Origin of the sequence: Pontibacter akesuensis, assembly GCF_001611675.1 — a bacterium.
Classification (GTDB): domain Bacteria; phylum Bacteroidota; class Bacteroidia; order Cytophagales; family Hymenobacteraceae; genus Pontibacter; species Pontibacter akesuensis.
Window position 1 is genome coordinate 3,860,036 of record NZ_CP014766.1, and the last position, 57,671, is coordinate 3,917,706.

Consider the following 57,671-nt stretch of genomic DNA (forward strand, 5'->3'; position numbering starts at 1 on the left):
TGTATTGCTTCAGGTCATAGCCCAGTTTACTTGTCGTTTCGTCTGTTGCCATGCCCTTGTACACGCCTATGCGAATTTGCTTTGAGTTAAGAGCAGCTTTGGCTCCTACACAGGGATACTCGGTATCGCTTATTTTTTCGGAAATACTGTTGAAGAGGTCTTGTAATCGTTCGTCGTCAATCGTCTCCAACTCTTCAGTGGTGAAGTATGTTTTTTGTTTTTGGGTGCTCATAATGCGTTAAAAGTAAATCCGGATGGACCGCTGAATTACCAGAGATGGTACCATTTAGCAAGCCAGTAGTAGCGGCGAAAAGGGCAGGGGCAGGCAAAAAGTAGCTAAAGAAAAAGCTTTTCTCTATTGAGCATAGCCTATCTCGCTGATTTCTGGTGTTGCCTTTTCGGTCAGCTTCTTCTTCCAGTTGTGATTGATTATACTCTAATCAACCTGAAAGGGTGCAATCTTGTTTATAACTGAAGTGAGCTATTCGTATACTGATGGTGCTCCCAACCAGCGCCAAGCTTTTTACCCTACTTCCTACTGCTGCTTTTAAAACAATAGAGCAGGTAACGCCAATGGCAAACTGATTGGGCGTATACTATTTGACTTACTTCTTTCTGCTTTGCAGCGCAACAGGCATTGTTTGGGATGCTGCCCTTTATGATGCCGCAGGGCTGCTGGCGCGGGTGTTTTGCCAGCTGACCCTATGAGCGCTACGCATGTAGTAATTGCCCGTTTTATGACATTAACAGGAGGGGAACAGCGGGAGAAAGAGCAGGAGAGCAAAATGCGAGGAGAGGACAAATATAGCTGAAACAGTGGATAAGATAAGCAAGACTGAAAAGTGGGCGGAGAAGGCTGAAGCTATACTTCTACTAATCTATACATGTGTAAGTATAAACAAGGGAGTAGCCTGCTATGGTTTTTGAGCAATTTGCTTTAGGATTAGGCTTTAGCTCCCTTGTAGCAACGTTTGTTTGACAAGTATAAGCAGAACAACATGAGTGTGTTGCTGGCACTCAGTTAATTAGGCTAACCTTTACTAAGGCGATAACAGCCACTAGCAGGAAGATGGCGTTCAGCACCCAGCTGGCGTAAGCCTTTTTCGATACAGCGTACAGAATCATAAAAAAACAACCAATGATGTTGCCTCCCAGGTACTCTACTGATTGGCTGCTGATAACTCCCAGGCTGTTCATGCTGAAGGCCATGAGGGAGAAGAAGGCACCCACCCATCCAATTCCTTCCCATGCATACTTGCGTAGTAATACCATTGCTTTGCTCTTTTTAGTGTTCAGGCAAAGTAAGTACATGCCAATGCGCCTAAAAATGCTAATATTGGCTTGACTAATGCGAAAACTGAATCAGTATATATGGAGCTACAGCAGATAAGGTACTTTCTGGCGCTGGCAGAGGAGCTGCACTTTTGGAATACGGCTGAGCGCATGTACATTACGCAGTCGGCGCTCAGCAGGCAGATTAAGGCGCTGGAGGACGAGCTTGGCATCCAGTTGTTCGAGCGAAGCAAGCGGAGCGTGAAGTTGACAGAGGCTGGCGTATTTCTGAGAGGCCAGTGGCTGCCCCTGCTCGATGAGATAAACCGCATCCACCTGCAGGCAAAGAAGATCCACGATGGCGCCTTTGGCTCAATCAGAATAGGCTACCCAGGCTCCATTGCCTACAGCTTTATGCCCGAACTTATTACAGGCATTGCCCGCACGCTGCCAGAACTAAAGGTAGAGTTGGTGGAGCCAACCGATATCAGCTTTGAGCAGCTGTTACTCAACTACCAGATGGACCTTGCCTTCCGGCGCGATCCGGCTGTAAATCCTTCGCTGCAGTCAACGTGTCTGTATTCTGAGCCTTTTGCACTTGCCGTACCTTCAAACCACTACTTAAACGAGCAGAATTTCACAGGAATGCAGGATCTGAAGGATGAAAAATTTATTTTATCGAACCTGGCACAAACTACCTTTTATACGGCAAGCCTTCGGCAGATTTTCGAGGACCACAACTTTACACCCAACGTCCATATCGAAACTGACTTTGGTGGCATGGTGCTGGGCCTGGTTTCGAAAGGACTTGGTATTTCTATACTTCCGTTTTCCTACTCATTCAGCGCGCTGCCAAATGTGCGTTTTATTACGCTGCCTTACAACGTGAACCTTTACGTAACCTGGCGCAGGGACGATAAAAGCCCTGTTCTTAGGAATGTGCTTCAACAGGTGCAGGATACGGCGGTGAGGTACACCCAACACAGCATCTGACAAATCGCGCCTCCAGCTGCTGTGCTTTATCCGGAGAAGGTAGAGTGTCAGTCGGTTCTAGCACCCGACGGTTGTGGTGCCGCTGTAGGTTTTCTGAAAGACGCTGCGTTATACTTGAACCGCTTTGAATAGTATAGCAAGCAGTAGGACTATTTTTTTGAGCTTTAGCCTTATGGCAGAGATAGCTGTTAATTTTTACATTTCCTTTTCGAGAGCAAATCAGTTCCATTCGCATTGCTGCTGCTACTATTCGCCCATTTAAAAAGTATACTGACCCAAATAGGGGGTTGTATTTTTGATATAGGATAACTCATAATCTGCTGGAATAGTATATAGGATTCATATATATAATTGGACTACGTGGTCTGCGGACCTAGAATCCTCTCCTAAACTATTTTACAGAACCTATGAAAAAATTTTACTTCTTCCCGTTTGTATTCAATAATCAATGTTTAAACCCTTATTGCCTATTGGGTTTATTCCTGTTTATGTTACTTTTCAGCTTTCAAGGCTATGCTCAGCAAACCCAAACCGCTTCTTGCCAGGTGATAGACTTTGAGGAGGAGAGACCCGGTTTCATCACCGCTACAGCTACTTCAAAAGGGACAGTTGCTATTCATGCACGAAAGCGAAATGTAGATGGCACCTATGCTCCGGAAAACCATGCCTCCGTCTTCAATACCCAGTCACCCACGGGCGACGACGCGGATTTGTACACAGCTGACTGGGGAAATGCGCTGGTCATCAACCAGGATCTGAAAGACGAGCCTAACGATAACCCATGGGGCGGCGAAATAACCCTCGATTTTTCGGCTTTCGGGCCGGTAGTGGTTTATTCTATGAAAGCACTTGATTTTGATGTGTACGAAGACAACTCATGGGTTTACCTGTATGATGGCGAAGGAAAAGAACTGTGGAAAGCGCGGATTCATAACACGGGCAACAACGGAAAGCAGGAAGTATTCCTGAATAACACCCGTAATGTGATGAGGATGAAAGTTGTGTTCGACGGGCGTAATTCAGCAGGCATGCTGGCAGGCTCCGGGGCCATCGACAACATCAGGTTCTGTGTGGAGGATGAAAACTACATCGATGCAAACGCAGGATCAGATATGTTCCTTTATTGCGCTTCTAATGGGGAAACAAAACTTTATGGTGCTTCCAATAGAGAAGGAGCTATCTTCAGTTGGTCAGGCCCGAATGGCTTTACTTCCACCATTGCCACGCCTACAGTAACTGAAGCCGGAACGTATACTTTAACAGTAACTGATCCGGTATCGGGTGCAACAGCGTCTGACCAGACAGTTGTTAGCATCAGCGACAAGGCATTTATATCCCCTTCGGAACCGGTTCTAACCTGTAAAAGCAGCCAAACAGAACTTCGGACTGTTTCTGACATGGCTGCCAACTTCGAATGGACAGGACCTGACGGATTCAAACAGTTAGACGAAAATGCAAGGTACTCAGCTATCCATGTAAGTGTGCCGGGTACTTATGCATTAACTGTCACCAGTCTTGAGACAGGGTGCCAGGCATTCGCTTCTACAGTGGTAAAAGCGAACTACACGACCTTGACAGCCGATGCAGGGATGGATCGGAAAGTTTCATGCGACAACAGTATCGTGACGCTAAAAGGAACGGCAAGCGGCGGTACCAAAGTGGAGTGGTGGTCAATGGCGGGTGGAAGACTACTTTCCAATTCAGCGTCTGTCGATGTAAATGAGCCAGGAGCTTATGTGTTTAAAGTGACGGATGAGGCGACAGGTTGCGCGGCCACCGATACCGTAACCGTGAGCGGCAGCCGCGCCCCGGATTTCGAGTTTATGGTTGGACAGGATAACGGAAGCCGAAAGTGGATTACCTGTAATAACCCGGAAGTGCGCGTATACACAATGGACCCACTGACAAGGGACCTGCTGGAAGGAGTTACCTATGCCTGGACGGGCCCTGAAGGGTTTACCTCTGACAAGGCTGTTATCTATGCTTCCGTAGTGGGGGAATACAAAGTGACAGTAACGGATATCATGACCGGTTGCCAGGTGACGAAATCTGTCGCGATTGGAGATTTTTACATAGATGCCACCGTGAGCGCCGGACCGGATCAGGTGCTGACATGCGAAAAAAGAACGGTGACCCTGGTAGGTTCGGTTGTTGGCACAGTTCCGTTTATCCATTGGTATACACTAGCGGGAGAGCACATCAAGTATGGTCCTGAACTCGTAGTGGATCAGCCAGGGACATACGTAATGTGGGTTCCAGAAACTGAAACAGGCTGTGTTTTCAGAGACACGGTAGAAGTTACCATGGACATGGCAGCACCGAACATCACGGCTCAGGGCGGTATGCTAAGCAGCGCTACAGGTACCGTGCAACTGATGGGGGCATCCACTACAGAAGGAGTAAACTACAGCTGGGCAGGATCGGATGGCTATACTTCCACAGAGCAGAACCCAATAGTGGATACAGCAGGCGATTACACTTTAACGGTAACTTCCATGACAAATGGCTGTACTGCCAGCACCACCGTAACCGTAGAGGAGCAGGCGGTAGCCAGCACCGAGAGCATCAGCCAGGTGCAGTCTTACCCGAACCCGGTTCTGGACAAAGCCAGCATAGCGTTCAGGCTCAGTAATTCAGAAGCCTATGTGGTTAACCTCTACGACCTGAAGGGCAATCTGGTGCAACAACTAGGCGCAGGCAACGCAAAAGCCGGTAAGCTGGTACGGGTAGAGTTTGATGGGCGTGGCCTGCACAATGGCGTGTATGTGGCGCGCATCCAAAGCCCATCTGGTGCTAAAACCGTTAAACTGATTCTGAAGAAATAAGCGTTAAGTATAAAATCAGAGGCGCTACCCGGTTAAAAAGCCTGGTAGCGCCTTTTGTTTAGAAGCATACTTTTGCTGATCATGGAAAGCTATCACACGCTGTAGCTAACCATAGCTTATAGGACTTAAAGAAAAAGCCGCTCCACCTGAAAGGAGCGGCTTTTTTGCTGTAGACCTGTAGAAGTAAAAACTTTAAAATCTGAAGAATGAAGTACAGCTGCTCTTTTCGTTTTCCAGAAAACAGTATCAGGTCCAGTACAAAACAGGGGCTGCAGGAAAACGGCGCTTCAACTCGGCGTAGAAAAAGCTGCGCAGCTGGTGCATGGTAGCCGGAGAGTAAACGTATTTCTTGCCGCCAAACTTGTTATACTTCAGCGAACGGTTCGCTTCATCAAAATCTATCTGGGTGTTTGGATACCACTCCTGCAGGATCGCCTTAGAGCCAGGCGTAAAGCGGTGGCTGATCAGCTCAAATGTTATTTCACACGGGAAGTCAAGGGTCTGCTCAAGCCTGTCCAGCAATTGCGTATACTGCGCTTCCCAATCTGGAACGGGCATGATAGGGGCAATAACCAATCCCACGTTGTATCCTCCTCCGCCGTCTGCTTTAGGCAACGCCAATTTGCGGATAGCTGCCAGTCGTGCTTCCATCGGAGCGGTGCCACCCTCAATACGCCTGGAGATAAACTCAGTGTTCAGGCTAATCCGAGGCTGGGTGTTGCCATGGTGCCGGAGGTCAAGCAGGCCATCCACCTGGTCGAACTTTGACACCCAACGCAGGTGCATCCCTTCCTGTTCTCCAAAGAAGCGGATCGTCTCGGCCAGGCTGCCAGTCAGGTGCTCTATGCCCAAGGGGTCGGTATAACAGCTTGCTTCAAACGTGGTCAGTCCACCAGGTTTTTTATACTTCACCAGATTTTGAAGTATGGCAGGAAGGTTCGCAAAGGCACGGACAACAGGCGGGCCTTGCAAGCTTCCGGCCAGGTAGCAGTACTGGCAATGGGCAGGGCAGCCTTCAGCCAGGTGAAACTGCCAGTCAGCCGACGGGGGAATAGGCTGCAGCTTCAGGGCACCCGGTGGCGCTGTGACGATGGCCAGGGTACTTTTCGCTTTGCGGTATGTTTCCCGCTCGTCCTCTCCGCGCAAGCCCGTGATGCGGTTGCTCTTCTGTTCCTGCACCGGCAAGCCCAACGCCCGCACGCGCTCATACATCTGCTGGCCCCAGGGTTCCTCCAACGCAGCGGGCGTGAACAGGACCTGTTTAGGCATCCACAGTTTTGATTGAGGCTTAGTTGTGATCGTGCTCGACTCTTCTTTCAAGGCTATTTGCATGGGTTACGTGTGCTGTTTTTTAAATAAGGTTACTCACTTGCACACACTTGCTTTAAAGTACAGCAGGTGCTATAAAGTAAACACAATACCGGGCTTTAGAATTCAGAACGTAGCTTTTAATATAGTTAATAACGTATTGACTATCAATGTTTTGGTTATTTGTTTGCATGAACCATGCAGGTGCTAAAACTGTTGTAAAAGGGTATGCAACAATTCAATCCCTCCACCATCTTTTACACCCCGGATGCCTTAAATGAGCGCGGGAAAAATGTTTTACTGGCTTACCCTGCTGCGGACTACAAAGAGATCGTGCAGCACAACAGGCTTCCAGCGCTCGAAGGCAATCACTTTCAGGTAAAATCAGATGTGCTGGTGCTCGGACGCTTGAAGACGCTGGTGTGCAGGGAGAGTGGCCGAAGCTCTGATTTTATAGCGCCTAGCCTTGCCAACGGCTGCATGGGGGCCTGCGCTTACTGCTATGTGGACCGGAACAAGGCAGTGAATCCCATTACCCTTTTCACTAACACAGAGGAAATACTGCTAGCCGTGGATAAGCATGTGCAAAAGCAGGCATGGCCAAAAGTGCCTAACCAGACGCATGCACAGTACTATACCTACGACATTGGCTGCAATTCTGACGTTTCGGTGGATGCTGCCCTTTCAGACGGTGTGCAGACGGCAGTTGATTTCTTCAGGGAGCATCCGAAGGCTTTTGCCACCTTCGCAACCAAATTCGTGAACCAGGAGATGCTTTCCTATGATCCGCAGGGTAAAACGCGTGTTCGCTTTAGTCTCTTACCACAGCAGGTAAGCAAGCTGGTGGACGTGCGCACAGACAGTTTAGCGAAGCGATTGGCGGCCATCAACGATTTTTATCACGCGGGCTATGAGGTACACGTTAATTTTTCACCAGTAATCGTGTATGAAGGCTGGCTGGAAGATTACAGAGAATTATTTGAGCAGCTAAACCAGGCGGTGCACCCGAAGCTAAAAGAGCAGATGAGTTGTGAAGTGATCTTTCTGACGCACAACCAGTGGCAGCATGAGTTAAACCTTTCTATCAACCCGAAAGCGGAGGAATTGATTTGGACGCCAGCCATTCAGGAGACAAAGCAAAGCCAGTTCGGCGGCATCAACGTAAGGTACCAGCATCAGCTAAAGGCGCAGTGGATTAGCCAGTTTAGAGCCCTACAGCAGGAAGTAGTGCCATGGTGCGCCATCCGCTACATTTTCTGAAGCAAAGGGTAAGCAGTAGCGCACGAAGCGTTTAACTGCAGGAAATGTGTCGCAAAGAAGCCCCAGGGATGGAATATAGAACCTTATCCCCGAACATCTGGCTGTTCCAGAAGAATACAGTTTATAGTGAAGAAAAATTAATTTGATAAAGCCATCCTTAGCTGTGCTCGTCCATGTAGGGCTGCCAGTTAACAATCAATACCTTTTCTTCAGGCAAAAGCAGGTAACCATAGTCATAGCACAGGTGGTACGTATTTCCTTTCCGGGTGCGGTAAACCTGAGTGAGGTAGCGAAAGTCGAAGCCTGCCAACTCCAGGTACTGGCGGGGAAGGGTGGTCTTGCCCTGCGGGCTGAGCCGCTTTAAAATGCTGCGGTTTCTGCGCAGCGCTGTATTGATTTGGAGAATCCTGCGTTCGTGCTGGTTCCGCTGCTTGATCACGTTGTTTGCAAGGTGGCGGCAGGGATCGGAGCAGTAGCGCTTGTCGCTTCTGCCCACGATGGCGGTACCGCACTGGATGCATGTTCTGGAATGGCTCATAACTTACCCGCGTTTTTACCCGCTTATAGCCGTGTATACTCGCGTATTAACACGGCTACGATTTTGAAAGGTTTTACCTTAGGCGCAGTAACTACCCCATTAGCCATGACTTACCCTTCTCAATTGCCTGTCCTGTACCTCAATTTGCTCGAGCATGCAGGCAAGGCCTTTATCCGCGTCTGGCACAAGCCCAGCCCTTTTATCTCCAGGAGCCTGAAAGAAGCCAGCTGGATCCGCTACAGCAAGACCTACAGGTGCTTTGTCATGCACCACACCGCTCAGGCTATCGAGATGACGCACCAGCACTTCCAGGGGCTGGCCAGAGTGGACACACGCTACCTGTACAGGCCCAGGCGCCTGCGGCCTGCAGAGGGGGCCGTGATTCTGCAGCATGTGATCGCCACTATTGCAGAACCAATGGAGAAAGTGCCTGTAAGGCCCGTGGTGCGGCTGCAACCTTTGGAATTCCAGGGCAAGCTGTATGTGCAGCTAAGCTACCAGTACCACAAGGACATCTATACCTGTTTGAAGCAAAGCAGGGTAGCTAACTGGCTTTCCCAGATGCAGTGCTTTGTGGTTACTGCAGACAGTAACAGCCTGCACGCGCTCTTAATGGAACTGGAACCCGTAGCCCAGTTGTGGCTGGCACAGACGATGCGGATAAAGGATATAGCTTTGCAGGCCAGGCTCTGGGAGCAAAACTACCGGAAAGGGGGCGGGTATGTGCCTTGCCCGATACCCTTTCTGGAAAAGCTGTTTCTTCTGAATTACAGCCTCAGCACCATCCGCACCTACCACAGCCTTTTGCTGCGCTTTCTGAATGCTTACAAGGATAAGGGGCTGGAGCACATTAATATTTTCTCGGAAGAGGAGATCAACCATTACCATCGCAGCATGGTGCAGGCGGGTACTTATTCTGTCTCGTTTGTGAACCAGAGCATAAACGCGATCAAATTCTATTACCAGCGCGTATTGATGCGCCATGAGGTGCAGCTAAACCAGGTGGAGCGCCCTGAGAAGCCGGAACGCTTGCCGCAGGTGCTAAGTAAGCAGGACGTGTTGAAAATACTCTCCGTGACTGAGAACCTGAAGCACCGCTGCATGCTGCAGCTGCTGTATGCCGGCGGCCTAAGGATCGGGGAGGTGATCAACCTGAGGCTAACGGACGTGCAATCAGAGCGGAACCTGCTCCTCATCCGCGGGGGCAAGGGCAAGAAGGACCGCACCACCTTGCTTGCCCAGAAGCTACTGGAAAGTCTTCGTGTCTATTACAGGGCTTATAAACCCAAAGTATGGCTCTTCGAGGGGCAGACGGGCGGCCAGTACACGGTGGAGAGCATCCGCAATGTGTTCAGGGCAAGTAAGGAGAAGGCCGGGATCAAAGCACCGGCAACGCCGCACACGCTTCGCCATTCGTTTGCCACCCACCTGCTGGAGCAGGGAACAGATTTGCGCTACATCCAGGTGCTGCTGGGGCACCGGAGCAGCAAAACAACCGAGATCTACACCCACATCACCACCCATGCCTTGGATAAAATCGTCAGCCCGTTGGATAACCTCTAGCAATCCGCTACATTAGCTTAAACATATACATCAATGCATACACCAGTCGCCTATACCGGATTCAGCCAGCAAAAAAGCGCCAAAGCAGTATGCAGAAGCTACGTACATAGTGCAGATAAGCGTATGTTATCGTATGTCCAGTAGTTGGGCAACACATTAAGTACAGAAAATAAATAGATGCGTAACCATTCTGCAACGTTCAGAAGTCATAGAAGGTGCTGTTAATGAGCATTTAAGTTAATGAGGAAAGAAAGGAGCTACAGAAGATACATTCCTATAATATTTATTGCAGCAGGGGGCGTCTTCTTGCTTAGTAAGATATATGAGAAGGACAAAAGGGTTGAATACTACTCGTCAGGAAGTATAAAACAGGAGTACTATGTCAATAGTAAGGAGGAGGCAGATGGTAGGCTGACAGAGTACTTCGAAGATGGGAGCATTTCATCCCTTGTTGATTTCAAGGATGGAAAGCAACACGGATGGTCACAGTTCTTCCGCAAGAATGGATCAATGCGCAAGAAAACCTATTTCGAAAATGGAGTCCAGCAGGACACGCTTCTGACTTTCTATAGTGACGGTGACGTGGAATCAGCTTTCTCCATCAAAGATGGGAGCAAGCACGGCAGCTATGCCTATTACTTCGGGAACGGGAAGAAAAAAGAAGAGGGTTCTTACTTAAATGACCAGTTGGAGGGAGAGGTTATCTCCTACAGCAACAGGGGGCAAGTAGCGGCAAGGGGATTCTATGACTCAGGCGCTCGATACGCATTGATAAGGTACACCAACGGACAGCAAGAGTATATCAGTTTCCCAGCAGGCTTCGAAATAACCATTCCTTTAAGCTTTAAGCTTGACTCAATTAGCTCTAGTACCTTTGCTTCATTCAAGAACAAGAAGGAAGGTATAAGTTTGATGGTAGGGGCAAATGTAAGTTCGCAGCCGCTGCATGATGAAGTGAAAAAGCAGGTAAAAGAGTCAACAGCAGCAAACAATCTAAAAGAAGTTACCACGGAAGAAATGGTGATCGATGGCGTGAAGGCACAGTCTGTTGTGCTGTTAGACAATGCTTCAAATGAGTACCTGAACCTGTTCTTTTTTAAAGTAAATGACGCTTTAATCAACGTCTACTTCTTTGTGCCAGCCTCTAAAATGGCAGAGCATAAAAGTAGCATACAGGAGATCATAAATAGTATTTCAGTAGAGGCAACATAATAGCGCATTCTAACTTAAGAACTTAAAAAATGCAATGCCCAACCACGTGTATACTTCATGCTTCGGCTACGCCTTGCACATCGTCTACACCAGTACGTTATGTAGCACTTCAATCATAAAAGATTAATGAAAGTAGCATATCTTATTCTAATCATTATTGCTATTTGTGGCTGCAAAACAATAGAAGGAAGTGGAGTAGTTGGAAAGGAAAGAACTTATGCTAATCAAGGCGAATTTGAGAGTCACTTAGCTGAGCAATATTTCAGTCAGGACTATGAGACTACGAAGTACCAGAAGTTCAAGGGAAACATTCTAAAAGATTCTCTTAGCGAATACAACATCGTCTACTTCGATAGTTTAAGAGTCATATTAGATATTGAAGACACAGTATACCGACGTGTTTTTACAGAAGGTATACTAAGTCCTAAAAATTTATATTACAGTCAATCAATGCAAATATGTTGCTATAAACTGATTAATCTAAATGAGAATGGCACCCGCAGACGGTTTAGATTTTGGGTATTTGAAGAAGGAATGGGTAACCCGTTGGAATATTATATCGAGCTTACAAACAGTGAAGCAACAGGTCAAATTCCTTTGTCGGAGTTTTTGAACAAAGCAGAAGTAACTCACATATCGGAACCAAGAGTAATTATATAAAGAAAAGCACTACATAACCCAGCACATAAGTCAAGCTTTGGCTACGCCTCGCTCACCTTATGTACAACCCGTTGGCGGTAACAAGAAATCATGTATACTTTTAGAAGATAAAAATTGTATAAAAAATTATTAAAACACAAAGGCAGGTTCATTACCCTCTGCTTTTGTACATCCGTTTTTACATCCTGCTCCAATCTTGATACAGAGTACTATGAGAACGGGTCACTAAAAACAGTGTCTGAAACTTACATGGGGCAAAGACATGGAGGAACAAGTGTCTATTATGAAAACGGTAATATGAAGACTTATGCAATGTATAAGCAGGGGTTACCACATGGTGACACTATAGCTTATTACCTAAATGGGAGGAAGGAATTTGAAGGGAAGTATGTCGAAGGCATGGCAGATAGTACATCTACATATTACACTGAAGACGGAAAGATACGCACCATCATGAATCACAAAGATGGAGTAATGCATGGACCATTTGTGAGATACTTTCCCAGAACAGATGTGGTGTTTATGGAAGGGCAGTATATGAATGGAAAAGTAGTTGATACCCTCGAGATATACCATGATAATGGCATCAAGGTCAGAGAGTGCTATTTCAACAGGAATGGAGAGAATATAGGCTGTAAAGATTTCTAAAACTGCTTCCGCAAACACCAGCTATAGTGCATAAACGCACCATAGCCCAACCGTTAGCCGTAAATTATAAACATGAATCAGCTTTTTGCCTTTGTACTACTTATAGCTTCTGTTGTCCATTTTCGGACTTCAGAAACAACGAGTGAACTACTGATTGACCCAGAATACAAAGGGAATATTACCATATATGACCAACCAAGTGGAAAGGTAATTGCAGCGGTTAAGCAGAACTTTGATGAAGAGGATTTTCTGTTTCTAACCGCCACAAAGCAAACCACCGACTTCTTTTACGGCACGTTAGAATACTCGATTTCTGGAAAACAGGGAAAGGGCTGGATTAAGAAAGGCAAGTTTATCGGTATCTATGCAAGAAACTATGACGCAGGAAAGACATTGAGCCTTTATGCAGAACCAAGAAAATCCTCAAAGACAACCTTTACGATACAGAATTACGACAACAGATTGTATCAGGTAACTTCCATCAATAAAGGCTGGGTATATGTTAAAGTTGAGCACCAGGGTAAAATAAAGCAAGGCTGGCTTGCTCCAGACATGCAATGTGCAAATGCATATTCAACCTGTAATTAAAAAGAAAATCTACGGCTAACAAGGTATAAACGTCACCTCGGCCGACGGCCATCGCCGTCGTTTATACTAGACGTTGGATGTAAGTAAAACTATAAATGAAACCTATCCTTTACATATTGTTCTTGCTTGTAATTCCATCAACAGTAAATGGACAGGTCTTCTATGAACAAATAGCCTTTGATTATTTCAAGGAAGTAATTTCAGATTCAGTTTACGGTAATAAAACTCTGTTTAAAGTAGAACCTGAAATAGTTGAATACAGCCCAATTTACCGACCAGTCTGCCATCAGAATGACGTCTTCAGACAAGACTGGAAGGACTTGTTTTCTAAAGATTCATCAGGAATCAAAACTATAGAAAGTATAAATAAGCATTATAAACCGCTTTATTCCTCTGTTGATAACAATAAGTTTCCTAAACCTAATTTTAAGACGATGACAGGCATATGGAAGCAAGCAAGAAAAGTGAATGTGTCAGAACCAGTAATATTAAAAGAAGAAGACTATATTGTTACTGTCATGGTTCATAAACCACATGGGCTTGACAATTACTTTATTGAAGTCAGCAAAGATGGTGAAGTCACTAAATGGTGTAAAGGCGGAGTTGTTTATTGAAAAAAAGAAAAAAATACCTCCATCCAACAAAGTGCATAATTTAGGTGCGGCTACGCCTTCCCACATTATAGCACAAGCACGTTAGGTGGTATATGAATTATGAAATGAATAAAAGCTTGTCTCTCTTATTTTTAATTGTCATTAGCATGGCCATTGCTTCCTGCCAAGTTCAAAAACCATATGGGGAGATTTTAGCATATGACTATGATGTATACCAACACGAACTACAACTAAAGTATCACACTAAGGGACGCGGGAACATACATACTTATAGCCTAGCAAAATACGAGTATGACCAATTTAACTGGATTTATACTAACAGGCTTGAAGGAAAAATTGAAGCTGACAGCTTGGTGTTTACTTACAGACATTTAAATTCAAAGTTTCCCCAAAAACAAAGTGCATTGAAAGGCTATATCGAAGTCTTTGGTGATTCCACAATAAGTATAAATTTAGAAATGCCAAGGTATAAAGAAAGTACTATCAGTCATTGGGAGCCTTACGAATTTAATGGGACTTATAAACTTGTTAAAAAGCAAGGAATAAGAACTCTTGTGGAGAAGAATTAAGTAAAAATATATCACCTAACAAAGCACAGGCATTATGCTCGGCAAATGCCTCACCCATTGCCTGTACGAGCCGTTGTAGAGTATTCACATTATGAAAAAAATCTTTCTAATTGTAGTTAGCTTTTTAATTCTATCGGGTTGTCAAACTGACGATTTTTATGGAACAGAGAGATACTTTCTTACAGATAAAGAAACTTACCAGATTGGAGATGAAATAGAACTGACAGCAGTAATTAAGTCTGAAAAAGAAAAGGAGGTAAGGTTTTATGACAACTTCAAAAACCTAGAAATTTCTTTCGCTTTAATGAACGGACCAAACAATGAGCATAATGGTAGTTGGTCACGCTCAACAGGTGATGTTCTTGAAGAATCTGATATTTTAAAGTTTGAAGTAGCAAAGGGAAAGCCATTTGTTAAAAAATACAAGGTGAAGATTGAAAGTTCAGAAAATAAAATACATCTGGTTATACCTGAAATGAATTATAAGGCAAGTTTTCCCGCTTCTGAATTTGACAACACTACTATGGTCAGAATACACGGTTTTTGCATGCCGATTAACCCAGGGATAGGTGACAGCCTTGAAGACTATTTTGAAGTGAAAGACATCAAAATTGAGAATAAGAACACACTACAACAAACCCTATAAGGTAGCTGCGCCACCTCATAGCCAAGCACGTTGAGTTAAATTATAAAGAAGAATTAATTCCCTCTCCTTAAAAAGAAGCCCAATGAAAAGCAGAATTATGTACTTGGAAAATAAGGAAACTGGAGAAGCCCGAATAGGAAGAGTGACATTTTCAAGAACCTTTCAGACCATTTACTATAGAGATAAAACCTTTCACAGAGCAGGTAGCGAAAAAATTCAGGGAAACTTCTTCGATGCTGAAACAAGAGAAGAGTATTGGATATCAGGTTGCAAGAAAAAAGGAAGCGATTACCATTGGTCAAATAAAGTGCCCGTTGCAATAGACGACGATGTGAAAGTAGAATATTGGACTTCAATAAGAGGTGCGGAGGAAAAAATAACTTAACTCAACAACACCTAAACGCCAGCATCGGCCGACGGCCTCCGCCGCCGTTTAGCTTAGTACGTTGGGTAAAATAGGAATTATTAAAAAGTTGAGTGTTGAAGAATATATACATTTTCATTCTAATTATCTGTGTAACCTTAGCTTCTTTTTCTTTTGCCACTACATACTGGCAAAGAGCAATCGTATTTCTTTTTCCTGTTATTTATGCACTATTATATTTATTAAATTCAGTAGTAAAAATCTTAGAGGCGAAATTTACAGAATCTGTTAATGCATTTACTGAATCCGTTGCTGCATTTTTAGTTGCCGTTCTTTGTCTACTAATTATGCTGAAAGTGTCTTATATTTTTTATAATCCACTTCAATCGATTGGTGTGCTTGTGGCAGTTGTATTACTTCTTAGAAAAAGCTCCAACAGAGCCAGACTTGGAAAGACCAGTCATTCTTTAGTAGCGCTTGCTGCACTCAATAGTATATTAATGCTAACTCCCGACAAGTCCCTTCTATCTCTTATTTATCTGGATAACGATTCGATAGCTTGGACTCCCCAATTGAATTGGAATGACTTCAATGTAATAGAGGAAGGTGAGAGGGGTGATGTTCCTGATAGTTCGAACTTTGATGCGTCTGTATTTAGCAACTATATCTACAAAAAAAATAAAATGTTTAATTACCCGCCTGCAATTGCAGTTGTATATATGATAAAATCAAAATCTTATGTAAAAGAAGATGCGATGGACAGTGATATACTACTTGAACATGAACAAGGGCATTTTAACATAACAGAGAAAAATGTAAGAATGGCTACAGATAGTATATCTAAACTGTGGGGAAAAAAAGAAGCAGAGATAGATTCGGTATTTAAATATTTTTCGATGCAAAGGTTCAAAGAAGACAGTATCTATGATGCTCAAACAAACCACTGTTTAGATACCCTTCAACAGGCGAAATGGACAAAAAGGCTTATGCTAAATTAATACTACTTTACCCAACAAAGTTCAGCCCTTATGCTCGGCTTCGCCTCACTCATCGGCTGCACCACCACGTTAGGTGTTATTGGAAATACAAATGAAGAATCCAGAAAAGTTTGTCGATGATATCATTAGCTTATTTAAGTATAATGAATTAATAAAAAATGCTTCAAAAACACCTACTGGTTTTATCCTTGAACAGAAAAATCCTGATTGGATAAGCATACTTTTCCTGTTTATTTTTATTGTGCTTCCAGCTATAGGACTAATGTACTGTGACTTTAGTGTTGAAAGCATCATCTTAAGCCTTGTGTGGATGGTATCTATTGGATATACTCTTTATAAAGCCATCGGAGCAGATAATAGAGTTGAATTTGACTTAACAACAAGGACTGTTGAGATTCAAAATTTGAATGTGCTAACAAAGCACCTCTTCCAGAGAAAAACTATAGACTTTAATGCGATAGAAAGTATTCAAATAAAGAGTGTTAAATATATAAGCTTCGTTACTTCATCTTCAAGACTAATTATAAAAACTAAGAACAATAAAGGTTATGCCTCGAATGAATATACATCGGAGTATGTAGCGAGAAAATTGAAGTTCATTATTGAATCTATAGTTACGAAGAACAGAAAAACAAACTCACCTAACAAGGTGCAGCTTTAACCCTTGCTACGCTGCGGGCTTTGGCTGCACAAGGCGTTGTGTGCAATAGGAAGTACAGAATAAAAAGAAATGTCATTTTATAGCTTCTTTATAACAACCTTTGATAAATGGCACAGGCCATTTATCTTTTTTGCTGTAGCTGCTGGGCTTTGGGCAGTAAGCATGTTTACATCCTCATTTGCACTACAGCTTATTGGCTTGGTGTTGGTTGGTTTAGCCTTCTTTATACTTTTTATTTCTACAATTTATCAATTCATAAAAAAGCGTTGGATAAAAGGAATACTAACGGGAGCAGCATTCTGTGCAGGAGCCTTAAGTTTAGTTATTCTTTCAGCAATATCTTTCTTTGTATCAATGGCAATGCCTGACCCTTTTACTGATGACTTGACAATACCAGAAGGAATTGAATTGAATAAGCCTATAGGCTCTGGTTTCAACAATGCAAGAGCTGATTCTGTAGTGGAAAGAAGCTACCCTGATTTTGTTCTTTATAACTCCTTTCAACCAGGGATTTATGAATATGACCTATGGGTTGAATATATTGAAGATGGAACAGTTTATCTCAAAGCGTTTGAAATAACGAAGAACACGCCATTGTCAACGGGCAGGTTACCAAGGGCAAGCTCAGTGGAAGTTTCAAGTTCAGGAGGAGAATTAAAAAAGTTTATGACAACCAATGACTTCACAATTTATGAAGGGGATTGGGGCAAACCTTATGCAGCAAGGTTCGAAGTATGGCTTAGACCTAAAAATGGTGGACCAGAACGAAAGATAATGGAGAAAAACTATATCATAGAAGGCTGGCAGCACTAAACAAGAACTACAGCACACAACAAAGTTTATACCTTATGCTTCGGCTGACAGCCTCGCACAGGTTATATACGAGCACGTTGTAAGGTATATTAATCATGAAGTAAGTAGATTGAAAGCGAATAAAAGGAAACAGTTTTTGGAGTTATTTCTTGGTGCATTAGGTGCAAGGCAAGTAGTGTGGGGACAAATCACCCATGACTCAATAGCAGGTACAGTAATATATGACCCAAATGACCCCGAAGAAAGGCAAGACTTTATCTGGCATATGGATGAGAAGGAAGCACCTTATGAAGATGTAACTACTCTATTGAAACATATAAAAGAAAATGGCCTCCTGAATGGAGATAAACTTGCAGTTCCAATAGCAGAGATAGAAGTTGCAAACATGGATGAAGGTACAAAGGGGAAAGCTTTTGATAAACTATTCGCTGTATCTGTAAATATGGTAGATGAAGGCGAAGAAACTGATCGCTACTTTATACACGAATAAAAAGAATAACTTCTGGCAACAAGGCATATAAGCCATACTTCGGCTGCGCCTCGTCCGCCTTCTACACAAGACGTTGTATGATATTAAAAGCATGAATAAAACTCTTTCACATTCCTACGTCTACTTTGCTCTTCAAGGAGATGATTTTGACCCTAACGAAGTCACAATCGCACTTGGAATAGAGCCAACAGACTCTTGGAAGAAAGGGGATAAAGGTCGGTATATTCCAAATCAGAAATTTGCTTCTTGGATGTGGTCAACTGGAAAAGGAAAAGAATCAATATTTCTTGAGAAACTTGTGGAAGAAGTTATTGATAAGTTTGGAGACAAGGTTGAAGTCATCAATAAGTTAAAATATGATTACCAGCTGACTTCTGTACTTGAAATTGTAATGTACATCGATGTCAATACAGAAGAGTCAACGCCAGCTTTAGGACATAACTTAAAAACTATAGAATTTCTTTATCAGACGCAGACTGTTACTGATGTAGATATTTATAGATACGATTCAGCAGAAACAGAAGAATAACAACCATACAACAAAGTATAGCAGTACTGCTGCGGCGACGCCTTGCAATCTGCTATACCAGCACGTTAGGAAATAATGAATAATGAAGAAGCTGTACCTCTTCCTTTTGTTTGCCCTCCTAACCCTTCAGGGCCTTGCTGATGAAGGCAGGTACAGGAGAAGCTTTAAAAGCGAGAACTACGCGTATGAACTGCGGATGCTCACCCACAAGTATGGTATGGTGATGTTTCCTAATGGCAAAGAGTATAAAGCCGTTATTGAGACCACTTGGGGCCTGTATGATGTAATCAGCAGCCGCCAACTGTATACTGTCAAGGGAGACTTTAGCTCCAAGACTGTTCATGTCTCAAATGACGGAAAGAATCTGGTTGTGATCGATGATTATAGTGAGGAAATCCCTTCCCCAGAACTTAAGGTTTTGGAGTTCTATGCAGGGGGGAAACTCCTAAACGCTTACATCTTAGGTGAGTTGCTTTGCTCCTGCCGTAACATATCCGAATCCGTTTATCATTTCGATTGGTTTGCTGACTCAGAGCTTACCTACGCTCCTGACCCGAAGTTCAACTATGACATGCAGAAGCTTGCCATCACCACCTTTGAACTGGTGCGCTACCAGTTCGATGTGGAGACAGGTGAAATACTAAAAAAAGAGCTGCACCCAGCTGTAAACAGGAACTCCGCCTTAGTCTATGGGGAAATAAAGTACTTGGGCAGGGAGGACTATGAAATAGATGTCTGCCACAGGGTCTACGGCAGAGTTTCACAAAACGGGAAGATGAGGTTCACCAGTAAAAGGCGAATCGACTGGAACAGTGGGAATTTTCAGACAGTGCTTTTGAACAACGGCCAATACATAGAGACAGGAGCCAATATGCATCGCTGGATATTGAACCAGTGCAGATTCAAATATGGTAGCCAAGCAGAAAGAAATGGAAACAACTGCCTATAACCACACCTATACGGTAGCTGCGCCACCGCAAAGCCAAGTACATTAACAAGCATGCCCTTCTGGGTATCCCGACATAATGTTCTCAGACAATAAAGAAAAGTTTGACAATCCTACCTATAAGCTTCACCACGGCAAACACTCACTGAGATAAAAGAAAGTACCGCAGTCTCAGCTGTATGTACTAATCTTTTTTGCAACATGTACTTCTCGGATCCTGGACATTCATCAGTTTCATCACATCTTTAAGGTATTTAATCACATTAAATTGTTGTTAATCTAATTCATCCCTATTCTTACACCTAAGAACCAATTACTAAGCATTAAGGGAATAAAGTATAATATCAGCGAGGTAAGCTCTTAGAATCAACACAAAATTTGCGACTAGAATTGAGCGGGAATTTCCTGAATATTTGGTCTGCTTTTCATTAAAAATCAATGCTTTAAGTCATGATAAAGAACAATCTAAAAATCGCTATACGGATACTCTGGAAAAACAAACTTTTTTCATTAGTCAATATATTGAGCTTGTCATTGAGTATGGCGGTTGGTGTTATTCTTTTTACAGGCCTGAAAGCCACTCACGATACAGACCATTTTCACCCAAAATTAAATCAAGTCGTACGGATACTCACGCAGGAAACAATTGAGGGAGTACAAACCAAATGGGCAACAGTTCCATTGCCGTTGGCGACTTATATGGAAAGCGTCTCCTTTGTTGAAGAAACGGTAAAAGTACGTTTGGCAGGAAAACATAATTTGCAAACCGACGGAGGTAATATACCTATTGACATTAAATTTTCAGAGCCTTCTTTTTTTGATGTTTTTGGCTTTAAACTGTTGTCAGGTAATGCACAAAGCCTTGCTAATAATCCCAACACACTTTTTTTAACTGAAAAAACAGCAGAAAAGATATTTGGCAACGCCAATGCTTTAGGGCACACGGTTCGATTTGAAAACTTAGGTTCTTATACCGTTGCGGGAATTATCCAGGATCCGCCTTTAGAAACACATCTACCCATTGAGGCAATGCTTTCTATTCATGCTGGTGAAATGCTTGAAAAGAAAGGAGCTTTCAGTAATAGTTCACAAAATTGGGGGGACTTCAAGAGTGCAGCAATTTACGCACGTTTAAAATCAGAAGATGATTTAAAGCAGCTCAATACAACGCTCCAAAACTATACTCGGAAACTGGAGAAGAGCAACCTTCAGTTTTTGGCACAACCCATAGAGGCTATTACCCCTCGAAACGATGACATTAAAAATGACCACAATGCGGGCACCGATTGGACGGGCATAAAAACGCAGCTATTTTTAATCCTGGCCTTAACTCTTTTATCTGCTTTTAACTATATCAGTTTGACATTGGCGCGAGCCTTTTCCCGGGCGCGAGAAGTCGGTATTCGCAAAACGATAGGCGCAACAAGAAGACAAATTATTGGTCAGTTTTTAATGGAATCGACCCTTATTGCCTTGCTTGCTTTGTTGGTTACACTGCCATGTGTTGAAATTTTAACGCACTATATACCCGAAATGGATACGGCGTTTTCCTATGACACAACCTTAATTTTAGGCTTGTTGACCTACGCAGTTATCACAGGCTTAGTCGCTGGGGCACTTCCGTCATGGCTGTTGTCAGCGTTTCAGCCTATTCAGGTTTTGCGTAAAATGAAGAATATAAAGCTGTTCCGGAGTATTGCTGTTTACAAAGCTTTGATTGTAGTACAATTTTCAGTGACCATTATGCTGATGATAGTGGTTGTGATAGTAGCCGATTATGAAATAAAAAATTATGCAATCATCAACTCAACCGTGTCACCTAATGTTTTGACACTAGATTTAAGAGGTGAAAAATATGAAAACCTGCAAAACGAAATAAGCCAGTTAAGCCAGGTAGAGACAACTTTAGCAACTAACTGGTACTTTAAACCGATGAAAAAGGGCAAATCTTCTGTAACATTAAATGATAAAATTTTGGAAATGTATTACGTAAGTATCGACCCAAAAACAATTGAAGCAGAAGGTATCAGCTTAAAATCCGGACATAATTTTCCTGAAAATATGCCCCAAAGTGCTGAGCAATATGTGTTGGTGAATGAAGCTGCCGCAAAATTATTGGAATCTGAATCGGAGACTTTAGTGGGGCAAACGCTATTACTGGATTCAGCCTATGTACAGGTCATTGGCATCATGCCCAATGAGATTATTGGCGAAACAGCTCCTTTACTATATAGGTATTTGCCAAATGAAATAGCCACCTTGACCATAAAAATAAATCCAAATACAGAATTGGAAGCTACCAAAGCTATTCAATCCATATGGGAAAACCATTTTCCTGAAAAAACAGCAAATCTTCAGAATTTAAAAGATGGTTATTTAAGAATTGGAGATAGATTAGGTTCTTTTGGAGGCTTAGCCCTTATCGTTATGATGATAGCTGGTTTGGGCATTTTAGGCATAGCAAGTTACTCCGTAGAAACACGCACAAAAGAACTCGGTATCAGAAAAGTAATGGGCGCAAGCAACAAAGAATTGGTGTGGATAGTTACCAAAAATTTTGGCATGCTTATACTAATTGCCGGACTTATTGGTGTTCCGGCTGGCTTGTTTGGCGGTGATTTAATTAGACAAGATTTAGGCAGCAGGCTTGTTGATTTAAGTTTTACAAATGTAAGTATAGGCTTTGGTTTGGTTGCCATAGTCGGGCTACTGACTGTCCTTTCCCAAACCATTCGAGCGGCGCATATTGAACCTGTAAAAGTTTTAAAGGCAGAGTAAAAAAGGTAAACCATGCATTGGCAGGTTATGACTATGGCGAGACAAATAATTCTATTACGCGACACCATGACGACAATGCAACGACCGACTACAAGTTGCGAGAAGAAGGGCACATGTTGCTAAAAAAATGTTTCTGCAATGGTGCTGTGAGGTGTAAGCTATAATTTTTTTATCTTCCTGTTACGCTTGGTTTCGAGGGACAGGACGCGGCTTCGTAAGCGCACCACTGCAGAAAACACAATCCTTATGGCAAAGTGTATCATAAAGGAGAAATGCATTGTCGGAGAAATTCCAGCACAAGGACTTTGCAGTTTGACAGAAAGGAGGATATGGTAAGTTTCTATAAAAAACAGGCCCATCTTCAAGAGTGAATTCAAAGGAGGTAAAGTAGCCGAAGCGTATGGTATAGGTGCTTATCCAATGGTAGTTCTCATAGACAAGCAGGGCAAAGTTTTATACACGGGTGGAATGGATGAGCAGGCAATAGAAAAGTATATTCATCAAGCTCTAAAGAAATAAAACAGAAGTAAAAGCCATTATCAGAATTAACTTAAACTTACTATAATTATATATGAAAACACTATTTACTCTTTTTGTTGCACTGACATTCAGCCATTTACTACAGGCACAAAGCATAGATGCCACTGCCGCAGTCCGGTACTTCGAACTGACCGACAGCCTTCGCCAGGACAAGCCTTTTAGCGATGCCCTCTGGAAAAGCTTTCTTACCTTGGAAGGCAATGCACAATACATACAGAACCAGGCGTATACAGAAAAGTACCTGAACCGTTTCCGGAAAGACATGGAAGTGGTATACATGCCGCAGCACGACAGCCTGCTACGTGAACGTCTGAAAGACCCTCAGCAAAATTACAATACCTACCTGATACACTATTACAAAGCCAACGAACCTCAGCTTCGGGAGTTTCTGCAAAATATACTGGCCGATGAGGAAGCTTACCTGGCCTCACTTTACAAAGTAACCTATACCATGCTTCCTAAGCGGATGCACCTCACCAAACCGGAAGCCACTTTATACTTTAATGCACTGGGCAACGATGCGGTGGCGAACAGGGGCAACCTGGTGTTAACGCTGTCGGGAACCTACATTTACGACAAATCCAAGTATGGCATCTTGGGCGGCCATGAGTTGCACCACCTGGTGCGCGCCGAGAAAAAGTATACTATTGCCGAAAAAGATAAAAGCCTCTTCCTGATGCTGGGACTGCTGCTGAACGAAGGTGCACCTGACCTGATCGACAAGCGCTTCACCATGTCTGAAGATATGCCCGAAGACATGCGTTGGGGAGCCTACCTGCTGCAACTCGGCGAGAAGCAGATGCCAAAGCTGGACGAGGCGCTACTGGAGATGGCCGCAGGTACTAAAACCTACACAAGCCAGGAAATAAAGCAGCAGGTAGTGGGCATGAGCGGCCATATTCCCGGCTTTTACATGGCCGATATCATAGAGCGTAATGGCCTGAAGAAAAAGCTGATCGCGAACATCGATGATCCTTTCCAATTTGTTTACCTCTACAACAAAGCAGCAAAAAAAGACAAGGCAAAGCCTTTCGTTTTCTCAAAAGAAGCCATGGCTTATCTAAAGCAGGTAGAGGTAGGCGCAAAAACAAAGAACTAGTCCTGCTAACACGGCACAGGTTACAATTTCGCCTACCCCTCATTCACAGCATGGACTAATCCGTTTGCAGCAATATTGACATCAACACTATTTAAATTAAATCGCAGGCCAATGAAAATAATTTTAAATGAACAATTACCTGCCGCAAATGGACATTACAGCACTGCAATAATCTCCAGTAATCTATTGTTTGTTTCTGGCCAACTACCTGTTTCAATAGATGGAACACATCATCATAACGACCCTTTTGAAAAGCAATTTAAAGTAGTATTTGAAAATATAATTCAAATACTGCACGCTTCAGGTACGGCTAAGGAGAAGATAGTTAAAGTGACAGCCTACATTTCCGATGTCAAGTTATGGCCGGAGTTTAATAAACTTTATGCTTCTTTTATGGGAGAACATAAGCCGGTAAGGACTGTGGTACCCGTGCCGGAGTTACATTATGGCTACCAATTGGAAGTAGAAATAATAGCAGAAATTAAGGAATGAAAAATCAATTGGTTGAAGTACAGGAAAGGATAAACCCACACATCCACAGAACACCAGTTCTAACCTCCAACTTGTTAAATGATATAGCAGGCTGTGAGCTGTTCTTTAAATGTGAGAACTTCCAGCGTATGGGTGCATTTAAAATGCGCGGAGCAGTAAATGCCATAATGCAATTAACCGATGAGCAAAAACAGAAAGGTGTGGTGACGCATTCATCAGGAAACTTTGCCCAGGCATTGGCACTTGCCGCTAAAAGCTTAGGAATAGCCGCCTATGTAGTTATGCCTTCCAACGCACCCACCGTAAAAAAGAATGCAGTAAAAGGATATGGAGGCATTGTAGTGGAGTGCCACCCAACAATTGAAGCAAGAGAAGAATCTTCCAATCGTCTGGTAGCAGAAAAAGGTCTGACTTTTCTTCATCCATCCAATGATTTGAATGTGATTTTAGGACAGGGAACTGCAGCCATGGAACTGCTTGAGGATTATCCTGATCTAAACTGTATCTATACTCCTGTAGGAGGAGGGGGGTTGGTTGCAGGAACAATTCTGGCAGCAGAAAATTTTTCGAAGAAAATAAAAGTTATAGGAGCAGAACCCGTTCTTGTAGATGATGCTTTCCGTTCATTGGTTTCTAATAGAATTGAAACGCACGATAATAAATCCACTATTGCAGATGGACTTAGAACGAATTTAGGAGACGTTAATTTTCCAATTATCAAAAAGGGAATCGACCATATTGTGCTTGTAGAGGAAGAAGAGATTATAGAAGCAATGCGTTTGATCTGGGAGAGAATGAAGATTATAATTGAACCCTCAAGTGCTGTTGCGTTCGCTGGATTATTAAAGGAAAAAGGAACATTGAAAAACCAAAAGGTGGGAGTTATACTTTCAGGTGGCAATGTGGATGTTCAAAAATTGCCGTTTTAATACATACAGCTCTTAACTGTTATAGAAATAGAAACAAGTGAGTTGAAAGAACATGAACGGAATCTTGTAAAGCACCTTGTAATCATTATAAAAAAGGAAGGCTCATAAGATAGCACTGATTCTGTTGAAGAATTGAAAGATGGTAGAAGGGTAAGTTTTGCTTTATTAGAAGCGCTAGCCTCAGCATGAATTGAAGTTAGATAGCCATGAGAATAGGGGCAGGTAAGTCCCGAAGATTGTATTAGATGGAAGGGGCTTTGTCCTCTTAGGAAGGACGCCTTATATGGAAACACAGCTTCATAAAACTAGAGCAGAGCGACTTTAGTGTCCGAAGCAAATGAAAAAAGCCTCCGGCGTTAGCTGAAGGCCTTTTTTCTAGACCAAAAGATTCTATTACGATCTTTTCTACAGTGATCGGGGGAATAAAAAGGAGTTTTGGAGCAATAGTCAAAGTTTTATATTTATAACTTCACTACCTCGCCATCCTGTGGGATAATCAGTTTATCTACTCCGATATTCAGACTTTCAGCTTTTTGACGTAGTGAGTCTCTTGTGGTGCGACAATGGTCGAGCGCATTCATATGCACAGCGATAACCTTTGCCTTGCCGCTCTCACCAATTAAAGCCATTGTTTGGTCCTCATCCATCAGGATAGGGGTATTCTCATAGCCTGGGACAACGGCACCCCCGGAATTGACGATGATGTAGTCGGGCTTATACTTTTTGATTGTCTTTTTGATCTCGTCCGTCCAGATAGCATCCCCGACAATGTAGATAGTAGGTTGGTTCTTGGCCTTCAGCACAAACCCTGAGGTCTTACCCATCATCTTCAGTACCTCGCCGGTGCCATGCTGTGCGTCTATTCGGTGAATACGCACATTATTCCATTTCCTACTATAATCCAGGGTTTCTGCGTTGATGAATCCTTCCTTTTTGAAAAATTCACTGTCAGCAGGCTGGTTTATGAGCTGTACAGATTTATCCAGGATCGTGCTGGCGGCCTCGTCAAAGTGATCAGGATGGCTATGGGTCACCATAACCAGATCCAAGCCTTTGGTAATTTCATTTACCGGCATTTTCAGATCGACCGTTGGGTTTCGCTCAATTCCAGCGAAAGACTGAAAGGCTCCCTTAGGAGAAATCATGGGATCAACCAGGATTTTCTGCCCGGCGTAATCTAGAATCAAAGTAGCGTTTCTGACTAGCTGAAGACTTGCCTTTGTGTCTGCTTTGCCTTGTGCAAAAGAAAAGGTAGCAGCTAAAGTTAACGCTACCAGCAAAAATACTCTTTTCATGATTATTCTATTGTTTTAGTTTCCGTGTTTCACCCTTTCCAAGATTTGTGAAGGAATGAACTCGTTGCAAAGGTCGGAATAACGGCATGTTTACCGCCTACCAAAGCCCTATATAATGCTACCATTTTGATAATCGGCAAGAAAGATGGTAGTCGTCTGGCCGGTTTGCGCTTTGAAGAACCGCATCAAATGGTTTGGCTCCGAAAAGTGGAGCTCATGCGCTATCTCGGCTACCGTTAAACCAGAGTGGATCAGGTAGTTTTTAATCTCAAAAAGTAGTCTTTGTTTGAGTAGATGGGTGGCGGTTACGTTAAACTGTGATTGTACTGCTTTGTTCAGCGTGATTCTGCTAATGCCCAGAAGCTCAGTATAATCTAAGATCCGTTGCTTTTCCTTGATATGTAGCTCCAGTAGCCGCTTAAACTGATAAGCATAGTTGTTTTCAGGCTTTTCAAGTGGCAGGTGGTTGTGCTGCGCGTAATCCCTGTTTAGTTTCAACAGCAAATAGTAGAGAAGCGAGCGGATAAGATGTTCGCTGTCTGGTTTAGTTTCTTTAAGTTCGGTGTGAATTTCGGTAAGTATGCTGCAGGCTTTTTGGATATATTCCGCTGTAACGTTTATGTTCAGCGGGTAATCGAGCTGGTAAAAATAGAGCAGCCGGTACGTGAACAGCTTGTCGGCAAAGAAATTATTGAGGAAATCTTCCTGGAAGATAAGAAAAGTAAAATCCAGGTGGTTTGGGTCCAGCTTCCATTCTCGCTTCTGAAAAGGAGAAATAAAGGCAATGGTGTTGTCTTGCAAGTTGGTCTTTTGCTGGTTTAGTATGAGGTAACCTTTCGCTTTTCTGAAAATCAGGATTTCAAAATAGTCAGTATTGTAAGCCTCTGTGTCGGTATAAGCTTCTTTTATTTCATCTCCTGAACCCACCCTTAGCAGGACCTCTACGCCACATTTGGTTTTATCGAATTTTATAGTTCTCAATTTCTGCGCGTACTTTCTTAGCTTTTAATTATTTGGTAATACGACATATGTTAAGGCTGCACTGGGTTGTGGTTTTGTTCCCTTAAGCTGATGCGTTTGCTTCCCATTTCAAATTTCTATATGTTACCCCTCTGCCAAAGCTCGCTCAATCTGATTCTTCATTATTATATATATGTCCGGGTTTAGGGAGGTTTCGTAAAAAGTTATGCGTGAATTTCTGTCTACTAGAATGTTTGTAGGATAAACATTGATGTAAAAACTTGAAAAGAGCTCTGAGTCAGCAGCGATGTGTTGGTAATTAAATTCTCTTTTGCCTAAAAACTTAAGAATATCCTTTTGGTCATTTCTTGCAAATCCAAGAAACACTACGTCTTCACCTTTAAAGTCTTGGACAAGACGGTTTAAATCAGGAATCTCTTCGATACATGGCTTACACTCGGCAAACCATGTATTTATAACTACAACTTTACCTGCAAGGCTGTCCCTTGTATAGGATTTCCCATTAATGTCTGTAACATGAAATTGAGGACTCTTCTGGCCTATCAGAATTTCTCCTTCTTTCTTTTTGATGTTCCAACCAAGTTCCTTTTCATCTAGTGGTATCATCACAACAGCTTTAAGTGCTCTCTTAGCATCAAAGTAAAATTCTTGTTTGAAACGATTACTCTTTATAGCGTTAGTAAGAGAAGCTTGAGTAAGTCTATTTCCTTCTAAATCATAAACTGGTGTTGTATCAGCGTTCCACTTAATTGTTCCAAGTTTTAATAAATCATTGGTTGAGGCTAATTCCAGATTATCCAATTTGGCTTTTAAGCTTTCACTCATACTTTTTTTGCTGCCACAGGAAAAGAGTATAATTGGCAAAAAAACTATGATAAAAAAATATTTAATTCTTTTCATAAGGCCAAATTAGGTTTTACTTGAAGGGATTAATGAATTGGCTACTGAAAATTTTATGTTATAAAATGCACCACAACGGACTTGTACATGCTATGGTGAGGCGTAGCCGAAACTAAAGCATGTGCTTGGTTAGCATAAGTTTTTCTTCAATTTACATACATTTTCCAGTATTCAACTGAAGGGGCAATTTCATGGCAAATCTGCCCCCACTTTTTATAGTCACAATCCAAGTAGCCTTCATCATCCAGTGAGAAAACCTTAGATTCATATCCTATTAAGATTGCGTCAAAGAAGTCATTTAGTGAATTGAAGAGGTAACCTGGCTCTTCACCAAAAGTATTTGTCCAGTATATTCTACCGTAGTTCTCTGTGCCTTCATTTAAGTCTACCCAATAACAGTTCCCAGCTCCATCGTTGAAGAACGGAAAAAGCTTTTCTCCCAGTTGGTAATTAATCTGATACATTTCCTTATACTCTTTCCAGTTCATGTCTCGGTAGTAATTCACAGACCAATCCAAATCCATTAAGTCATGAATTGGGATAATACCTGTTTTCCCTGATGGTGTCTCGCCGTCTAAATGAATTCCGTTGATTGTAAGGTATAGCTCCCTTAGCTCTGGATTAAATTTCATTCCAAGCTTTTCTTCCGTTTCTGTTATCTTAGATTCAGTAGCAGGTGGTTGAACTATGTTGGGCATGTGGTAGCCCATTGCCTTCTGATATTCTATTATTCTAGCTATATCTTCTCTTATCTTTCCCAAAGTATTTTCTGCTATGGCTTGTTCCTTGATTACTGGTTGCTTAGGATTACATGAGATTAGCACCAATAGCAATAACAGTCTTTTCATACTTACAAATTGATGCTAACGGATTAGTACAGGCTGCGAGCGAGGCGTTGCCGAAGTATGGCTTATATGCCTTGTTGGCCAACGATTTTTTTATATTTCTACTTCAACTTCTTTTACTCCGTCTTCTGGCGGCCCAAACCTTAACGTTGCTTTTGCACCTTTCATAAAATCAGCTTCAGTTAGAACTGGTTTTACTGTTTTGAAGAGAATTTCAGCGTTTGGACCATACATATAGAGAAATCCATCGCTGTAGTCCACTGCGATTTCATGACCGTCATATTCTCCTACTCCCTCTTCTCCTATTACTTCTTCAAGCTTATCTTCTAGAGCGTGAAGTGGTTCAAGCTTTTCAATACCATAATCGAATCTGACAATGACAGCATGTTCTGGCTCATTATTTTTTGATTTCTCTTCTTGCTGGGTTTGCGGTTTCCCAAACAGTTTGTCAAAAAATCCCATTCTTATTAATAATTTAAATGATGGCCAACGGACTTGTGTAGACGACTTGCGAGGCTTTCAGCCGAAGCATGAGGTATACACGTGGTTAGCGGTCTGTGCTTTTAGTAAACGTGTATCGTTTTTCGATTTCTTCTATTGCAAGTTTCGCTGATAACTTAACATCTCTTTTTCTACTACTCAAGAGATTTTGGATGTAGGGTATAGCTCTAAGAGTACCAACTTTATTAAGTGCTGCGTTGGCATAAGTTAAATCATCTGGGTCAGTTGAATTATTAAGAACTTCAATCAAGGCATTCTCTGCTTCTTCATCTGATGATTGTTTTAAAGCGGAAATAGCACTGTGTCTGATTAACCACTTCTCGCTTTTCATTGCTTTGATGATAGGCCGCAAATCCGTGCCTTTTGGCTTCTTCAAATCTGCAACTCTGTCAAGTAGTGCAGAAATTACATATTTATCCGTTTCCTTTTCAATCCGCTGTATCAAAAAGTTAATAGCGGTTATATCTCCTGTATTTTTTGCAATGTGTCCTAAGATGAAATAGACTCTATCTCTTTTCTTCTTATTCTTCTCTTTCTCAATAAAATCTATCAATTGAGGAATGTAACTTTCATTTTCCTGTTTTTCAGCTTCTCTAAATGCTTGCCAAGAAATGGTTTTACTACTGTCATAGCCAGCTTCCATATTATGGTCACTGTCATTGCCCATTCTTTCAATCAAATTGAGTAGATATTCTTCCATTTTTCTTCTTTTGCATTCCCGCTAACGTACTCGTACATGAGGTGAGCAAGGCGTCAGCCGAAGCTTTGCTCATGTGCTTTGTTAGGTGATTTAATCTTCTCTAAATATATTTACTGACAATGAAAGCCTATTTTTCCCGATGTCAACTATTTCTCTTCTTGATAGTGGAATACTATATCCATAGGTAAAATGTATAAGCCCAAAAATAGAAATGCCTGCTTCTGGCAGAATCCTAAAATCATTTTGTCCTTGGCTGGTATAATGGATTACTCCAAGCCTTGTAACTGTTAAAATAAATGGGTTGTACTCAATGAATCCTTTGGCACCCACAGCCAACTTTTCTTCAACAAGCCCTACATCTGCACCTATCCCATATCCCAATGCTGGAATGTGAACATTGCCATAGTTTTTACCATAGATAATTCCTAACTGTAAGAAGTGACTGTTGGCATATGAATATCCAGTAGTCAAACCTGTTCTATAATTATCAGGTCCTTGAGCATAACTTACAGATATATGTGCAAGTAAGAAAGCGAGCAAGAAGTAGACCTTTTTTTTCATAATTTCTTATACCACCTAACTACCTGCTAAACGACAACATACGCTTATCTGCACTATGTACGAAGGTGGTTTGTTCCATTCTTGTGGCAGCATTTGTCCTTTTAGCGGCTGTGTTATTTGTTTCCGTTCTCAGATCATTCTTCTTCAATATAAGCATTTTCGCGACACTCCCTGCTTTCTAGACTTCAGTTAAGGCAAGGGTGACCCAAAAGCTCGGGAATAGGGAGTGTGCTATTGGTTAAAGGGTCTTTCTAAGCACCAACACATGCGCCACCTTTCTCTTTTGGAGTAGAAACTGATCTATAAAAGGTTGTTGCAAGGGTAAAAGCACGGCCAGGCAGTGCAATTCCCATAGCCGTATATAAGCGTTTATAAGCGGGTATACACGGCTAAGGGCTTAAATGCAGCTTGTTTGGGTAACTCAATGCAAAGGGAGCATGAGCAGATGTACCTTCCAGCAGGCATTTGCCTCAGTATTCGGTGCAATTACTGTCGGTTGCTCTAGGTTGCCCTGCGTTGCTGGTCAGTTGCATATTCCCGGCACCCGAAGAGCAACCCAGAATCAAACAGGTACCAGACCGCCGCCGCTTTTAGGTGTCCCAAGAAAAGGCCGTTTTAACGATATTTGTGAGGGGTATTTAAAATTTGTGCTTGGTGAGTACCGAACTGCCGTCTCATTAATCAAACCGACGTTTTGATTAATGAGACGAGTTGGTGATATAGTATAGCAGCTTTACTTCTAGAGCATAGCTACAGGCATTGATTAGAGAGGGGAGGCCAAGAGGGTAGGAGCAGGTAGCGCTAGAAAGTAAGATGCATGGTGCCTGTTGAGGGTCAACTCTGCCTACTTATGGGGCGTGTCCGAATAGTGTCCGAAGTACATAGAAAAGGCCTTCAGCTGCTGTTGAAGGCCTTTTCAAGTAGGCCGAAGGGGTGAATTATCGAACCTTTTCCAAAGGGGCTTGGCTATTCTGGTAACTTATCTTCACATAGAATGGTAATGAAAGGACAGATAGATCCTGTTATCTACACGGTCATTTAGACCTTTTTCATCTTAAAAGCAGTTAATATTTTGGCATTTTGTGTGCCGATAATCCATAGATTTTTAATGTGTCTTCAATAGAAGTGAAGCATGTTATCGCTACTCTGTTGCCTACTCAGATTTTAAATTGTCAATTGGGTTGGTATTGGCAGCTTTCCATGTCTGTGACAGTATGGTCGTGAGCCCTAGTACAAGTACAATTCCTAAACTGATGCTTACATCTATAAAACTAACCTGTATGCTATAATGCTGCATATCTGCTAATAGGTGTGAAAAAAGATAATACATGGCCGGAACAGTAATGATACTAGCTATTGCCATCATAATCATGAAATTTTTTGAAAGAAGAAGTACCAGGCTTTCTGTAGATGCTCCCATAATCTTTCTTATGCTTATCTCTTTGTAGCGCTTTCTGGTTGAAAAGGACACCATACCTAATAAACCAAGGCAGGTTACTGTAATGGCCAATAATCCTAAGAAGCCCCACAACCTGATAAGCAAATTATAGAAACTGTAGGCTTGCTTGATTTCTTCAGAGAAAAGCTGCGCGGTAAAATCTCCGTCTCCGCCGATGTTTTTCCAAAGCGTTTCCATCGTTTTTAAGCTACCTGCAACATCATTTGTTTCTAATTTTAAATTGGCATAGCTGAATTTGGTTGGGTCATATTCAAAGTAAAAGGGCTTGATAGCTTCTTTGAGGCCAGCATAGTGAAAGTTCTTCAAGATGCCAGCAACCTGCACTTCTCTTCCATCAGTTAAAGCAAATGATTTGCCTATTGCGGCAAGTGGGTCTTTCGTGCTCAGTTTTTTGGCAAACTCTTCATTTACAACTATAAGGTGCGCATTCTTTAACTTATCGTCGCTGAAACTACTACCTGCCAGCAACTCTAATTTCATATTTTGAATAAAAGCTTCGTCCACTGCCATAGAAGAGGCCTCCAGTGAATCTGCCTGAAATGAGATGTTGATCTTATGTTCTGGAGCTGAGCCTACTCCCAAAATATGTGATGACATAGAGACGCTCTGTACAGAGAGCAGATTGCCATATTCGTGTTTAAATATCTGCTGATTGACATTTTGTAATTCTACATCTAGTACATTTTCTGATTCAAATCCGAAGTCATAGTTTACAGAATAATGCTGCTGTCGTAGCATGATAACAACAGCCATTGTAAAGCCAATAGAAAACATGAATTGAGTGATCAGAACAGCATTTCGGAAGTACGAACGACCACTGGCTTTCACTTCTTTCCCTTTCATGGCATCTATAGGCGGTATGTTTATGAAGTATAGCGCTGGTATGATACCCGTAACAACACCTACAAGCAATGCAAAAACTATGAAGCCGGTAAAAGTAACCCTACTAGGTGATAGATCAATTGGAGGAATTTCTACCATCTGATAAATATAGTCAGTAGGAATAACTTCAAATATCACATACGCTATAAGCAGCGCCACCAGCACCACTATAGTTGATTCTATAATGAATTGGGAAAAGATGTGATGCACTTGTCCCCCCAACACCTTTCTCACGCCTACTTCTTTCATACGCTCCAGCGATTGTGCAATGGATAAGTTGATAAAGTTTGAACAGGCAGGAACCAGCACGATCAAGGTGATAAGGCCGGTTACAAAAAGCAGGAGCTTATCCCATGTAAGCCCCAATGAATCGTACAGTTGAGGGCCTGGTACAATATCGTTTAATTGCTGGAGATGAAAAGAAGCTTTTATTTCCTGGTTGGTATACTGCCTTTTTGCTACTTCATCCAGGTTGTGTTGTATGGTAGGTACCTTAGCGTCTTCAGAAATACGCATATATACATAGGAGCCACTAAAAGAGCTCCAGTCTTTTTCATCCTGCAAAAAAGCGGTGCCTTTATTAGACAATAAGGTGGCAAAAGAAGCAACAGCTTCAAACTGCATATGGGAATTATCGGGGAGGTCTTTTAAGATACCGGTAACCAAAAAATTACCATATCCATCCATTTTGATCATTTCTCCCATAGCGTCTTTGCTACCGAATAGCTTTTCAGCTTCCGTCTCCGTTAAAACGATCGTATTTGGTCTGGAAAGCGCTGTTGTCTTGCTACCTTGTACTAATGGAAAGTTGAAGATCTCAAAGAATCCAGGATCAGCAAAATAACCTGCCAGTTCAATCTTCTTTTCTCGATAGATTGCTTCTCCGTTAAGTGATCGATGAATACGAGCTACTTTCTCTATCCCCGTAAAGCTATTCTCTAACTGTTGCGCAAGTGCCATAGGGGCTGAGGCATACCGGGGATTGTCTTTTTTGTCATTTACCTGTGTGGTTACCCTATAGATGCGTTCGTTATGCGGATGGAAGTTATCGAACCTGAACAGGAAAGCTAACAGGGCTATAAACAGCAAACTCAGGTACATCCCCAGGGCCATACCTACCACGTTCAGTATCGTGAATAGTTTGTTTTTATATAAAATCCGGCAGGCGATTTTGACAAAACTCTTGAGCATATGAGTGGCTGTTAGAATGGTTTATGTTAAGGAAATGGCTTTCGCATTGCCCGTTAAAAGTGAGAATTGAAGGTAAATTCACTGGGGCTGTAACACAAAATAAAGTGACGAAAGCACTAAAGTATGGGACAAATAGAGACTCTGGAAAGCTCTATTTAAAGTAGATGTTCAGTTACCAAACCTTGTAAGATGCTTGCGACTACTTAGCCTGTATAGGTAGGCAAGGAAACCAACAGAAGGGGAAATTTATTGAACCAAAAAAGCCGCTCCATTTGATATGGAGTGGCTTTTTTGCTGTAGTAGACCGAAGGGGTGAAATATCGTGCCTTATCCACAGTGATTTGGGCACCCTGGGTATGTATTTGGAAGTGGGAGAGGAGCGGTAAAATCCTGTTCAACAGTAGAATTAAGTGCCTAACTAATCATCTCTGATGTTATCGGCCACAAATCAGTAAGGCTCCTGTTGAAGAGTAGCCTTACTGGTTACACATCTCTTTTATGTTCAGCAGAGAGTTATTAAGGACATAGTCATTGCTTTAGATTGCTCCCGAATGTGGTCCATTGCCTCTGCTTGTTCCTGCTTGCCTTTGTCCCGGAAATAGAGGGAATAATGAGACGAATTGGGAAAGGGCTTATTAAAGACTTTTCATACCGCAAGCTGCCTTCACAGGAATCGCTTCAAGCCTCCTGCCGCCTCAGGTAAACGGTAAAGGTTGTTCCCTTGCCCAAGACGCTCTGCACAGCAATACTGCCCCCGGCGTTCTCCACTATTCGCTTAACCATGAAAAGGCCGATGCCGGATCCCTCCACATGATCATGGAGGCGCCTGAACATGCCAAACAGCTGCCCCTGTTGCTCGGCACTTATCCCAAGACCGTTATCCTGCCCAGCAAACACGGTGTGAGCACCCTCTTCGCGGCAGCTTACCCGGACCATGGGAGGCCGTTCCGGATGGCGGTACTTGACGGCGTTAGAAATCAGGTTGTAGACGATGCTCCGCAGGTTCTTGCTGGAGAAGGCTATGGTCCCACAGCCGTCCAGGTCTGTCTCTACTTTAGCTCCCGAGGTTCGAATCGGCTGCTCCATATCCAGAAGCACCTCATGCACTACTTTGGCGATATCCACTTGGGAGATTTCACCGGTATGCTCATTCTGCAGCTTGCTTACATCCGTCAGGTGGGTGATTGTTTTCCTAAAGCGGTTTACTGCACCCTGCATCAGGGACAGAATCTGTTGGGTGCTGCTCAAGTTAAGGTTGCCGTTGCCCAGATCGTCGACAAGCAGGTGAAGGAGCCCTTCAATGTTGGCGATGGGAGCCTTTAAGTCGTGGGATGCCGTATAGATGAAATTATCCAGGTCCGCGTTGGAGTGGGCGAGCTGCTGGTTAGCCAAGAGCAGACTACGGTTGGCGGCGGCCAGCTCTGCTGTCACATGCTGCAACTGCTCCTCGAACTGCTTGCGCCGGGTGATATCGCTGCAAGACCCTACGTACCCAACGAAGGTGCCGTTACCGCTGTAACGGGGCACGCCCTCTGCCGAGCACCAGTGGACGGTTCCGTCAGCATGGAGTATCCGGAAATCCGCCTGGTAGTTGGCGCGGTTTCGCGCACTCTGGTGGAGCTCGCTCAAAACCCGCTCCCTGTCCTCCTCCAGAACAAAAAGAGCCCAGCCCTGCCCCAGGTGATCCTCAAACTTTCTGCCCGTCCAGTCAATCCACGTTTGGTTGACATAGGTGACGGCGCCGACTGTGGACGTCATCCACAGCGCCACAGGGGAGGTGTGCGCGAGCCCCTGCAGCAGCACCTCGTTCTGGTCCCCTTTCTGACGTTCCGTTACCTGCTGGGTGACGTTGGTTACCCGGTGGACGATGTAGAGCACATGGCCTTCCTGGTCGAGCACCGGCGTGTTCAGGGGCAGCCAGTAGCGTGTCTCAAACCCGCCTCCCAGTTCATTGGGACGGGGCACGTCATAGTGCTGCACGGGCATTTCATGCGGCCGGCCGGTGGAGAGCACCTGCTGCAGAGAGGAGTTTAGGTTGGCTACGGCATTGGCGTCCGGCACATCAGGGTTATCGGGGAAAGCCTGGAATACATGCTTCCCCACGATATTGCCTCTTGTCGTCAGAGTTGCCTCCAGGTAAGCGTCACTCACTGCCAGTATGAACAGCTTAGTGGACAGGATCAGGTACAGTTCAGGCAAGGCCTCAAATACCTTCTGGAAGGGGAACGCTTCCCCACCCGGGGACGCCGAAAAAGTGTGTGCCATCAAGGACCAAGTTAATAAATTTCCCAAAAGAAATGAAGAACATCCGAGTTTTGGATCGCTTCTGCCATATCCTCACCTTTGCATAATGATTTGAGATACCGCCATATTTTTCCTCACAAGGAGTCTGCCAATTTATGCCTTGCTTGCTATTCGGTTTTTCATTGATGGGACTCTCTCTGAATAAATGCTCTTTGCATACTGTCTCCGGAAACGCTGGAACTTTGAAGCGGAAAACAAAAGCTTTAAAAACTTTCCTTATCGGTGCCCTGCGTTGCTCAAGGTTGCTCTTGTCCCAGCAGGAGCTGTCTCAGACTATAAGCGGCTGTAGCATGCTTGCTGCCGCCTGAAGAGCCAGCCAAATTATAACAGGGTCGAAACCACCGCCACCGCTTTTCCTTGTATCATGAAACGGCCGTTTTAGCGATACTTGTAAGCGGTATACAAAATTTATGTTTAGTGCGTCCCGAATTGCCGTCTCACAAATCAATATTTTGATTTTGAGATGAGTTGGTGATACAGTAGAGCAGCTTATCTTCTAACACCTATCTCCAGGCATCAGAAGGAGGGAAGAGGTAAAGAAAGTAGGAGCAGGTCGTGCTAGAAGATGAAAGGAAGAATAAAGATGCGTAAGCTCCAGTTGAGGGTCAAGTCAGCCAACTTATGGGGAGCGTACGATAATCATGCGCAGCTTTAGCGTCCGAATAGTGTCCGAAGCTAAAGAAAAAAGGCCCTCAGCTGCTGCTGAGGGCCTTTCGTGTAGACCGTAGGAATGAATTATCGAACCTTTTCCACAGGGATTTGATGGCCGTAAGTATGTATATTGAGGTGGGAGAGGAGGGGTAAATCTCTTTCCATCAGCAGCATTGTGTGCTTGTTCATCATAATAAATGTTATCATCCACAAAAAACTATGGCTCCTTACCAACATGAGTATTAATTGTTATAGTCTGCTTTTACATTCACCATGTCGGTTAAATAGCAGCCTCTCTCAGAAGGGTGTCGCGCCTTTAGTTAGCTTTAAATACTTTTCCGCCTTTTATTACAGTCTTTTCAGAGAGGAAATTTTTGTAGTTATCAAATGGGCTTTGTTCAAAAATGAGTAAATCCGCTTTTTTACCTGTTTCTATTGATCCGTATTTGCTCTCTATTTTCATTGCTTCTGCACCGTTCCATGTCGCAATCTGTAAAATGTCTTCAACTGGAATACCAGCTTCAGAAAGCAACAACAGTTCGGAAAGGAGCGCTTCCCCTCCTCTTCTACTATCCGTTCCAATCCTTATTTTAATTCCTTTATCAAAAGCTTGCTTCAACGTTCTCATCAAAACACCGAAGGCTTTTTTTAGCTTCAGTTTATGTTTTTCTGAATAGTTTGGCAAACTGAGATTCTGTTGACTATCCTTCCCGAATGAGGTGAAAAAGTATGTTTCTTCAGCTACTGCCCCCATTTGATGAATGGTAGTGCTTAGCGTTGCATTGTTCTTAGCCATTTCGTCCAGCAACTCATTCATTCTTGATTTATACCCTGGGTTTTCCTCGATATATTCGAAGGATAATATCATGACGGCTACCCATTCATCAATGGTCTCAATATCTACTAAATCGTATTTATCATTAAGCAAATTCCAATGATTATCGAAATCTATGACATTTGAAGGCAAGGAGAGCATGTGTTCAAAATTGCTGACTCCTGACTCCATTGCATCAAACATAGATACTCCACCTCTGTCAACATGCCCGCTTATCGTTAATTTTTGATTCTTCGCTTCTTCAACAGCGGCACTGAATTCGGGCTCATCCAGGAATGAATACAGTTTTATATGTTTTATCCCCATCTTCGCATATTCCTTGACTTTTTTGCGGGCGGCTTCCGGGCTGGCTATTTCTGCATGAGTAAACGCCAATGGTCTATCCAAAGCAGAAATCAACGCTCCTCCCGAAATATATAGATTGGGGAAATCGGGCAAAGGATTTTTTTGCCACTCAATGGAGGCGCTTATCCATTTTTCTGTTTGGCCCATTTCTACGATGGTAGTTGTACCGTATTTAAGATAAGCTTCACTCAATCTTTGGCGGTGAGAATCATCAAGCGAATCAGGAGCATGTTCGGCATCTCCAAAAGTATGATATAGGTGTGTATGCGTATCTATAAAACCAGGGACAACTAATCGTCCTTTACCTTCAATAGTGTTCAAGGCTCTAACATCCTTTGAGTTATCTACAATCGCAGCAATTGTATCCGCATTGATCAGGATTGTTTTATTTTCCAGCACATTCTTATTCTTGCTGTCAAACAGGTTGATGTTTACGATTGCAAGCTCATATGCTGGTTGAGGACTACGTTCAGCTACTTTAGTTTGCCGGGTGCAGCTGCCCATACAAAGCTGCACTACTATAGAGATTCCGATTAATTGCCAAACTTTATTGGTCATGATTACTGTTGGAGCTATCCTATTTGCAGTTTATTGATTCTGTTCTTGAGAGATGAAAGCTGATGGAGAGAAATAAAACCAACAAAGTGGCCTATAACTATTTTCATCTGAGCAGTTGTATCATCTCCTGGCTTTCTGCTTCACTGGCGATACTTCTGGCAGACTTTCCTTCTTTGGTTTCAGCGTTTATTTCGGACCCTTTTGAGATGAGCAGCTTGACGAGCGGCAGGTTCTTTTTTTCTACGGCTTCCATCAAGGGTGTCCAACCGGTGGCTTCATAGAGCAGTTTCCCGGGTGCGGTTTTCATATCTTTGTAATCCCCTTTTACAGCATACACTGTTTTGGCAACCCGCACATTTGCATTTGCGCCGGCATCGAGAAGTACTTTGGCAGCCTCCACATATTCTTCTTCCACGGCCAGCATCAGCGGGGTCCAGTTGCCCATTGTCACTCTGGTGCCCAATTCATTGTTCCAGTTATACCACTCTGCCGTGACTGGTGACTCTATGTTTGAGCCTGCCTTTAGCAACTGATTCATGACGGTTGTGTGTCCCTCGCCAGCAGCAAAATGAAGAGCGGTCCATCCTTCCCTGTTCGCCTTGTTGGGCTTGGCCCCTTTGGTCAGTAAGAAATCCACCACCTGCGTATGCCCTTCCCGTGCAGCAGCCGATAAAGCTGTGGCGCCCTGTTCTGAAGCTGCTTCAACCTCTGCTCCGGCTTCCAGCAGGGTCTTCACGGCATTCAGTTGTCCTTCGCCAGCGGCAGCCAGCAAAGGCATCCGGGCACCATTCGATGGGTAATTGATTTTCGCGCCACGGTCTATAAGGAGTTTTATGAATTTCGAGCGGCCCTCTTCCGCGGCAAAGCCTAAGGGCGTCCAACCTCCCTTGCTGATACCATTGATGTCTGCGCCCTGGCTTATAAAATACTCGAACATTTCTTCCTTGTCTTCATCTATTGCCGTGATGAGGAATTCCACCTTCTCCTCACTGGTAAGCTTTGGGCTTAGAGGCATCAGGAAGCGAACGACGTTTGCATGTCCTTCCCTGGCTGCTAAAGAAAGTGCTGTGTTATCATCTGCTTTTGCATTCACAAACGCTCCTCTTTCCAGGAGTACTTTTACTACTTCCAGGTGGCCTTCTGCCGCAGCAGCCAGTAGGGGAGTACGTCGTTCACTTGTTGCCAGCTCCACTTTTGCTCCTTTATCCAGCAACCGGTTTACATAGATAAGCCGGCCTTCTGCTGCTGCAAAGCCAAGCGGCGTCCATCCTTCACTGCTTGTTCCATTGATATTTACCCCCTGCCTGAGCAGGTAAGAAAACAGTTGCTCATCTTCGTCATCAATGGCCTTGATGAACAGATCTACTTTTTCTTTTTCATCATTGCCCTGACTTGCCAGCACAATGGCTGAAATGGAATGAGGCGCAGGAGACGAATTGACGCCGGCAGCTGCCAGGAAACTTAGCCCGCCCATGAGTACCAGGGCCGTTACAAAGCCTTCGCGAAAGCGGTTGGCCGTTGGGAACGATTTGTTTACTAATCGTAAAATGCGCCCGCTAAAAGAAGAGGGGGTTCCGGTAAAAGAAAGGACTGTTTTCATAGTTTTGAATTTTTGTTCCTGAAGATGAATTAAAGTGCTTGCATAGCTTTCCTGCTGGCCGGTTAACCCGACTACTAAATCGTCGCAGCAATTTTCCCGCTCCTCATCCAGCAGCCTGGACATCCAATAAGTAGCCGGGTGGTAGAAAAGCAGAATGGTGGTCAGCGACTGTATGACATTGAAGAAGTAATCGTTGCGCTTGATGTGGGCGAGCTCGTGGAGCAGGATGGCTTCCACCTCCGCCTGGCCCAGCCTGGTGGCCAGACCGATGGGGAAAAGCACCACAGGCTTCAGCCAGCCGATGGTCATGGGGGAGGAGATGCGCCATGACTCCAGGTACTTTACTTTTTCAGAAATCTTTAATTGCTTTTCCAGTTTGGTAATCATGTCTTTCCATTTGGCTGGAAAGGGCGCAACGCCATGGCTTTTTAGTCGCTGCACGTAAACCAGCTGGCCCAGGTAGCGCAGGAGCAGGACAACGATGCCCATCAGCCAAATCGTCACCAGCAAGGGCAAGTGCCGCTCGAAATAGAGGACAAACCTGTTCCGTATGTCCTTTACTATGTTCTTCTCTGAAACCTGTATTTCATTCCTCACAGATGATGGAGCCGCTATGTTGGGTGCGGCATACGTTTTATCCAAAGCAGCAACCTGTACCTGTGGTGCTACAGGCTCATACTCGCGGATGATGTTCAGGGGAATAGTTGCGGCAAACAAGGCCATAAAAAGGGCTACAATGAGGTACCTGGTCTGGGAGCTGAACCTGCGCAGGAATACCAGCAGGATACCTAATACAACGGCCAGAAAGGTGCCTTGCCAGAGGCTGTGCAGCAGAGACCAGCCAATGGCCTCTACCAGTTGCAAGGAGAAGAAAGCATCAATCATGGTCTTTTTGGTTTTTATTTTCCTTTTGGGCGATCACCTTTTTCAGCTGTTCCAGCTCTTCGGGGCTGGCTTCATAGTTGCCGAGGGCCTTCATGACCAGGCGCAGAGCGGACCCACCAAATGCCCGCTGCAGGAAAGTGTCCAGTAATGCCGTCTGGGTAGCTTCCTGCGCGACGGCTGCTTCGTAAATATGATTCTGGCCCTCTATCTCTCGCTGCACAAACCCACGTGCATGCATTACCTGCATTGTTTTTAAAGTGGTGGTATAGCGGATATCCTTTTCCTGCGCCAACAAATCATGGACCTTCCGGACAGTGGAAGGCCCTCTTTGCCACAGAATTTGAAGGATAGCCAACTCAGAACTGGTCGGCTGCTGGTTCATGTTTTTATCAGTACTCATTAGGGCTACGATTAGACTCGTAGCAAGTGTACGATTAAAATCGTAACGAAGCAAATATTAGATACGATTTTTATCGTATCTAATTTAGATGTTTGTAACTACGACAATGCTTTGCCAGGAATTGACATGAAGTTATACACTACCTTTTCCCATAAAACGGTCATTTAGAGGAAGAGGCTTCCTGAACGGACTAACAAGCTGTAATCGACACCTGTACTACCTTAAGGTCATTATCAAGAACGGAAGCGTGTGAGAAAGATGTGGTGGAGAGTATAATCTGCCTGACACCAGGCTCAACCACCTTTGCGCCTGGTGGCCAACACAGCATGTACACGCGTTTCCGCTATTCGCTCTTCCCAAACCCTAATACTTGCAAAATGCATGCTTTTTGGCTACTATTGGGAGACAACAGCAGCCTAAGCAGCCATGAAAAGCACCATTGCCCAAAACCTTCTCCGGTGCAGAAAGAAAAAGGGCCTTACTCAGGAGCAGCTTTCTGAGTATTCTGGTGTGACCGTAAGAACTATCCAGCGTATTGAGAATGCCAAAGTTGAGCCTCACCTACAAACGCTTTCGCTGTTAGCCCAGTGTTTGGAAGTTAAGGTGGAGGAACTGTCGTATGCTGGGTCTGCTGATGAAACAGCCCCCAGTGAAACCGCCCTAAGAAAATGGCTCTCACTGTTTCACCTGTTGCCTTTAGTTGGTGTGATCTTACCTTTTGCCAACCTGATACTGCCGTTTATACTTTGGGCTTACAAGCGGGACGAGCATCCGCTATTTGATGAGCATGGTAGAGCTGTGGTTAACTTTCAGCTTACGGTAACATTGGCTTCCATGCTGGGCATCGTGCTGCTGGTGCTGCTCTTCCCGATTGGCCTGCTGCTTCTCATACTTACAGCCGCCTACGCACTTACTCTTAGCTTCTGGAACGCCAAAAAAATCATTAAAAACCAAGGCTATAACTACCCTTTGTCCATCAGGTTTCTCTAAATCCTTCGGTAAGCAACAGCACCTGCCCTTTAAAGAAAGGAAGCAGACAAAACACTAAAAAGCGCCTCTAAAACATACTTCAGGCCTAGGTGTCACCTACGCGTCGGGTAGGTGTCGGTAGAGCGTATACCTGTAAAGTATAGCTTTGGAACTTTCACATTGTTGAACATTCAAAGCAAAATACAGCATGTTAAAACCCACCACACTTATACTTGCCCTAGCACTTCTTCTCAACAATATTTCGCTTGGTCAAAGCAGGTATATCCACAGAATAAACGGCAGCAAAATAACCGCAAGCGAGCTAGACAAAACCATTATCCATCTGATGGACACCGCCAAAGTCACCGGGGTGGCCATCACTATCTTCAACAAAAACAGGGTCGTTTACCAGAAGGCTTTTGGCTATGGTAACGCAGCCACTAAAACTCCCTTAAGCGCAAATACAATTTTTTACGGCGCCTCCCTTAGCAAAGCTGTTTTCTCGGTGCTGGTGATGCAACTGGTGGAGGAAGGAGTGATTGACCTCGACACCCCGCTACAAAGCTACCTGGAAAAGCCTCTCTCGGAGTACGGGTACACAAAAAAGAATACTAAAAGCTGGAATGGGTATATCGACCTGAAAGGCGATAGACGCTATGAAAAAATCACGGCACGCATGTGCCTGACCCATACCACTGGCTTTCCGAATTGGCGCTTCTTAACCAGCTCTGGGTATAAGAAGGATGGCAAGTTATACTTTGAGTTTGATCCAGGTGTCCGTTATAGCTATTCTGGAGAAGGGTTTGCTCTACTTCAATTCGTGATAGAGCAGGTAACGGGAAAGGGGCTAGAGGAGCTCGCGCAGGAACGCATATTCGTTCCACTAGGCATGAGCAGGACCAGCTATATCTATGTATGGCAGCCAGGGCAGGAAAGCCAGTATGTCTATGGGCATGACAGCAAACAGAACGCAATTCCAAAAGACGAGGTAGATGATGCCGGGGCAGCAGGCAGTATGGGCACCACGCTGGCAGACTACTCCAAATTTTTAGCAGCTGTGCTGAACCAACAACTGCTGCTGCAGGACTCGTATAAGGAGCTGTTTAAACAACATGTTACCATTAGAAGCAAGCAACAGTTCGGCCCTAACGCATTGGTTGAGACTAATGAAAATGAGGACATAGGTTTGGGCTACGGACTAGGATGGGGCGTATTTGACACACCCTATGGTAAGGGTGCTTTCAAAGAGGGAGGATCAGAAGGCTACCAACACTATTCTATTATTTTTCCAGAGACCGACACTGGTGTCCTGATCATGACGAACAGCGATAACGGCGACAGCATATTAAAGGAACTACTGGAAAGAACCATAGGCGACACCTACACTCCTTGGCAGTGGGAAAGCTATATTCCGTACGATTTTGAACATGAAAGCGTAAGCAGGTAGCATGTAGATGCCTATCAGGTGAAGGACTGGCAAGTGGTGCCGCTGTCTGCTGACTAAGTCACTTTAAAATACTGCGGTGAAACATGCTACCCTTTAGTTGGGAATCCCACCCGCAAGCCATATGCACTTCTGGTGGATAGTAAAGCTATCCTTGAGCGAAAGGGATAGGTTAGCGAACCAAAAAAGCCGCTCCATTTAAAGTGGAGCGGCTTTTTTACTGTAGTAGCCCGTAGGGGAATCGAACCCCTGTTACTAGAATGAAAATCTAGCGTCCTAACCCCTAGACGAACGGGCCGTTCTGTCTGATTGTGGTGCAAATATAGAGGGCACATTTTACTTGTGCAAGTGCCCTGCTTTAAACTTTGCAAGGGTACAGGCATGTGGTTGATTATCAAATCTAAAAAAAGTGTCAATCCGGCATCTCGACTTAATCCTAACCAATACGTGCTTCTTGCGTTAAATTAAACCAATCGTTTTACAAGTATAAATTAACACTACTACATGGCAAAAACGCTGCAATACGAAGGTATAAAACCGGAGGCCTTCGACCAGATGAAGAGCAAGTTAAAGTCTTTTGGGCTGGACCTACGGGAGAACAGCGGTGGCTTCAGTGAAAAAGGCGTTTCGGGCAAGTACAACTACAGCCCCGAAAACGAAAGCCTGGTGCTGGACGAGCTTAGTGTGGGTTTTCCCGCAAGTATGATGTTAAGTCTTGATTCGCTGCAGCAACGCATGACGGAAATCGTAGTGCAGTACGGTGGCAGACCTAAACAGTAAGAACTATCACAATTAATTATTTAGCACATATAACTATGGAAAATAATAATAACCAGAACAACGAAAATCAGAATAAAGGAAATCAGGGCAAAGGCGACCAGCAGAAGCAAGGCAGCGGAAGCGGAAGCGGTGTTTTGTCTATGTTACAGCCGCATGATATGTCGCGCACGGTGGAATCTGCCATGCACGTATTCCAGGGACGTTCTGATAAATTGCCTGATTTGATGCAGGATATGGGGCACATCATACTAAAAGCCTCCCGTAAACTTACAACCACACAGCTGATCCTGGCGGCAGGAGCGCTTACAATAGGCGCCATACTTGCCTCGCGCTACAGCCCGCAGGTAGATGATTACGAAGAGGCCGCCTAGTAGTATGAGAAGCATAAAAAAAGCCCTCTCCCATTGGAGAGGGCTTTTTTTATGCAAAATGAACTTGTGGCACAAGGTTTGACAAACGCTACTATATACAAATTACCTATACTTGTGTTAAGATAAAACCAACCTAAAATTATGAAAAACAGAAATCGAATTTTGCTCCTTGTAACCTTTGTGCTAACGGCTTTTACAGCAAATGCACAGCAAAGCGCGGTGCTGCCACCACTGGTAAGCGTTAACGGCACAGGGGAGGTGCGGGTGCAGCCCAACGAAGTGGTGGTAAACCTGGGCGTGGAGTCAAGGGAGAAAACCCTTGATGCTGCCCGTAAGGAAACAGACAAGAAAGCGGCAGCGATTATCAGCTACCTCAAAAAGCAGGGGGTGGACGCAAAAGACATGCAAACCTCTTTTGTTACCCTAAACCCCGTGTACAACAGCGGGGAGTTTGGCCGTACAAGTCCTGATTTTTATGTGGCCCAAAAGAACATGACGGTGGTGATTAAGAAGCTCAACCGCTTTGATGAACTCCTGTCGGGGCTGTATGGAGTGGGGGCAAACCATGTACACGGGGTGCAGTTCCAGGTGTCCGACGTGGAGAAGTATAAGGCAGAGGCACGGAAGAAGGCAGTGGCCAACGCCAAACAAAAAGCTTCCACCCTCACCTCAGAACTCGGTGCCAAAATCGGCCGCGTCTATGCCATCAGTGAGAGCGAAGGGTACCGGGGCCCACAGCCCATGTATAAAGTAGCCTTGCAGGAAGTAGCTATGGATGGTGCAGGGGGACCTTCGATAGCCGGTGGTGAAGTTGTTATCTCTGCTAACGTCGATGTAAGTTTCGTGATTGAGTAGCCTTATATATTGATTCACAGTCTAAGAATGCGAAAGCGGCACCAACTTTTCCAGGTTGGTGCCGCTTTCGCGTTATACTTAACCCGGCCTTACACAGGCTTTACAAAATGCTGGATGGGCTTGAAGTTATTCTGGGCGTCGAGCAGAAAGCTTAGTGGCTGCCCGGGGTTCTGGAGTATTTTATCTTCCCGAATGCTCCACGGCTTCAGCATTTCCTCGAGCATGTGCGCGTAAGCAGTCATTTCCCAGGGGTTGAAGATCTCGTTTGTCACATCGTCTATTAGGGTATCGAGTACCAGTTTCGTATCGTCTGGCTTTGTGGGGCGCACGAAATACTCCGGTACCACCGCAAAGATGTAGGCGGCGTAAAAGGCTCTTGCCTTAAATTCCGCCACTTGTACAGGGTGTAGCTGCTGCCCCTGCGTAACGCCGTAAAGCCTGCCCAGGGCGCGGCCAATAATACCATTGTCCAGCAGCGTACACACCACGGCCACTGGACCAAGCTTGATGCTAAAGCACATGGTGGTCAGCTCGTCCTGGTACTCGAAAGGCAGGTTGTCCTCTGTCGGGTCCACTTCCAACAGGAACAGGGAGCAAGGCAGAAAATCAGAAAACACCATGGGTACCCGCAGCGACTGCAGCACCATAAAGAACATCCTGAACTTACCGAGCATTTTGGGGTCCTCGCTTACGGCATACTCAGGCATAATCAGCGGGTTCGCCTCCTTTATCAGTTCGGTTACCAGGGTGCCGTAATACATTTTGCCGATCCACTGGAAAAGACGCTGCTGCGGTAACTGCCGCACGCCCTCAATTCCCTGGGAAAAAGCGCTTTCTACTTCCTCCTCCAGGGGCAGCAGGTAATGGGTGTGGCAATGGTCGCAGCAGGGAATAGTCAACTGGCCGAAGCTGGTCACACTTTTATCGAGCAGCAGCAGCTCCTTGTCTTTGAGGTTATACTTGCGTTGCAGCCATTCAGCGAAAACAGGGGCACGGTGTTCAGTTGTGATAGCGGTTCCACACAAAAAGCAATTCGTGTCGGTAAACTGCATTTTCCCGAACGGCTCGTATAGCGATAGGTTTGTCATTGTTTCTAGGGGTATGCAGCCGCAAAGATACGGAAGTAGCCGCGAGTTCTGAAATGGATGTACCGCAGCAAACAGCGGGGGAAGGAATAAATTGCACCTGCCGGTGCAACAGGCACTGCTTAAGGTGCTTACGGAGCCGCGGGAAACATACACCCTGCTGCAGCAGCTATCGGACAATTGGCAGCTGCCTTTTTACCTGGACAAGGTGGATGGAAGGAGCCATTGTAAGTGCAGTACGTTGCGCAAACCAATCCTCCTTACGGGTGTTAAGTATAGCGGCAGGCGTACAGTTGGTGGCGTAGCGGCAGGAAGTAAAAAAAACGTGTTATGCCGTTCTGGCTGTTTGATGCCTTCTTTTTTCCGTGTAAATTTGAAATTAGCGCCTGCTGTTGTCTTGAAAGGACAATTACCACGTGCTTTAGTTGTCGAAATTAGGAGAGTGTTTGCATGTCATGCGCTGTCCGGGCACCCTGGCAGCGGCTAGGATATTTATACCTGGTGGAGCAACACAGGATCTTTTTAATAAGGTGAAGAGACAGGGGCGATAGGACAGCCGGGGAGTGCAACACAAGGTTCAATTTAACAACAGCGGTCAGGCATGTGGCTTCACCGCATCACTAGCAGGCAGAGAGGCTTTCTGCTTTCCTGGCACTTTGATTTTATATGGAAAATAAAGCAGCGATTAATGTTACCGTTCCCAAGAATTACGATTCGGAATTTTGCGGTAGCATCCCCCTACACCTGGTAAACCTGATACAGCCACATGGTGTGCTCCTGGTGTTGGATAGTGAAACTTTAAGTATCAGGCAGGCGAGTGAAAATGTGGAGCAGTACCTGGGCATTGGCCTGGAGGAGTTGCTGGAGCACGAACTTGCTGCCTTCGTGCCACAAAAGAATGTGGAGGAGATAAAGCTAAAAATCAAAGCCAACAGCAACCACGATAAAATTCCACTTAGTCTTACCTTTCAGGTGAATGGGGAGAATGTGGCGTTTACGGCACTAGTGCACCCCAAGGAGGAATATGTGTTGGTAGAGTTGGAGGAGGCGGAAAAAGCGGTGGATGAGGTGCCGTTTATCGGACTTTATCAGCACATCAAGTACCTTACTTCGCTTTTTAAGCAGGCGGAATCCTCTGAGGCGACAGCACAACTGGCGGCTAACGAGCTGAAGAAGCTCACCGGCTTTGACCGGGTACTTGTTTATCAGTTCGATCCACAGTGGAATGGCATTGTAATAGCGCAGGCAAAAGAGGCGGGCATGGACGATTACATGGGGCTGCGCTTTCCAGCCTCTGACGTGCCCAAGCAATCCCGCGATTTATACTTCCGAAATCCATACCGGCTCATTCCCACCCGCGATTATGCTCCTGTCAGACTTATTCCCATTGTAAACCCGCTTACTCAGCGCTTCACGGATCTTTCGGACTGTAACCTGCGCAGTGTGGCCACCGTGCACCTGGAATACCTGAAGAACCTGGGCATACAGGCATCCATGTCGCTGCCGCTCATTATTAACAACCAGCTGTGGGGTTTAATCTCCTGCCATAACATTGCCGCCAAAAATCCCAGCTATGAGATGCGCTCAGCACTGGAGTTGCTTTCGGGTATACTTTCTGCCCAGCTGGCGAGCCAGGAAAACGAACAGGCAATCCTGTTGCGGGTGCAATTGCGAAGCATTCATGCGCGCCTGCTGGAGCAGCTATACAGCAATCAGAATTTTGCCGATGGCGTGCTCTCCGGCAGTACGAATATACAGGATTTGCTCTCGCTTTCGGGAGCGGCAGTATTGTATGAAGGCGGCATCTGGACAAGCGGAGAAACCCCGCATCACCAGGAAATGAAAGAACTGGTATCGTGGATCAGGCGTAACAAAGGAACCTCACTTTTCGCCACGGCCAACCTGGGCAAAGACTACAGCCGCAGCGTTGCCTACAAGGATGTAGCCAGCGGCGTTGTCGCGTTGCCGATTAACGCGGAGCAGGGGGAGTATATACTGGGCTTTCGCTCAGAGGTGCTGCAGACCATCAGTTGGGGTGGGGACCCGAACAATGCCATACAAATGGAGGCCGACGGGAAAACATACCACCCCCGTAATTCTTTCGCTACCTACCAGGAAACAGTAAAGCATACTTCCCTGCCGTGGAAGGAAGAGGAACTGGAGGCGGCGGAGGTTCTACGAAGCGCGGTGCTCGAGAAAATCATCAGAGAAAACTATTAAGTACGCAGCCGCAAAGACATGTCAGAAACCACCAGTGCAACTTCCTTTTTGATGTGCCTTTCAGGCAAAATAGAAGATTCACATTTTGCGTTATCAGTTGTAAGTGCCATCTAGAAAAAGAACAGCAGCTTGCCCCAAGAATATGAATGAAAATGCACCCCAAAAGAAGGAAAGAAAACAGTTAACAGACCATTACCTGGTAGGTATTGGTGCTTCTGCGGGCGGGTTAGAGGCCATACATAAGCTTTTTGATCACCTACCCAACAACTCAAGCTTTTCATTTATCATTATTCAGCACCTTTCGCCGGACCACAAAAGCCTGATGGCCGAGCTCCTGACCAAGCACACGCGCATGCAAGTGCAGGAGGCCGAAGACAAGATGCTGACCAGGCCCAACTGCGTGTACGTGTTGCCGAGCGGCAAGCAACTGACCATTGAGCACGGGCGCCTGCGCCTGGCCGATAAGGCGCGTAGCAGGGAACCTAACTTCGCCATTGACCTTTTTTTTGAGTCCATGGCCAAAGAGCGTGGCCGTCTGGCAGTGGGCGTGGTGCTGTCAGGTACGGGCACTGATGGCACAAAAGGAGCCATCGCCATAAAGGCGGCCGGAGGCATGGTGGTGGTGCAGGACCCAAAGACTGCCAAGTTTGATGGAATGCCTCGCAGCGCCATCGATACAGGGGCGGTGGACTTTGTGTTGCCCCCAGAGCAGATGCCGGAGCAGATACTCGACTACACCCAAAACGTGCTGCAGGCATCCATCGAAAATACAGAAGCAGGCAACAAAGGAGATGAGGCTATATTGAATGAAATTCTGGACCTGATCTGCTCCCAGACCAAGACGGATTTTACAAACTACAAGCGCCCTACCATTGAACGCAGGCTCAGTAAGCGCATGGAGGTGGTGCAGGTTAAGAACCTGGCCGGCTACCTTTCCTACCTTCGGGAAAACCCGACGGAAGTGAAGATTCTCTCCCAGGAATTCCTGATTGGCGTTACGCGCTTTTTCCGTGACAACGAAGCTTTTGAGGTGCTGGAGAAGGAGGTAATCCCTGCTATCTTGGCGAAAAAAGACCCGGAGGAAAGTATAAAAGTATGGGTGGCAGCCTGTAGCACAGGAGAGGAGGCCTATTCCCTAGCCATGCTGTTTCAGGAACACTGCCGCAAAACCGGAGCTGAGGCAAAGGTGAAAATTTTCGCGACGGATATAGACTCACGTGCCATCAGCTTCGCCTCTAAGGGGATTTACCCTGCCTCAATTGCTAAAGAAGTGTCACCTGATTTTCTGAAGCGGTACTTTTACCAGAAGGGCAACAAGTATGTGATCAATGAGGATCTTCGGAAACTGGTGGTATTTGCCCAGCATGATTTGCAGAAAGACCCGCCGTTCAGCAAGATCGACTTGGTAACATGCCGCAACATGCTCATTTACCTGAACCCGAACCTGCAGAACAAGGTGCTTTCCCTGTTTCCGTATGCGCTGAACATGGGCGGCTACCTGATGCTGGGGCCAAGTGAGCACATCGGGGATCTGAAGTCGTTTTTTGTGGAAGAAAACCGCAAATGGAAGCTTTACCAGAAGGTGAAGGACAGCATGGGCGTTCGGCAGAACTACGGTATCTCTGACTATACCCCAGCTTTCTCGGCGGGAACCCAGCCTAACATTAAAAATAACCAGTTGCTGCAGTACAGTGAGTCCTTTATGGATGCCGTGGCCGATGACTTTAGGGTGACGGGCCTGTATGTGGATGAAAGTTACCAGTTGCTGCATGGCATCGGCGACATCAACCGCTTCCTGAAGTTCCCTAAAAAGCGCCTGCAGTTCAACCTGCTCAAAATGGTTCCTGATGAACTGGCCGTGTCCATCAGCGTGGGCATCCGTAAGGCGCTGAAGAATAACCAGAACGTCCCGGCGCGGCAAGTAGCTATCAAAGAGGGCAATAAGAGCCGGCTGGTGCAGGTATCCATCAAGCTGATTGCGGCCGAGAAGAACCTGGCTAAGGTAATACTGGTGCTGCTGCAGGAGGTGGGGCCGGCTGTTGCTTCGCCAAAAGCAGCAGAACTGCCGCCGGTGGCCGACTCGGATTATTACCAGCAGCTGGCCGCGCTGGAGATGGAGCTGAAGGAGGCGCGTGACAGCCTGCACTTGACGGTGCAGGACCTGAGCACCTCGAACGAGGAGCTGCAGTCGAGCAACGAGGAACTGATGTCCTCGAACGAGGAGCTGCAAAGTTCAAACGAAGAGATGCAGTCGCTGAACGAGGAGCTGCACACGGTAAATACTGAGCACCAGCTGAAGATAAAGGAACTGCAGGAGCTGAACGAGGACCTGGACAACTACATCCGAAGCTCCAACATTGGACAGGTTTTCCTGGACCACAACCTGGAAATACGCAAGTTTACGCCTTCGGCACGTGAGCTCATAAATATCATGGAAGGCGATTTGGGGCGCCCGATCCATCACCTGTCCCATAACCTGAAGTATACCCAGCTCACGGAGGATATCCGGAAAGTAAACCATACCTCGGTAGAGGTGGAGCAGGAGGTAGAAACCACAGAGGGCAAGTACTTCCTGATGCGGGTTATCCCGTACCTGAAGCACGACGGCAACAAAGACGGTGTGGTGCTTAGCTTTGTGGAGGTTACAACCCTGAAGGCGCTAAGCAACGTGGTGCAGGGCGTGCTAAACAGTTCGCTCAATAGCATTATGGCTTTTAAGGTGCTGCGCGACGCTAAACAGGAAATCACCGATTTTATTTGGAGTCTGCTTAACCATAAAGGGGAGGAGCTGATCGGTAAATCCTTTGTGCACCTGTCGGGGGAGAATATCCTGCCCGACATGCCTTTTATTCGCAAGAGCGGCTTATTTAAGAAATTTGTACACGTGGTGGAGTCAGGGCAGCCGTTGCACATTGAGCAGCAGCTGGAGATCAGGGGCACGCGCGCCTGGTATGAGATTGCCGCCGTGAAGATGGGCGATGGCGTGGCGGTGACCATGGCCAACATTACCGAGAAGAAAAACACAGAGGAGAAAATACTGCTGGCGTACGAGGAGCTGAAGAAGGCCGAGGAAAACCTGATCAGCCTGAACGGCCAGTTGGAAGCACGGGTTTTGGAGCGAACGCAGGAGTTGGCTGCCAGCGAGGAGCGGTTCAGGCTGGTGTCGATGGCCACCAATGACGTGGTGTGGGACTGGGACCTGGTCAGCAACTCGATGTGGTGGAGCGATAGCCTGGAGAAGACTTTGGGCTTTGCCAGAGAGGAACTTGCCTATGGCGTGAACGGGTGGTTTGAGCGGGTGCACCCCGAAGACCGCGAGGCGATGGTAGCCGGCCTGAACCAGGCCATCAATTATGGCAAGGAGCAGTGGTCTGCAGACTACAGGATACGCCGGGCGGACGATACGTATGCCTATGTCTCGAACAGGGCCTACATCATGCATAACGAGTACAAGGTGCCCTACCGCATTCTGGGTTCTTTCATCGACCTTTCAAACCTGAAGGAGACGCAGGAGAAGCTTCAGAGCTCCAACGCGCACTTGCTGAAAGTAAACGCCGACCTGGACACATTTGTGTACACGGCCTCGCACGACCTGAAGGCGCCGATCGCCAATATTGAGGGGCTGCTACTGCTGTTGGAAGACCAGATAGAGGCTGCCGGGCCGCTGCCGGGCGAACCGACCAAACCGGTGTTCGACATGGTGAAGGACTCTATCAGCCGCTTTAAAAACGTGATTAAGGACCTCACCGATATTGCCAAGGTGCAGCGCGACGTGGACGGCGCCGCCGAGCAGGTGGACCTGCTGGAGATACTGGAGAACGTGAAAGGCAGCATGAAGGACTGGCTGGATACTGAGAAGGCACAGATTGTAGTCGACTTCAAATGTCGCCCGAAAATTAAGTTTTCCACTAAAAACATGCATAGCGTTCTTTACAACCTGATCAACAACGCTGTGAAGTATAAATCGCCGGACAGGAACCCCGAGGTGCGCCTGAAGCTGGAGCAGCAGGACCATTACCTGGTATTGTCGGTGCAGGACAATGGCCTGGGCATGAGCAGCGACAACCTGTCGAAGATGTTTACCCTATTCAAGCGCTTTCACTCTCACGTAGAAGGAACCGGCATGGGTCTTTACATTGTGAAGCGGATAATGAACAACGCTGGAGGCAAAGTGAATGTAGCAAGTGAAGAAGGCGTAGGCACTACCTTTAAAGTATACTTTAAGCACGAGGTAACCGAGCCAAGCCCCATCGCCGGCTAAGGCGCATCAACCTGTTCTTTCAAAAGTATAGGTACCACGTATGGTCAAAAAAAAGGGCGGCTTCTCTTATAGAGAGGCCGCCCTTTTTTTGAGCCGCTGCATGGAATCCTCTAGCTGTGCGCTGGCTAACCGTACCCTTGCTTTTGCATCATCAAACAAGGTCAGATAAAAAGAAAGAAACCTTTATGTGAAAATATATGTATGTACATTAAATGTAGATATATTTATTATATTTGTGAAGTGCCTGCCGCGGGAGTGTCACCAATAAAAAAGGCATTTTGTGCACCCTGGATGTGCTTCACCAAGTATGGCATAACCATAAGCGCTTATATGGCGGTATACTAAGTTGATTAATCGTATAAACATAAAAAATATTATGGCTACAACAAAATGGGCAGTAGACCCAACCCACAGCGAAGTACAGTTTAAGGTAAAGCACCTGATGATCACCACTGTAACAGGCTATTTCTCTAGCTTTAACGTGGAGGTGGAGACAGAGGACGAAGACTTTACAAAAGCTACACGTACCATTTTTACAGCGGATGTAGACTCTATCAGCACCAATAACGAGCAGCGTGATACGCACCTGAAGTCAGCGGATTTCTTTGATGCTGAGAACCACGGGCAGGTAAGGTTTGAGGGCAGAGACTACGAAAAGAGCTCTGAGGATGAGTACAAACTGACCGGTGACCTGACCATTCGTGGCATTACCAAGCCGGTTACGGTTAATGTTGAGTTCGGTGGTGTGGTTGTAGATCCTTATGGACAGACTAAAGCAGGTTTCACCGTAACAGGCAAGATAAACCGCAAGGACTTTGGCTTGACATGGAGTGCCGTGACAGAGGCCGGAAGTGTAGTTGTAAGCGATGAAATTAAGCTTCAGGCGGAGATCCAACTGGTGAAGCAGGGTTAACCACTATATTGCATGAAGGGAGAGGCTGCTTTTAGAGGCAGCCTCTTTTTTTTTGTGGCTTTGCCCCCGAGATGGGCCTTCCATGTAACGGCTGCTACTGCTGTTTGCGGCGAGTTATACTTTAGTGGATAGATTGTTGCGCGTTAACGGCTGCGAATAGGCTGTACCGCCCGCTGTTCCGTAAAAGGGGAGCAACAGTTTTGAAGTATGGGCCGGTATGCTTTGCTGCGGCCTATGTAAAATAAATCTACGCTACATGCCTTTTACCTTTTCGCATCCTGCCATTGTTCTGCCGCTGAAAAAGCTGAAACCGAATTGGTTTTCGGTGAATGGGCTGGTGCTGGGAAGTATGGCCCCTGACCTGCAGTATTTTCTCAAAATGAGCGGCGCCTCCGATTTCGGCCATACCGCCATCGGCGTGTTTGCTATCGACCTGCCACTCTCTTTTCTGGTGGCTATTGCCTTTCACCGCTGGGTACGGAATAGCCTTATCCGGCACCTGCCTTCGCCGCTAGATACCCGCTACAGCGATTTCCTGACTTTCGACTTCAATGCCTACCTCAGGCGTTCCTGGTTTGTGTTTGCCGCTTCAGCTTTCGTGGGGGCGCTGTCACACATGTTCTGGGACTTCTTTGGGCGGCCCGAAGGAATTGTGTATTACTTTGCGCCCGCTTTCTTTGAGCAGACCCTGCAACTTGGGCCGGTGGAGATGGAAGTAAATGACCTGATAGAAAGAATAGGCTCCGTACTTGGGTTAATATTCCTGGGCTGGCTCGTGTTTCAGAAAAAGGAGCCAATTGCCCCGGCCGTGGCAAGCCGCACCACCAGGCAGAAATTCACTTTTTGGGGTGCTGTTTTGCTGGGCACCCTGCTCATTACCGCCCTCAAACTTTGGCTAGATTGGGAAGAAGACAGTGCGGGTTTTTACATCATCGTGCTAATTAGCGCGGGCTCGTGGTCGTTTGTGCTCGCGTCTGTGCTCTACCATTTCTTCAGCAGGCAGCCAAATGCCAGTAGCCGCACCTCCTGACTGAAGCACCCTGAACAGCAAGAGAACCCCAGATGGCCAAGGTCCTCTTGCTGTTTCTGATTTCAGGTGAAAGTATCGCTGCTCTAATTTGAAGTATAGCGTCTTCGACAGGTGGTTCTACAAATCTGCTTATGGCTTTGGTTTAAAAGCCAGCCGTATAATAGCGTGATATTAAAGCATAGCTTGATGTGATTATCCACATAAACCGAAAGCTGTTTGGCTTATGATCTAGCTTATTTTTGATGTTGCTCGAACAAAACCAGTGCCTCCTCATTGCCCTGCTGGTGTGCCAGGTCAAGTGCGGTGAGGCCGCGGACGTCGCGGATAGTAGTGTCGGCTCCTTGCTCCAGCATAAGCTTCACAAGCTGGTTGCGTCCGAACAAAGTGGCAAACATCAGGGCGGTGCCGCCGTTGCCATTCTGGGTGTTCAGCTCGGCACCTTTCTCGATCAGTAGCAAGGCAATCTCGGGGTATCCCTTAAAACACACGCCCATCAGCGCCGTGTTGCCACCGGCATCTTGTGCATTTACATCTGCCCCAGCGTCCAGCAGCAGTCGCGTCACTTCCTCGTGTCCATCGTAGGCAGCAATAATGAGTGGCGTGAAGCCCCGGCCATCCGTGATGTTTAGGTCCGCGCCGGCGGCAATTCGCTCTTTGATGTAGGCTGCATCCCCCTTTCGGGCTGCGTCAATCAGTAGGTGGTCCTCGTTAGAAGAAGTAAAAGTCATAGATGTATAGTCTTATGGGTATATATAAATTGCTTACGTAGTTTAGGTGCAATAGGCTGCGCTTTTCCTGTTGCATTCTTACTCCACAGGCACCGGGCCTTCCGGTACGGCTATTCTGGAAGGGCTGTTCCGCTTTGCGAAAAGCAGGTGCACCAACAGCGCCAGCGAAGAGAAGACAAGCCCCACGGCCACCACACCATTCCACTGCCAGATGGCCCATGCCTGGCTTGCCAGCAGCGTGCCTGTAGCGCCACCCATAAAGTAGGTGAACATATACACGGTGTTCAGGCGGTTACGGGCCTGCGGGTTTAAAGAGAAGATCAGGGTCTGGTTGGCAATGTGCGATGCCTGAAGACCCAAATCCAGGAAAATCACCCCCACAATCAATCCAATCATACTTGAGCTGAAGGCGCCGAAAAGGACATACGAAAGAATGATCATGGCGATGGTGGCGACAAGAATGGCTTTGGTATCAAACTTATCGCTGAGCCTTCCCATCACCGATGCCATCACGGCTCCACCTGCCCCAATCAGTCCAAAAGCACCGGCCACATCGCTGCCGGCGTCAAAGGGCGGGCCCTCCAGCAGGAACACGAGCGTTGTCCAGAAGCCGCCGAAGCAGGCAAAGCAAAGGGCGCCCCTGGCCGCGGCGAGCCTCAGTCCCGGCTCTTTCTTCACCAGGTGCACCAGCGATTTCATCAAACTTTTGTAGTTGCCCTTAAAATCGGGATGGACCTCGGGCAGCAGCATGTAAAGGGCTAGCCAGAGCAAAACCATGATGCCTGCC

At 45.3% G+C, this 57,671-nt stretch carries 50 protein-coding genes and 1 tRNA gene (2 of these 51 running past the window's edge); 31 read left to right on the forward strand and 20 right to left on the reverse strand.

The window, feature by feature from the left end:
* Positions 1-232, reverse strand: partial view of a guanitoxin biosynthesis heme-dependent pre-guanitoxin N-hydroxylase GntA gene (gntA, locus tag A0W33_RS16300; RefSeq protein WP_068839158.1) — the 5' portion only. The gene continues 497 nt to the left of window position 1, outside the view; 232 of the gene's 729 nt are visible here — the first part of the coding sequence; it begins with the start codon at positions 230-232; the stop codon falls past the left edge of the window.
* Positions 233-1,017: 785 nt separating this feature from the next.
* Positions 1,018-1,272: a hypothetical protein gene (locus tag A0W33_RS16305; RefSeq protein WP_068840202.1), complete on the reverse strand. Its 255-nt coding sequence runs from the start codon at positions 1,270-1,272 to the stop codon at positions 1,018-1,020.
* A gap of 99 nt (positions 1,273-1,371) precedes the next feature.
* Here A0W33_RS16305 and A0W33_RS16310 point away from each other — a divergent pair, with 99 nt between their 5' ends.
* Positions 1,372-2,265, forward strand: coding sequence for a LysR family transcriptional regulator (locus tag A0W33_RS16310; protein WP_068839159.1), 894 nt, complete (start codon positions 1,372-1,374; stop codon positions 2,263-2,265).
* A 488-nt stretch (positions 2,266-2,753) separates the two neighbouring features.
* Positions 2,754-5,090 (forward strand): T9SS type A sorting domain-containing protein, encoded by a 2,337-nt coding sequence (locus A0W33_RS16315; protein WP_068839160.1) that lies wholly within the window; start codon positions 2,754-2,756, stop codon positions 5,088-5,090.
* 246 nt (positions 5,091-5,336) lie between these two features.
* Here the strand turns inward: A0W33_RS16315 and A0W33_RS16320 are convergent, their stop codons facing one another.
* The gene (locus tag A0W33_RS16320) at positions 5,337-6,359 is read right to left on the reverse strand and encodes a spore photoproduct lyase family protein (RefSeq protein WP_216637164.1); all 1,023 of its coding nucleotides are present in this window, start codon (positions 6,357-6,359) and stop codon (positions 5,337-5,339) included.
* Between the two features lie 267 nt (positions 6,360-6,626).
* On the opposite strand from A0W33_RS16320, the gene A0W33_RS16325 reads away from it, so the two are divergent.
* Entirely contained in the window at positions 6,627-7,658 is a 1,032-nt protein-coding gene (locus A0W33_RS16325) for a spore photoproduct lyase family protein (RefSeq protein WP_068839162.1), read from the forward strand.
* Positions 7,659-7,815: 157 nt separating this feature from the next.
* On the opposite strand, the gene A0W33_RS16330 is transcribed toward A0W33_RS16325, so the two are convergent.
* Positions 7,816-8,196 carry a hypothetical protein gene (locus A0W33_RS16330; RefSeq protein ID WP_068839163.1) on the reverse strand — a complete coding sequence of 127 codons (381 nt, stop codon included), beginning with the start codon at positions 8,194-8,196 and terminating at the stop codon, positions 7,816-7,818.
* A gap of 105 nt (positions 8,197-8,301) precedes the next feature.
* Here A0W33_RS16330 and A0W33_RS16335 point away from each other — a divergent pair, with 105 nt between their 5' ends.
* The 19 genes from A0W33_RS16335 to A0W33_RS16425 all read left to right on the forward strand — a co-directional run bounded on the left by A0W33_RS16335 (position 8,302) and on the right by A0W33_RS16425 (position 25,335).
* Positions 8,302-9,759, forward strand: a complete 1,458-nt coding sequence (locus A0W33_RS16335) for a tyrosine-type recombinase/integrase (RefSeq protein WP_068839164.1) — start codon at positions 8,302-8,304, stop codon at positions 9,757-9,759.
* A 240-nt stretch (positions 9,760-9,999) separates the two neighbouring features.
* The gene (locus tag A0W33_RS16340) at positions 10,000-10,971 is read left to right on the forward strand and encodes a toxin-antitoxin system YwqK family antitoxin (RefSeq protein WP_068839165.1); all 972 of its coding nucleotides are present in this window, start codon (positions 10,000-10,002) and stop codon (positions 10,969-10,971) included.
* A gap of 126 nt (positions 10,972-11,097) precedes the next feature.
* The gene (locus tag A0W33_RS16345; RefSeq protein WP_068839166.1) at positions 11,098-11,631 is read left to right on the forward strand and encodes a hypothetical protein; all 534 of its coding nucleotides are present in this window, start codon (positions 11,098-11,100) and stop codon (positions 11,629-11,631) included.
* A gap of 234 nt (positions 11,632-11,865) precedes the next feature.
* Complete coding sequence (locus A0W33_RS16350; RefSeq protein WP_139237070.1) at positions 11,866-12,279, forward strand: toxin-antitoxin system YwqK family antitoxin; 414 nt, start codon at positions 11,866-11,868, stop codon at positions 12,277-12,279.
* 72 nt (positions 12,280-12,351) lie between these two features.
* Complete coding sequence (locus A0W33_RS16355; protein WP_068839168.1) at positions 12,352-12,867, forward strand: hypothetical protein; 516 nt, start codon at positions 12,352-12,354, stop codon at positions 12,865-12,867.
* A gap of 95 nt (positions 12,868-12,962) precedes the next feature.
* Positions 12,963-13,481, forward strand: coding sequence for a hypothetical protein (locus A0W33_RS16360; protein ID WP_068839169.1), 519 nt, complete (start codon positions 12,963-12,965; stop codon positions 13,479-13,481).
* 92 nt (positions 13,482-13,573) lie between these two features.
* On the forward strand, positions 13,574-14,050 hold the full coding sequence (locus A0W33_RS16365) for a hypothetical protein (RefSeq protein ID WP_068839170.1): 477 nt from the start codon (positions 13,574-13,576) through the stop codon (positions 14,048-14,050).
* A 91-nt stretch (positions 14,051-14,141) separates the two neighbouring features.
* Positions 14,142-14,696: a hypothetical protein gene (locus A0W33_RS16370; RefSeq protein ID WP_082815279.1), complete on the forward strand. Its 555-nt coding sequence runs from the start codon at positions 14,142-14,144 to the stop codon at positions 14,694-14,696.
* An 82-nt stretch (positions 14,697-14,778) separates the two neighbouring features.
* On the forward strand, positions 14,779-15,081 hold the full coding sequence (locus A0W33_RS16375) for a hypothetical protein (RefSeq protein WP_068839171.1): 303 nt from the start codon (positions 14,779-14,781) through the stop codon (positions 15,079-15,081).
* A 95-nt stretch (positions 15,082-15,176) separates the two neighbouring features.
* Positions 15,177-16,058: a hypothetical protein gene (locus A0W33_RS16380; RefSeq protein WP_068839172.1), complete on the forward strand. Its 882-nt coding sequence runs from the start codon at positions 15,177-15,179 to the stop codon at positions 16,056-16,058.
* A 91-nt stretch (positions 16,059-16,149) separates the two neighbouring features.
* The gene (locus tag A0W33_RS16385) at positions 16,150-16,719 is read left to right on the forward strand and encodes a hypothetical protein (RefSeq protein ID WP_068839173.1); all 570 of its coding nucleotides are present in this window, start codon (positions 16,150-16,152) and stop codon (positions 16,717-16,719) included.
* Between the two features lie 69 nt (positions 16,720-16,788).
* Complete coding sequence (locus tag A0W33_RS16390) at positions 16,789-17,532, forward strand: hypothetical protein (RefSeq protein ID WP_074937134.1); 744 nt, start codon at positions 16,789-16,791, stop codon at positions 17,530-17,532.
* 136 nt (positions 17,533-17,668) lie between these two features.
* Positions 17,669-18,022, forward strand: coding sequence for a hypothetical protein (locus A0W33_RS16395; protein WP_157578070.1), 354 nt, complete (start codon positions 17,669-17,671; stop codon positions 18,020-18,022).
* A gap of 91 nt (positions 18,023-18,113) precedes the next feature.
* On the forward strand, positions 18,114-18,551 hold the full coding sequence (locus tag A0W33_RS16400) for a DUF4279 domain-containing protein (RefSeq protein ID WP_068839176.1): 438 nt from the start codon (positions 18,114-18,116) through the stop codon (positions 18,549-18,551).
* A gap of 82 nt (positions 18,552-18,633) precedes the next feature.
* Positions 18,634-19,500, forward strand: coding sequence for a hypothetical protein (locus tag A0W33_RS16405; RefSeq protein WP_068839177.1), 867 nt, complete (start codon positions 18,634-18,636; stop codon positions 19,498-19,500).
* 447 nt (positions 19,501-19,947) lie between these two features.
* A complete protein-coding gene (locus A0W33_RS16410; RefSeq protein WP_068839178.1) occupies positions 19,948-22,275 on the forward strand; it encodes an ABC transporter permease in 2,328 nt (775 codons plus the stop codon).
* Between the two features lie 571 nt (positions 22,276-22,846).
* The gene (locus tag A0W33_RS16415) at positions 22,847-23,914 is read left to right on the forward strand and encodes a DUF5700 domain-containing putative Zn-dependent protease (protein ID WP_068839179.1); all 1,068 of its coding nucleotides are present in this window, start codon (positions 22,847-22,849) and stop codon (positions 23,912-23,914) included.
* A gap of 111 nt (positions 23,915-24,025) precedes the next feature.
* Complete coding sequence (locus A0W33_RS16420) at positions 24,026-24,406, forward strand: RidA family protein (RefSeq protein WP_068839180.1); 381 nt, start codon at positions 24,026-24,028, stop codon at positions 24,404-24,406.
* Complete coding sequence (locus tag A0W33_RS16425) at positions 24,403-25,335, forward strand: pyridoxal-phosphate dependent enzyme (RefSeq protein WP_068839181.1); 933 nt, start codon at positions 24,403-24,405, stop codon at positions 25,333-25,335. Before A0W33_RS16420 ends, A0W33_RS16425 begins: the two co-directional genes overlap by 4 nt.
* 461 nt (positions 25,336-25,796) lie before the next feature.
* On the opposite strand, the gene A0W33_RS16430 is transcribed toward A0W33_RS16425, so the two are convergent.
* The 12 genes from A0W33_RS16430 to A0W33_RS16485 all read right to left on the reverse strand — a co-directional run bounded on the left by A0W33_RS16430 (position 25,797) and on the right by A0W33_RS16485 (position 42,228).
* Positions 25,797-26,630 carry an MBL fold metallo-hydrolase gene (locus tag A0W33_RS16430; protein ID WP_082815280.1) on the reverse strand — a complete coding sequence of 278 codons (834 nt, stop codon included), beginning with the start codon at positions 26,628-26,630 and terminating at the stop codon, positions 25,797-25,799.
* 108 nt (positions 26,631-26,738) lie between these two features.
* Positions 26,739-27,611, reverse strand: coding sequence for a helix-turn-helix domain-containing protein (locus A0W33_RS16435; protein WP_068839182.1), 873 nt, complete (start codon positions 27,609-27,611; stop codon positions 26,739-26,741).
* 123 nt (positions 27,612-27,734) lie between these two features.
* A complete protein-coding gene (locus A0W33_RS16440) occupies positions 27,735-28,511 on the reverse strand; it encodes a TlpA family protein disulfide reductase (RefSeq protein ID WP_068839183.1) in 777 nt (258 codons plus the stop codon).
* A gap of 146 nt (positions 28,512-28,657) precedes the next feature.
* Positions 28,658-29,359 (reverse strand): SMI1/KNR4 family protein, encoded by a 702-nt coding sequence (locus tag A0W33_RS16445; protein ID WP_068839184.1) that lies wholly within the window; start codon positions 29,357-29,359, stop codon positions 28,658-28,660.
* A gap of 90 nt (positions 29,360-29,449) precedes the next feature.
* A complete protein-coding gene (locus A0W33_RS16450) occupies positions 29,450-29,818 on the reverse strand; it encodes a hypothetical protein (protein WP_082815281.1) in 369 nt (122 codons plus the stop codon).
* An 85-nt stretch (positions 29,819-29,903) separates the two neighbouring features.
* A complete protein-coding gene (locus A0W33_RS16455) occupies positions 29,904-30,557 on the reverse strand; it encodes a HEAT repeat domain-containing protein (protein ID WP_068839185.1) in 654 nt (217 codons plus the stop codon).
* 90 nt (positions 30,558-30,647) lie between these two features.
* Positions 30,648-31,118, reverse strand: coding sequence for a hypothetical protein (locus A0W33_RS16460; protein ID WP_068839186.1), 471 nt, complete (start codon positions 31,116-31,118; stop codon positions 30,648-30,650).
* A gap of 1,153 nt (positions 31,119-32,271) precedes the next feature.
* Entirely contained in the window at positions 32,272-34,650 is a 2,379-nt protein-coding gene (locus A0W33_RS16465; protein WP_068839187.1) for an ABC transporter permease, read from the reverse strand.
* Between the two features lie 678 nt (positions 34,651-35,328).
* Entirely contained in the window at positions 35,329-36,915 is a 1,587-nt protein-coding gene (locus tag A0W33_RS16470) for a sensor histidine kinase (protein WP_068839188.1), read from the reverse strand.
* A gap of 1,006 nt (positions 36,916-37,921) precedes the next feature.
* Positions 37,922-39,343 (reverse strand): amidohydrolase family protein, encoded by a 1,422-nt coding sequence (locus A0W33_RS16475; protein WP_068839189.1) that lies wholly within the window; start codon positions 39,341-39,343, stop codon positions 37,922-37,924.
* A 103-nt stretch (positions 39,344-39,446) separates the two neighbouring features.
* Entirely contained in the window at positions 39,447-41,828 is a 2,382-nt protein-coding gene (locus A0W33_RS16480; RefSeq protein WP_068839190.1) for an ankyrin repeat domain-containing protein, read from the reverse strand.
* Positions 41,821-42,228: a BlaI/MecI/CopY family transcriptional regulator gene (locus tag A0W33_RS16485; protein WP_068839191.1), complete on the reverse strand. Its 408-nt coding sequence runs from the start codon at positions 42,226-42,228 to the stop codon at positions 41,821-41,823. The genes A0W33_RS16480 and A0W33_RS16485 overlap by 8 nt, the downstream gene beginning before the upstream one ends.
* 426 nt (positions 42,229-42,654) lie before the next feature.
* On the opposite strand from A0W33_RS16485, the gene A0W33_RS16490 reads away from it, so the two are divergent.
* Together A0W33_RS16490 and A0W33_RS16495 are read left to right on the forward strand one after the other, a co-directional pair.
* Positions 42,655-43,218, forward strand: a complete 564-nt coding sequence (locus tag A0W33_RS16490) for a helix-turn-helix domain-containing protein (RefSeq protein ID WP_068839192.1) — start codon at positions 42,655-42,657, stop codon at positions 43,216-43,218.
* Between the two features lie 187 nt (positions 43,219-43,405).
* The gene (locus A0W33_RS16495) at positions 43,406-44,644 is read left to right on the forward strand and encodes a serine hydrolase domain-containing protein (RefSeq protein WP_068839193.1); all 1,239 of its coding nucleotides are present in this window, start codon (positions 43,406-43,408) and stop codon (positions 44,642-44,644) included.
* Between the two features lie 223 nt (positions 44,645-44,867).
* Here the strand turns inward: A0W33_RS16495 and A0W33_RS16500 are convergent.
* A tRNA-Glu gene (locus A0W33_RS16500) sits at positions 44,868-44,939 on the reverse strand.
* Between the two features lie 206 nt (positions 44,940-45,145).
* On the opposite strand from A0W33_RS16500, the gene A0W33_RS16505 reads away from it, so the two are divergent.
* From A0W33_RS16505 to A0W33_RS16515, 3 genes are all read left to right on the forward strand, one after another.
* Positions 45,146-45,421: a hypothetical protein gene (locus tag A0W33_RS16505; RefSeq protein ID WP_068839194.1), complete on the forward strand. Its 276-nt coding sequence runs from the start codon at positions 45,146-45,148 to the stop codon at positions 45,419-45,421.
* A 35-nt stretch (positions 45,422-45,456) separates the two neighbouring features.
* Positions 45,457-45,792 carry a hypothetical protein gene (locus A0W33_RS16510; protein ID WP_068839195.1) on the forward strand — a complete coding sequence of 112 codons (336 nt, stop codon included), beginning with the start codon at positions 45,457-45,459 and terminating at the stop codon, positions 45,790-45,792.
* A gap of 141 nt (positions 45,793-45,933) precedes the next feature.
* Positions 45,934-46,647, forward strand: coding sequence for an SIMPL domain-containing protein (locus A0W33_RS16515; protein ID WP_068839196.1), 714 nt, complete (start codon positions 45,934-45,936; stop codon positions 46,645-46,647).
* A gap of 89 nt (positions 46,648-46,736) precedes the next feature.
* Here A0W33_RS16515 and A0W33_RS16520 read toward each other — a convergent pair whose 3' ends face one another.
* Positions 46,737-47,735 (reverse strand): hypothetical protein, encoded by a 999-nt coding sequence (locus A0W33_RS16520; RefSeq protein ID WP_068839197.1) that lies wholly within the window; start codon positions 47,733-47,735, stop codon positions 46,737-46,739.
* Between the two features lie 663 nt (positions 47,736-48,398).
* On the opposite strand from A0W33_RS16520, the gene A0W33_RS16525 reads away from it, so the two are divergent.
* The 4 genes from A0W33_RS16525 to A0W33_RS16540 all read left to right on the forward strand — a co-directional run bounded on the left by A0W33_RS16525 (position 48,399) and on the right by A0W33_RS16540 (position 56,156).
* Positions 48,399-49,952 carry a GAF domain-containing protein gene (locus tag A0W33_RS16525; RefSeq protein ID WP_068839198.1) on the forward strand — a complete coding sequence of 518 codons (1,554 nt, stop codon included), beginning with the start codon at positions 48,399-48,401 and terminating at the stop codon, positions 49,950-49,952.
* Between the two features lie 142 nt (positions 49,953-50,094).
* Entirely contained in the window at positions 50,095-54,213 is a 4,119-nt protein-coding gene (locus A0W33_RS16530) for a chemotaxis protein CheB (RefSeq protein ID WP_068839199.1), read from the forward strand.
* A 376-nt stretch (positions 54,214-54,589) separates the two neighbouring features.
* Positions 54,590-55,126 (forward strand): YceI family protein, encoded by a 537-nt coding sequence (locus A0W33_RS16535; RefSeq protein WP_068839200.1) that lies wholly within the window; start codon positions 54,590-54,592, stop codon positions 55,124-55,126.
* 256 nt (positions 55,127-55,382) lie between these two features.
* Positions 55,383-56,156, forward strand: a complete 774-nt coding sequence (locus tag A0W33_RS16540; protein ID WP_068839201.1) for a DUF4184 family protein — start codon at positions 55,383-55,385, stop codon at positions 56,154-56,156.
* 233 nt (positions 56,157-56,389) lie between these two features.
* On the opposite strand, the gene A0W33_RS16545 is transcribed toward A0W33_RS16540, so the two are convergent.
* Together A0W33_RS16545 and A0W33_RS16550 are read right to left on the reverse strand one after the other, a co-directional pair.
* A complete protein-coding gene (locus A0W33_RS16545; protein ID WP_068839202.1) occupies positions 56,390-56,884 on the reverse strand; it encodes an ankyrin repeat domain-containing protein in 495 nt (164 codons plus the stop codon).
* 78 nt (positions 56,885-56,962) lie between these two features.
* Positions 56,963-57,671 carry the 3' portion of an MFS transporter gene (locus A0W33_RS16550; protein ID WP_068839203.1) on the reverse strand. The gene runs 524 nt beyond the window's last position, so the window shows 709 of its 1,233 coding nt (coding positions 525-1,233); its start codon lies off the right edge, out of view; its stop codon occupies positions 56,963-56,965.

Excerpts from the sequence above, each read along its gene's own strand:
- A0W33_RS16445 (WP_068839184.1), bottom strand. The coding sequence starts at position 29,359 with ATGAAAAGACTGTTATTGCTATTGGTGCTAATCTCATGTAATCCTAAG.
- A0W33_RS16510 (WP_068839195.1), top strand. The coding sequence starts at position 45,457 with ATGGAAAATAATAATAACCAGAACAACGAAAATCAGAATAAAGGAAAT.
- A0W33_RS16495 (WP_068839193.1), top strand. The coding sequence starts at position 43,406 with ATGTTAAAACCCACCACACTTATACTTGCCCTAGCACTTCTTCTCAAC.
- A0W33_RS16525 (WP_068839198.1), top strand. The coding sequence starts at position 48,399 with ATGGAAAATAAAGCAGCGATTAATGTTACCGTTCCCAAGAATTACGAT.
- A0W33_RS16345 (WP_068839166.1), top strand. The coding sequence starts at position 11,098 with ATGAAAGTAGCATATCTTATTCTAATCATTATTGCTATTTGTGGCTGC.
- A0W33_RS16320 (WP_216637164.1), bottom strand. The coding sequence starts at position 6,359 with ATGCCTAAACAGGTCCTGTTCACGCCCGCTGCGTTGGAGGAACCCTGG.
- A0W33_RS16535 (WP_068839200.1), top strand. The coding sequence starts at position 54,590 with ATGGCTACAACAAAATGGGCAGTAGACCCAACCCACAGCGAAGTACAG.
- A0W33_RS16460 (WP_068839186.1), bottom strand. The coding sequence starts at position 31,118 with ATGAAAAAAAAGGTCTACTTCTTGCTCGCTTTCTTACTTGCACATATA.
- A0W33_RS16330 (WP_068839163.1), bottom strand. The coding sequence starts at position 8,196 with ATGAGCCATTCCAGAACATGCATCCAGTGCGGTACCGCCATCGTGGGC.
- A0W33_RS16415 (WP_068839179.1), top strand. The coding sequence starts at position 22,847 with ATGAAAACACTATTTACTCTTTTTGTTGCACTGACATTCAGCCATTTA.
- A0W33_RS16370 (WP_082815279.1), top strand. The coding sequence starts at position 14,142 with ATGAAAAAAATCTTTCTAATTGTAGTTAGCTTTTTAATTCTATCGGGT.
- A0W33_RS16410 (WP_068839178.1), top strand. The coding sequence starts at position 19,948 with ATGATAAAGAACAATCTAAAAATCGCTATACGGATACTCTGGAAAAAC.
- A0W33_RS16375 (WP_068839171.1), top strand. The coding sequence starts at position 14,779 with ATGAAAAGCAGAATTATGTACTTGGAAAATAAGGAAACTGGAGAAGCC.
- A0W33_RS16455 (WP_068839185.1), bottom strand. The coding sequence starts at position 30,557 with ATGGAAGAATATCTACTCAATTTGATTGAAAGAATGGGCAATGACAGT.
- A0W33_RS16470 (WP_068839188.1), bottom strand. The coding sequence starts at position 36,915 with ATGGCACACACTTTTTCGGCGTCCCCGGGTGGGGAAGCGTTCCCCTTC.
- A0W33_RS16430 (WP_082815280.1), bottom strand. The coding sequence starts at position 26,630 with ATGAAAAGAGTATTTTTGCTGGTAGCGTTAACTTTAGCTGCTACCTTT.
- A0W33_RS16385 (WP_068839173.1), top strand. The coding sequence starts at position 16,150 with ATGAAGAATCCAGAAAAGTTTGTCGATGATATCATTAGCTTATTTAAG.
- A0W33_RS16490 (WP_068839192.1), top strand. The coding sequence starts at position 42,655 with ATGAAAAGCACCATTGCCCAAAACCTTCTCCGGTGCAGAAAGAAAAAG.
- A0W33_RS16440 (WP_068839183.1), bottom strand. The coding sequence starts at position 28,511 with ATGAAAAGAATTAAATATTTTTTTATCATAGTTTTTTTGCCAATTATA.
- A0W33_RS16355 (WP_068839168.1), top strand. The coding sequence starts at position 12,352 with ATGAATCAGCTTTTTGCCTTTGTACTACTTATAGCTTCTGTTGTCCAT.
- A0W33_RS16505 (WP_068839194.1), top strand. The coding sequence starts at position 45,146 with ATGGCAAAAACGCTGCAATACGAAGGTATAAAACCGGAGGCCTTCGAC.
- A0W33_RS16325 (WP_068839162.1), top strand. The coding sequence starts at position 6,627 with ATGCAACAATTCAATCCCTCCACCATCTTTTACACCCCGGATGCCTTA.
- A0W33_RS16485 (WP_068839191.1), bottom strand. The coding sequence starts at position 42,228 with ATGAGTACTGATAAAAACATGAACCAGCAGCCGACCAGTTCTGAGTTG.
- A0W33_RS16420 (WP_068839180.1), top strand. The coding sequence starts at position 24,026 with ATGAAAATAATTTTAAATGAACAATTACCTGCCGCAAATGGACATTAC.
- A0W33_RS16425 (WP_068839181.1), top strand. The coding sequence starts at position 24,403 with ATGAAAAATCAATTGGTTGAAGTACAGGAAAGGATAAACCCACACATC.
- A0W33_RS16400 (WP_068839176.1), top strand. The coding sequence starts at position 18,114 with ATGAATAAAACTCTTTCACATTCCTACGTCTACTTTGCTCTTCAAGGA.
- A0W33_RS16405 (WP_068839177.1), top strand. The coding sequence starts at position 18,634 with ATGAAGAAGCTGTACCTCTTCCTTTTGTTTGCCCTCCTAACCCTTCAG.
- A0W33_RS16340 (WP_068839165.1), top strand. The coding sequence starts at position 10,000 with ATGAGGAAAGAAAGGAGCTACAGAAGATACATTCCTATAATATTTATT.
- A0W33_RS16360 (WP_068839169.1), top strand. The coding sequence starts at position 12,963 with ATGAAACCTATCCTTTACATATTGTTCTTGCTTGTAATTCCATCAACA.
- A0W33_RS16450 (WP_082815281.1), bottom strand. The coding sequence starts at position 29,818 with ATGGGATTTTTTGACAAACTGTTTGGGAAACCGCAAACCCAGCAAGAA.
- A0W33_RS16365 (WP_068839170.1), top strand. The coding sequence starts at position 13,574 with ATGAATTATGAAATGAATAAAAGCTTGTCTCTCTTATTTTTAATTGTC.
- A0W33_RS16465 (WP_068839187.1), bottom strand. The coding sequence starts at position 34,650 with ATGCTCAAGAGTTTTGTCAAAATCGCCTGCCGGATTTTATATAAAAAC.
- A0W33_RS16335 (WP_068839164.1), top strand. The coding sequence starts at position 8,302 with ATGACTTACCCTTCTCAATTGCCTGTCCTGTACCTCAATTTGCTCGAG.
- A0W33_RS16475 (WP_068839189.1), bottom strand. The coding sequence starts at position 39,343 with ATGACCAATAAAGTTTGGCAATTAATCGGAATCTCTATAGTAGTGCAG.
- A0W33_RS16480 (WP_068839190.1), bottom strand. The coding sequence starts at position 41,828 with ATGATTGATGCTTTCTTCTCCTTGCAACTGGTAGAGGCCATTGGCTGG.
- A0W33_RS16530 (WP_068839199.1), top strand. The coding sequence starts at position 50,095 with ATGAATGAAAATGCACCCCAAAAGAAGGAAAGAAAACAGTTAACAGAC.
- A0W33_RS16390 (WP_074937134.1), top strand. The coding sequence starts at position 16,789 with ATGTCATTTTATAGCTTCTTTATAACAACCTTTGATAAATGGCACAGG.
- A0W33_RS16305 (WP_068840202.1), bottom strand. The coding sequence starts at position 1,272 with ATGGTATTACTACGCAAGTATGCATGGGAAGGAATTGGATGGGTGGGT.
- A0W33_RS16540 (WP_068839201.1), top strand. The coding sequence starts at position 55,383 with ATGCCTTTTACCTTTTCGCATCCTGCCATTGTTCTGCCGCTGAAAAAG.
- A0W33_RS16515 (WP_068839196.1), top strand. The coding sequence starts at position 45,934 with ATGAAAAACAGAAATCGAATTTTGCTCCTTGTAACCTTTGTGCTAACG.
- A0W33_RS16545 (WP_068839202.1), bottom strand. The coding sequence starts at position 56,884 with ATGACTTTTACTTCTTCTAACGAGGACCACCTACTGATTGACGCAGCC.
- A0W33_RS16310 (WP_068839159.1), top strand. The coding sequence starts at position 1,372 with ATGGAGCTACAGCAGATAAGGTACTTTCTGGCGCTGGCAGAGGAGCTG.
- A0W33_RS16315 (WP_068839160.1), top strand. The coding sequence starts at position 2,754 with ATGTTACTTTTCAGCTTTCAAGGCTATGCTCAGCAAACCCAAACCGCT.
- A0W33_RS16520 (WP_068839197.1), bottom strand. The coding sequence starts at position 47,735 with ATGACAAACCTATCGCTATACGAGCCGTTCGGGAAAATGCAGTTTACC.